65 protein-coding genes, 3 tRNA genes, 1 riboswitch and 2 other annotated features (2 of these 71 running past the window's edge) are annotated in these 57671 nt (G+C 38.2%); of the genes, 23 read left to right on the top strand and 45 right to left on the bottom strand.

The window, feature by feature from the left end; all coding sequences use genetic code 11:
* Window positions 1-18 carry the final stretch of an ATP-binding protein gene (locus CZ487_RS03200; RefSeq protein ID WP_077210796.1) on the top strand. It extends 1872 nt beyond the left edge of the window, so only the last 18 of its 1890 coding nucleotides appear in the window; its start codon lies off the left edge, out of view; its stop codon occupies window positions 16-18.
* 116 nt (window positions 19-134) lie between these two features.
* Here CZ487_RS03200 and CZ487_RS03195 read toward each other — a convergent pair whose 3' ends face one another.
* Together CZ487_RS03195 and CZ487_RS03190 are read right to left on the bottom strand one after the other, a co-directional pair.
* A complete protein-coding gene (locus CZ487_RS03195) occupies window positions 135-1307 on the bottom strand; it encodes a TraB/GumN family protein (RefSeq protein WP_077210795.1) in 1173 nt (390 codons plus the stop codon).
* A 222-nt stretch (window positions 1308-1529) separates the two neighbouring features.
* On the bottom strand, window positions 1530-3056 hold the full coding sequence (locus tag CZ487_RS03190) for a DHA2 family efflux MFS transporter permease subunit (protein ID WP_077210794.1): 1527 nt from the start codon (window positions 3054-3056) through the stop codon (window positions 1530-1532).
* A gap of 153 nt (window positions 3057-3209) precedes the next feature.
* On the opposite strand from CZ487_RS03190, the gene CZ487_RS03185 reads away from it, so the two are divergent.
* Window positions 3210-4100 carry a TetR/AcrR family transcriptional regulator gene (locus CZ487_RS03185; RefSeq protein WP_077210793.1) on the top strand — a complete coding sequence of 297 codons (891 nt, stop codon included), beginning with the start codon at window positions 3210-3212 and terminating at the stop codon, window positions 4098-4100.
* Between the two features lie 85 nt (window positions 4101-4185).
* Here CZ487_RS03185 and CZ487_RS03180 read toward each other — a convergent pair whose 3' ends face one another.
* The 5 genes from CZ487_RS03180 to CZ487_RS03160 form a co-directional block, all read right to left on the bottom strand.
* On the bottom strand, window positions 4186-4647 hold the full coding sequence (locus CZ487_RS03180) for a hypothetical protein (protein WP_139339535.1): 462 nt from the start codon (window positions 4645-4647) through the stop codon (window positions 4186-4188).
* A gap of 9 nt (window positions 4648-4656) precedes the next feature.
* Window positions 4657-4905 carry a hypothetical protein gene (locus CZ487_RS03175; protein ID WP_077210791.1) on the bottom strand — a complete coding sequence of 83 codons (249 nt, stop codon included), beginning with the start codon at window positions 4903-4905 and terminating at the stop codon, window positions 4657-4659.
* Between the two features lie 86 nt (window positions 4906-4991).
* A complete protein-coding gene (locus tag CZ487_RS03170; RefSeq protein ID WP_077210790.1) occupies window positions 4992-6131 on the bottom strand; it encodes a zinc-dependent alcohol dehydrogenase in 1140 nt (379 codons plus the stop codon).
* A gap of 24 nt (window positions 6132-6155) precedes the next feature.
* The gene (locus CZ487_RS03165) at window positions 6156-6518 is read right to left on the bottom strand and encodes a spore coat protein (RefSeq protein WP_077210789.1); all 363 of its coding nucleotides are present in this window, start codon (window positions 6516-6518) and stop codon (window positions 6156-6158) included.
* Between the two features lie 17 nt (window positions 6519-6535).
* Window positions 6536-6751, bottom strand: coding sequence for a spore coat protein (locus CZ487_RS03160; protein WP_202617778.1), 216 nt, complete (start codon window positions 6749-6751; stop codon window positions 6536-6538).
* A 165-nt stretch (window positions 6752-6916) separates the two neighbouring features.
* Here CZ487_RS03160 and CZ487_RS03155 point away from each other — a divergent pair, with 165 nt between their 5' ends.
* Complete coding sequence (locus CZ487_RS03155; protein ID WP_077210788.1) at window positions 6917-7123, top strand: hypothetical protein; 207 nt, start codon at window positions 6917-6919, stop codon at window positions 7121-7123.
* Window positions 7120-7428 carry a spore coat protein gene (locus CZ487_RS03150; RefSeq protein ID WP_077210787.1) on the top strand — a complete coding sequence of 103 codons (309 nt, stop codon included), beginning with the start codon at window positions 7120-7122 and terminating at the stop codon, window positions 7426-7428. Before CZ487_RS03155 ends, CZ487_RS03150 begins: the two co-directional genes overlap by 4 nt.
* A gap of 76 nt (window positions 7429-7504) precedes the next feature.
* On the opposite strand, the gene CZ487_RS03145 is transcribed toward CZ487_RS03150, so the two are convergent.
* From CZ487_RS03145 to CZ487_RS03135, 3 genes are all read right to left on the bottom strand, one after another.
* A tRNA-Thr gene (locus CZ487_RS03145) sits at window positions 7505-7577 on the bottom strand.
* 177 nt (window positions 7578-7754) lie between these two features.
* Window positions 7755-7830 (bottom strand) — tRNA-Val (locus CZ487_RS03140).
* A gap of 67 nt (window positions 7831-7897) precedes the next feature.
* A tRNA-Glu gene (locus tag CZ487_RS03135) sits at window positions 7898-7972 on the bottom strand.
* A gap of 142 nt (window positions 7973-8114) precedes the next feature.
* Here CZ487_RS03135 and CZ487_RS26490 point away from each other — a divergent pair.
* The gene (locus CZ487_RS26490) at window positions 8115-8273 is read left to right on the top strand and encodes a hypothetical protein (protein ID WP_154676007.1); all 159 of its coding nucleotides are present in this window, start codon (window positions 8115-8117) and stop codon (window positions 8271-8273) included.
* Window positions 8274-8317: 44 nt separating this feature from the next.
* Here the strand turns inward: CZ487_RS26490 and pdxR are convergent, their stop codons facing one another.
* On the bottom strand, window positions 8318-9721 hold the full coding sequence (pdxR, locus tag CZ487_RS03130) for a MocR-like pyridoxine biosynthesis transcription factor PdxR (protein WP_077210786.1): 1404 nt from the start codon (window positions 9719-9721) through the stop codon (window positions 8318-8320).
* 117 nt (window positions 9722-9838) lie between these two features.
* Here pdxR and CZ487_RS03125 point away from each other — a divergent pair, with 117 nt between their 5' ends.
* A complete protein-coding gene (locus tag CZ487_RS03125) occupies window positions 9839-10249 on the top strand; it encodes a GNAT family N-acetyltransferase (RefSeq protein ID WP_077210785.1) in 411 nt (136 codons plus the stop codon).
* A 56-nt stretch (window positions 10250-10305) separates the two neighbouring features.
* Here the strand turns inward: CZ487_RS03125 and CZ487_RS03120 are convergent, their stop codons facing one another.
* The 4 genes from CZ487_RS03120 to CZ487_RS03110 all read right to left on the bottom strand — a co-directional run bounded on the left by CZ487_RS03120 (window position 10306) and on the right by CZ487_RS03110 (window position 12737).
* Window positions 10306-10632 (bottom strand): ArsR/SmtB family transcription factor, encoded by a 327-nt coding sequence (locus CZ487_RS03120; RefSeq protein WP_077210784.1) that lies wholly within the window; start codon window positions 10630-10632, stop codon window positions 10306-10308.
* A complete protein-coding gene (locus tag CZ487_RS03115) occupies window positions 10632-11054 on the bottom strand; it encodes an SRPBCC family protein (RefSeq protein WP_077210783.1) in 423 nt (140 codons plus the stop codon). The genes CZ487_RS03120 and CZ487_RS03115 overlap by 1 nt, the downstream gene beginning before the upstream one ends.
* Before the next feature lie 99 nt (window positions 11055-11153).
* Window positions 11154-11294, bottom strand: a complete 141-nt coding sequence (locus CZ487_RS26485) for a hypothetical protein (RefSeq protein ID WP_154676006.1) — start codon at window positions 11292-11294, stop codon at window positions 11154-11156.
* 315 nt (window positions 11295-11609) lie between these two features.
* Complete coding sequence (locus tag CZ487_RS03110; RefSeq protein WP_077210782.1) at window positions 11610-12737, bottom strand: MGDG synthase family glycosyltransferase; 1128 nt, start codon at window positions 12735-12737, stop codon at window positions 11610-11612.
* A 124-nt stretch (window positions 12738-12861) separates the two neighbouring features.
* On the opposite strand from CZ487_RS03110, the gene CZ487_RS03105 reads away from it, so the two are divergent.
* Window positions 12862-13707 (top strand): metallophosphoesterase, encoded by an 846-nt coding sequence (locus CZ487_RS03105; RefSeq protein WP_077210781.1) that lies wholly within the window; start codon window positions 12862-12864, stop codon window positions 13705-13707.
* 34 nt (window positions 13708-13741) lie between these two features.
* Here the strand turns inward: CZ487_RS03105 and CZ487_RS03100 are convergent, their stop codons facing one another.
* Window positions 13742-14305, bottom strand: a complete 564-nt coding sequence (locus tag CZ487_RS03100) for a YkoP family protein (protein WP_077210780.1) — start codon at window positions 14303-14305, stop codon at window positions 13742-13744.
* A gap of 213 nt (window positions 14306-14518) precedes the next feature.
* Between CZ487_RS03100 and CZ487_RS03095 the strand changes: the two genes are divergently transcribed.
* From CZ487_RS03095 to CZ487_RS03085, 3 genes are all read left to right on the top strand, one after another.
* Complete coding sequence (locus CZ487_RS03095) at window positions 14519-14722, top strand: DUF1657 domain-containing protein (protein ID WP_077210779.1); 204 nt, start codon at window positions 14519-14521, stop codon at window positions 14720-14722.
* 93 nt (window positions 14723-14815) lie between these two features.
* Window positions 14816-15022 carry a DUF1657 domain-containing protein gene (locus CZ487_RS03090; RefSeq protein ID WP_077210778.1) on the top strand — a complete coding sequence of 69 codons (207 nt, stop codon included), beginning with the start codon at window positions 14816-14818 and terminating at the stop codon, window positions 15020-15022.
* A 16-nt stretch (window positions 15023-15038) separates the two neighbouring features.
* A complete protein-coding gene (locus tag CZ487_RS03085) occupies window positions 15039-15899 on the top strand; it encodes a DUF421 domain-containing protein (RefSeq protein WP_077210777.1) in 861 nt (286 codons plus the stop codon).
* Window positions 15900-15955: 56 nt separating this feature from the next.
* On the opposite strand, the gene CZ487_RS03080 is transcribed toward CZ487_RS03085, so the two are convergent.
* From CZ487_RS03080 to CZ487_RS03070, 3 genes are all read right to left on the bottom strand, one after another.
* Window positions 15956-16375, bottom strand: coding sequence for a DUF1801 domain-containing protein (locus CZ487_RS03080; protein ID WP_077210776.1), 420 nt, complete (start codon window positions 16373-16375; stop codon window positions 15956-15958).
* Window positions 16376-16499: 124 nt separating this feature from the next.
* Window positions 16500-17270 carry an SDR family NAD(P)-dependent oxidoreductase gene (locus tag CZ487_RS03075; RefSeq protein ID WP_077210775.1) on the bottom strand — a complete coding sequence of 257 codons (771 nt, stop codon included), beginning with the start codon at window positions 17268-17270 and terminating at the stop codon, window positions 16500-16502.
* 105 nt (window positions 17271-17375) lie between these two features.
* Entirely contained in the window at window positions 17376-18749 is a 1374-nt protein-coding gene (locus tag CZ487_RS03070; protein WP_077210774.1) for an MDR family MFS transporter, read from the bottom strand.
* A 205-nt stretch (window positions 18750-18954) separates the two neighbouring features.
* Here CZ487_RS03070 and CZ487_RS03065 point away from each other — a divergent pair, with 205 nt between their 5' ends.
* Entirely contained in the window at window positions 18955-19566 is a 612-nt protein-coding gene (locus CZ487_RS03065) for a class I SAM-dependent methyltransferase (RefSeq protein ID WP_077210773.1), read from the top strand.
* Between the two features lie 84 nt (window positions 19567-19650).
* Here the strand turns inward: CZ487_RS03065 and CZ487_RS03060 are convergent, their stop codons facing one another.
* The 11 genes from CZ487_RS03060 to CZ487_RS03010 form a co-directional block, all read right to left on the bottom strand.
* The gene (locus tag CZ487_RS03060; protein WP_077210772.1) at window positions 19651-20412 is read right to left on the bottom strand and encodes an SDR family NAD(P)-dependent oxidoreductase; all 762 of its coding nucleotides are present in this window, start codon (window positions 20410-20412) and stop codon (window positions 19651-19653) included.
* Between the two features lie 99 nt (window positions 20413-20511).
* On the bottom strand, window positions 20512-20733 hold the full coding sequence (locus CZ487_RS03055) for a hypothetical protein (protein WP_237562790.1): 222 nt from the start codon (window positions 20731-20733) through the stop codon (window positions 20512-20514).
* Window positions 20734-20756: 23 nt separating this feature from the next.
* Window positions 20757-21023, bottom strand: coding sequence for a phosphocarrier protein HPr (locus CZ487_RS03050; RefSeq protein ID WP_077210771.1), 267 nt, complete (start codon window positions 21021-21023; stop codon window positions 20757-20759).
* Window positions 21024-21186: 163 nt separating this feature from the next.
* Window positions 21187-21375, bottom strand: a complete 189-nt coding sequence (locus CZ487_RS03045; protein ID WP_077210770.1) for a hypothetical protein — start codon at window positions 21373-21375, stop codon at window positions 21187-21189.
* Window positions 21376-21640: 265 nt separating this feature from the next.
* Complete coding sequence (locus tag CZ487_RS03040; protein ID WP_077210769.1) at window positions 21641-21895, bottom strand: GlsB/YeaQ/YmgE family stress response membrane protein; 255 nt, start codon at window positions 21893-21895, stop codon at window positions 21641-21643.
* A gap of 134 nt (window positions 21896-22029) precedes the next feature.
* Window positions 22030-22698: a phosphoribosylanthranilate isomerase gene (locus CZ487_RS03035; RefSeq protein WP_077210768.1), complete on the bottom strand. Its 669-nt coding sequence runs from the start codon at window positions 22696-22698 to the stop codon at window positions 22030-22032.
* Window positions 22695-23420 carry an indole-3-glycerol-phosphate synthase gene (locus CZ487_RS03030; RefSeq protein ID WP_084783113.1) on the bottom strand — a complete coding sequence of 242 codons (726 nt, stop codon included), beginning with the start codon at window positions 23418-23420 and terminating at the stop codon, window positions 22695-22697. The genes CZ487_RS03035 and CZ487_RS03030 overlap by 4 nt, the downstream gene beginning before the upstream one ends.
* A 2-nt stretch (window positions 23421-23422) precedes the next feature.
* Window positions 23423-24454, bottom strand: a complete 1032-nt coding sequence (gene trpD, locus CZ487_RS03025) for an anthranilate phosphoribosyltransferase (protein ID WP_077210767.1) — start codon at window positions 24452-24454, stop codon at window positions 23423-23425.
* 87 nt (window positions 24455-24541) lie between these two features.
* Window positions 24542-25312, bottom strand: a complete 771-nt coding sequence (gene trpA, locus CZ487_RS03020) for a tryptophan synthase subunit alpha (protein WP_077210766.1) — start codon at window positions 25310-25312, stop codon at window positions 24542-24544.
* The gene (gene trpB / locus CZ487_RS03015; protein ID WP_077210765.1) at window positions 25305-26489 is read right to left on the bottom strand and encodes a tryptophan synthase subunit beta; all 1185 of its coding nucleotides are present in this window, start codon (window positions 26487-26489) and stop codon (window positions 25305-25307) included. The genes trpA and trpB overlap by 8 nt, the downstream gene beginning before the upstream one ends.
* Window positions 26490-26538: 49 nt before the next feature.
* Window positions 26539-26781 (bottom strand) — a binding site (T-box leader).
* A gap of 117 nt (window positions 26782-26898) precedes the next feature.
* Window positions 26899-27396 carry a YehS family protein gene (locus CZ487_RS03010; RefSeq protein ID WP_077210764.1) on the bottom strand — a complete coding sequence of 166 codons (498 nt, stop codon included), beginning with the start codon at window positions 27394-27396 and terminating at the stop codon, window positions 26899-26901.
* Between the two features lie 207 nt (window positions 27397-27603).
* Between CZ487_RS03010 and CZ487_RS03005 the strand changes: the two genes are divergently transcribed.
* The 5 genes from CZ487_RS03005 (at window position 27604) to CZ487_RS02985 (ending at window position 32244) form a co-directional block, all read left to right on the top strand.
* Complete coding sequence (locus CZ487_RS03005; protein WP_077210763.1) at window positions 27604-28173, top strand: uracil-DNA glycosylase; 570 nt, start codon at window positions 27604-27606, stop codon at window positions 28171-28173.
* Window positions 28174-28478: 305 nt separating this feature from the next.
* Window positions 28479-29576 (top strand): ABC transporter ATP-binding protein, encoded by a 1098-nt coding sequence (locus CZ487_RS03000; protein WP_077210762.1) that lies wholly within the window; start codon window positions 28479-28481, stop codon window positions 29574-29576.
* Window positions 29566-30369: an ABC transporter permease gene (locus CZ487_RS02995; RefSeq protein WP_077210761.1), complete on the top strand. Its 804-nt coding sequence runs from the start codon at window positions 29566-29568 to the stop codon at window positions 30367-30369. Before CZ487_RS03000 ends, CZ487_RS02995 begins: the two co-directional genes overlap by 11 nt.
* Window positions 30370-31164, top strand: coding sequence for an ABC transporter permease (locus CZ487_RS02990; RefSeq protein WP_077210760.1), 795 nt, complete (start codon window positions 30370-30372; stop codon window positions 31162-31164). It abuts the gene before it with no gap.
* A 3-nt stretch (window positions 31165-31167) separates the two neighbouring features.
* Window positions 31168-32244, top strand: coding sequence for an ABC transporter substrate-binding protein (locus CZ487_RS02985; RefSeq protein WP_077210759.1), 1077 nt, complete (start codon window positions 31168-31170; stop codon window positions 32242-32244).
* Window positions 32245-32477: 233 nt separating this feature from the next.
* Here CZ487_RS02985 and CZ487_RS02980 read toward each other — a convergent pair whose 3' ends face one another.
* Window positions 32478-32807: a hypothetical protein gene (locus CZ487_RS02980; RefSeq protein ID WP_077210758.1), complete on the bottom strand. Its 330-nt coding sequence runs from the start codon at window positions 32805-32807 to the stop codon at window positions 32478-32480.
* A gap of 326 nt (window positions 32808-33133) precedes the next feature.
* Here CZ487_RS02980 and CZ487_RS02975 point away from each other — a divergent pair, with 326 nt between their 5' ends.
* Window positions 33134-33898, top strand: coding sequence for a divergent polysaccharide deacetylase family protein (locus CZ487_RS02975; protein ID WP_077210757.1), 765 nt, complete (start codon window positions 33134-33136; stop codon window positions 33896-33898).
* A gap of 72 nt (window positions 33899-33970) precedes the next feature.
* Here CZ487_RS02975 and CZ487_RS02970 read toward each other — a convergent pair whose 3' ends face one another.
* From CZ487_RS02970 to mutM, 3 genes are all read right to left on the bottom strand, one after another.
* Complete coding sequence (locus CZ487_RS02970; protein ID WP_077210756.1) at window positions 33971-35266, bottom strand: NCS2 family permease; 1296 nt, start codon at window positions 35264-35266, stop codon at window positions 33971-33973.
* Between the two features lie 88 nt (window positions 35267-35354).
* Window positions 35355-35456, bottom strand: a riboswitch (purine riboswitch).
* A gap of 367 nt (window positions 35457-35823) precedes the next feature.
* Complete coding sequence (locus tag CZ487_RS02965) at window positions 35824-36807, bottom strand: tRNA dihydrouridine synthase (RefSeq protein WP_077210755.1); 984 nt, start codon at window positions 36805-36807, stop codon at window positions 35824-35826.
* 209 nt (window positions 36808-37016) lie between these two features.
* Entirely contained in the window at window positions 37017-37820 is an 804-nt protein-coding gene (gene mutM / locus CZ487_RS02960) for a bifunctional DNA-formamidopyrimidine glycosylase/DNA-(apurinic or apyrimidinic site) lyase (protein ID WP_077210754.1), read from the bottom strand.
* 377 nt (window positions 37821-38197) lie between these two features.
* On the opposite strand from mutM, the gene CZ487_RS02955 reads away from it, so the two are divergent.
* From CZ487_RS02955 to CZ487_RS02940, 4 genes are all read left to right on the top strand, one after another.
* Complete coding sequence (locus CZ487_RS02955; protein ID WP_077210753.1) at window positions 38198-38560, top strand: Na-translocating system protein MpsC family protein; 363 nt, start codon at window positions 38198-38200, stop codon at window positions 38558-38560.
* Window positions 38561-38718: 158 nt separating this feature from the next.
* Window positions 38719-40218: an NADH dehydrogenase subunit 5 gene (locus CZ487_RS02950; protein ID WP_237562789.1), complete on the top strand. Its 1500-nt coding sequence runs from the start codon at window positions 38719-38721 to the stop codon at window positions 40216-40218.
* A 43-nt stretch (window positions 40219-40261) separates the two neighbouring features.
* Window positions 40262-42847, top strand: a complete 2586-nt coding sequence (locus tag CZ487_RS02945) for a DUF2309 domain-containing protein (RefSeq protein WP_237562831.1) — start codon at window positions 40262-40264, stop codon at window positions 42845-42847.
* Between the two features lie 68 nt (window positions 42848-42915).
* Window positions 42916-43404 (top strand): carbonic anhydrase, encoded by a 489-nt coding sequence (locus tag CZ487_RS02940; RefSeq protein ID WP_077210750.1) that lies wholly within the window; start codon window positions 42916-42918, stop codon window positions 43402-43404.
* A gap of 670 nt (window positions 43405-44074) precedes the next feature.
* Here CZ487_RS02940 and CZ487_RS02935 read toward each other — a convergent pair.
* The 3 genes from CZ487_RS02935 to CZ487_RS02925 are packed head-to-tail and all read right to left on the bottom strand — an operon-like array spanning window position 44075 to window position 45932.
* The gene (locus CZ487_RS02935) at window positions 44075-44485 is read right to left on the bottom strand and encodes a DoxX family protein (RefSeq protein WP_077210749.1); all 411 of its coding nucleotides are present in this window, start codon (window positions 44483-44485) and stop codon (window positions 44075-44077) included.
* Between the two features lie 16 nt (window positions 44486-44501).
* A complete protein-coding gene (locus tag CZ487_RS02930; RefSeq protein ID WP_077210748.1) occupies window positions 44502-45278 on the bottom strand; it encodes a DODA-type extradiol aromatic ring-opening family dioxygenase in 777 nt (258 codons plus the stop codon).
* A gap of 15 nt (window positions 45279-45293) precedes the next feature.
* Window positions 45294-45932, bottom strand: a complete 639-nt coding sequence (locus tag CZ487_RS02925; protein WP_077210747.1) for an alpha/beta hydrolase — start codon at window positions 45930-45932, stop codon at window positions 45294-45296.
* A gap of 252 nt (window positions 45933-46184) precedes the next feature.
* On the opposite strand from CZ487_RS02925, the gene CZ487_RS02920 reads away from it, so the two are divergent.
* Window positions 46185-46724 (top strand): helix-turn-helix domain-containing protein, encoded by a 540-nt coding sequence (locus CZ487_RS02920; RefSeq protein ID WP_077211833.1) that lies wholly within the window; start codon window positions 46185-46187, stop codon window positions 46722-46724.
* A 59-nt stretch (window positions 46725-46783) separates the two neighbouring features.
* Here the strand turns inward: CZ487_RS02920 and CZ487_RS02915 are convergent, their stop codons facing one another.
* Window positions 46784-47422 carry an NAD(P)-dependent oxidoreductase gene (locus CZ487_RS02915; protein WP_077210746.1) on the bottom strand — a complete coding sequence of 213 codons (639 nt, stop codon included), beginning with the start codon at window positions 47420-47422 and terminating at the stop codon, window positions 46784-46786.
* Between the two features lie 85 nt (window positions 47423-47507).
* Window positions 47508-48107 (bottom strand): NADPH-dependent FMN reductase, encoded by a 600-nt coding sequence (locus CZ487_RS02910; protein ID WP_077210745.1) that lies wholly within the window; start codon window positions 48105-48107, stop codon window positions 47508-47510.
* A 142-nt stretch (window positions 48108-48249) separates the two neighbouring features.
* On the opposite strand from CZ487_RS02910, the gene CZ487_RS02905 reads away from it, so the two are divergent.
* Entirely contained in the window at window positions 48250-48570 is a 321-nt protein-coding gene (locus CZ487_RS02905; RefSeq protein WP_077210744.1) for a winged helix-turn-helix transcriptional regulator, read from the top strand.
* 218 nt (window positions 48571-48788) lie between these two features.
* Here the strand turns inward: CZ487_RS02905 and brnQ are convergent, their stop codons facing one another.
* The 6 genes from brnQ to CZ487_RS02875 all read right to left on the bottom strand — a co-directional run.
* Window positions 48789-50102, bottom strand: coding sequence for a branched-chain amino acid transport system II carrier protein (gene brnQ, locus CZ487_RS02900; RefSeq protein WP_077210743.1), 1314 nt, complete (start codon window positions 50100-50102; stop codon window positions 48789-48791).
* 11 nt (window positions 50103-50113) lie between these two features.
* Entirely contained in the window at window positions 50114-50920 is an 807-nt protein-coding gene (locus CZ487_RS02895) for a YitT family protein (RefSeq protein ID WP_084783112.1), read from the bottom strand.
* Between the two features lie 67 nt (window positions 50921-50987).
* Window positions 50988-51238, bottom strand: a binding site (T-box leader).
* A 399-nt stretch (window positions 51239-51637) separates the two neighbouring features.
* Entirely contained in the window at window positions 51638-52567 is a 930-nt protein-coding gene (rarD, locus tag CZ487_RS02890; RefSeq protein WP_077210741.1) for an EamA family transporter RarD, read from the bottom strand.
* A gap of 519 nt (window positions 52568-53086) precedes the next feature.
* The gene (locus tag CZ487_RS02885; protein ID WP_077210740.1) at window positions 53087-54403 is read right to left on the bottom strand and encodes a hypothetical protein; all 1317 of its coding nucleotides are present in this window, start codon (window positions 54401-54403) and stop codon (window positions 53087-53089) included.
* A 1105-nt stretch (window positions 54404-55508) separates the two neighbouring features.
* Window positions 55509-56966, bottom strand: coding sequence for an ABC-F type ribosomal protection protein Msr(G) (msr(G), locus tag CZ487_RS02880; RefSeq protein ID WP_077210739.1), 1458 nt, complete (start codon window positions 56964-56966; stop codon window positions 55509-55511).
* Between the two features lie 115 nt (window positions 56967-57081).
* Window positions 57082-57671: the 3' end of a macrolide efflux MFS transporter Mef(F) gene (locus CZ487_RS02875; RefSeq protein WP_077210738.1), read on the bottom strand. The gene runs 604 nt beyond the window's last position; only the last 590 of its 1194 coding nucleotides appear in the window; its start codon lies off the right edge, out of view; its stop codon occupies window positions 57082-57084.

Below are 57671 nucleotides of genomic sequence, written 5' to 3'. Positions count from 1 at the left end.
CTCGTTAGGCGGAATTAAATGAGCTTTTATACATTAAAAGGCCCGAATCTTCTGGATTCAGGCCTTTTATGTTCAAAAAAGGTTTAGCTCATAAAAGAACTAAACCCCTTCTTCCACTAAATAATTTCTATCCTCTAAAAGTTTTCTAAGAATAATCTGATTACGTCTGCTCCTCCAATAAATGTCCCTAGTGAGCTTCCAATATTCGCTAGCACAATGACTAGTAAAATTCGTGTAACCTTGTTATTCCAAAAACCTTTCACCGTAAAAACATCAGCGGAAAGCGTTTCAAAATCACCAACATTCGGACGGCGAAAATAAGCTTGTACAAATCCCGCAAACCATCCTGCTGCAAGTAAAGGATTCAATGATGTAATCGGTGCTGCTACAAATGCAGTGAGTATGGCGGCAGGGTGTCCGAAAGCTATAGCAGTTCCGATAGCAGATAACGATCCATTCCAAACCACCCAACTAATCGTTTGCTGCCAGCCTGCTGCAGGATTAGCCCAGAATGTGTAAGCAATAATTGCTAAGATAAGAATAGGGATTGCCCAGCCAATGACTTTCGGCGCTTTTGATTTTGGAGGCCGTTCAGATAAACGCTTTAAATCATGGTCTTTTTTTATTGCTTCCTTAATACCAGGTACGTGGGCAGCACCTAAAACGGCAACAATTTTTTCACCAGGAGCCGTTTTAATTTTTTGAGCTAAATACTGATCCCTCTCATCAATTAAGGGCACTTTTAGTTTCGGAAAAGTTTGTGTGAACTCATTAAGAATCGAGTTAATCATATCCTGATTTTTCATTTTTTCTAATTCTTCCTCAGTGATGGTCTCATTACTGAAGATACTTGCAATTACAGAGGTAAGGAGCTGCGCCTTCCCCCATAGACCCACATTACTCCAAATACGAGAAAAGGTGATTTGGATATTTCTATCAGCTAGAACAAGTGTAGCGCCCGTTTCTTTCGCAGATTCTATCCCTTGAATCATTTCTTGACCTGCATTAATTCCTAATTGACTCGCCATTCTTTTTTGGAAAGATGAAATCGCTAAGTTCATTAGTAATAATGTAGCCTTTTTTTCTTTAATGACTTTAAATATATCCATTTCCTTCCATTTGTCACCAGACATAATAGACTGATACCTTTGCTCATCAAGTTCTACACATACTGCGTCAGGCTGTTCAGCTTCAATAACTTCCTTTACCTGCTCCGCGCTTTGTTTCGATACATGAGCAGTACCGATTAAAATGTATTCTTTGTTATCTAAATGAATCCTTGTTATGTTTTGATTTTCTTCAGACATAGATTACCTTCCTTTTACTCCGTTCTATTTGAGAGCCCGCTCGCTGAAATAATTTCCACTATTATATAATAATAAACTAGAATCATCATAATGAGAATTACTTTTCCTCCTCAAACAAAAATGCCCACTTCATGAAGTGAGCATTCCTCTTTTTCGTCCAAACAACACTGTCCACCCCAGAAAAACAAACAAAACAAACTGTCCACGAACGGTACCAGGTACCTAATTATTTTTTGCTAATTTAGGTACGACTGGTTTGCTTTTTTTTTCGTTTGGTTCGTCCGCTGGTGTTGCTCTTTTAAGGAAGAGCGCCAGTATTAGCGACACACCCATTAGAATGGCAGAAATGATAAAGGTGAAGTTAATTCCTTCCAGCATCGCTTTTAACATAATTTGCTGCTGCATTTCAGCTAAGGCAGCTTCAGTTGGCTGACCAGTCACATTAATCATCGCTTCTTCCGTTAAACGCTGGGCAGCTGCTGTCTCCCGAATTGACATAATAGTAATAAGCAACGCTGTACCAATAGCAGCTGACACCTGATTTAATGTATTATTCATTGCCGTACCATGTGGATAAAGGCTTCGAGGCAGCTGGTTTAACCCATTAGTTGAAACAGGCATCATGACCATGGACATGCCAAGCATCCGCACAGAATGCAAAATGACAATATAGACAACTCCCGTTTCAAATGTCAAATTACCGAACATATACGTTGTCACCGTTATAACCGTAAGACCAATCACAGCCAAGATACGGCCGCCATATTTATCAAATAACCTGCCTGTAACCGGAGACATCAAAGCATTCAAGACTGCACCAGGCAAAAGCATTAATCCAGCACTCATAGGAGAAATTCCGCGTATCGTTTGAATATAAATCGGTAAGAGCAGAAATCCAGAGAACATCGCCATATTTAATACCATCGTAATGGCTGATGCTAATGAAAACATCGGGTACTTATATACGTTAAAATTCAACATTGGGATATCGAGCTTCGATTGACGTAAAATGAATGTCACTAAAGAGATGACCCCTATAATAATAGTCACATATACATGAGGACTGCCCCATCCTCTGCTTCCAGCGGAACTGAATCCGTAAAGGAGCCCCCCAAAACCAACACTCGACAGCATTAAAGAAAGCATATCAAGACGGATGTTTACTTTATCTTTTTTATCTTTAAGCAAGAAGAAACCGACTAGAAGAATAACAAAGGCAATCGGAGTGATAAAGTGGAAAAGCATTCTCCAATCATAATGTTCAACAATCCACCCAGACAATGTAGGGCCAATTGCTGGTGCAAACATTAAAATTAAGCCAAAAATCCCCATCGCAGCTCCGCGTTTTTCAACCGGAAAACTGATTAACATAACATTCATAAGAAGCGGCATCATAATAGCAGAACCTGATGCCTGAAGCATCCTTCCTGCCAGCAACACAGGAAAAATATGAGCGCTTCCCGCGACAATCGTACCGATCGTAAATAACCCCATTGCCACTAAGAACAAGCGCCTCACAGAATATTTTTGAATTAAAAAAGCTGTTGTCGGAATTAAAATTCCATTTACTAACATATAACCAGTTGTAACCCACTGCACAGTTGCAGTATCCACCTCTAAATCTATCATGATGGAAGGTAACGCAATATTCAATAAAGTATTATTTAGAAATGAAATAAATGCACCTATCATTAAAATCGCAAGAATTCCATATTGCGGACGGTCAACTCGATTTATTGTATCATCCATTGAAGCGCCCCCCTAGACATACAGTACATTATATTGTACTCTAATTTCAGATAAACAATATCATATATCACGATTCCAAATATTGCAATAAAAAAACTCAGCATTTATAGATTGAAAATGGTCATATCAAAAACTTCAACAAAGGTGGTCAAGATGAACGCGCGAAAACAGCAAGTAATAAAAAAAGCACATGAGCTTTTTATCGAAAAAGGGTTCCAATCCACATCCATCCAAGACATATTAGAATACAGCGGAATTGCCAAAGGAACATTTTATAATTATTTTTCTTCTAAGAATGAATTATTAATCGAACTTTTCAAGACAATTTATAAGACACTCGAAAAAGAACGGAATGATTTGCTTATTGGACAAGATCCTTCAGATATTGAAATTTTTATAAAGCAGATTGAAATGGCCGTGGAGACCAATAGAGCAAATAAATTATTCTCGCTATTTGAAGAAGTTCTTGTTTTAAACGATGACGACCTTAATCAATTTTTTAAAAACGGAAATTTACGCATGCTTCGATGGCTTTATTATCGCTTTATTGATATTTTCGGAGAAGTTAAAAAACCCTATTTACTTGATTGTGCCATTATGTTCACAGGAATACTGCAGCATAATTTGAAATACACATCTTTAACACGCGACACGAAAGTCGGTATCAAAAAAATCGTTCGCTATAGCGTTGAACGCATCGTTAAAATGGTTGATGAAGTTTCAATGTCAAAAGAGCAGTTAATTCCTCCTGAGCATCTTGAAATTTGGCTGCCGAATGACAAGGATAATATTCATACCTATAAACACAAATTACATCATCATGTTACCGAAATTAAAAAAAGTCTATATTCTTTTAGAGACCAATCAAAATACATTGAACTATTAGATTTTATTCAAGATGAATTGCTCCATTCATCAAGCCCCCGCAAGCACCTAGTAGAAAGCGCACTTCAGTCGTTACGTCCAGGGGTTAATAGTAAGGAAATACAGGAACTAAAGGAGCTTATTACAGCCTATTATGAAACAGCAGATACCAAAAACTAACTGAGCATTCGCCCTTTAAACCATTAAAATTTCTAGCTTACGTCTAGAAATTTTTTCTTTGTTAAAAAACTAAAAAAACGACTGTTTAAGTTCCCAGCCGTTTCCTTTTTAGTAAAAGTCTTTTTAATAGATATCCTACTGCCACACCTGGGATGACTGATAACATCGGCAGCCATACAGGTCCAATTAACACACCGAAAATCTTAAGTTTATTAGCAAAAATTAACCCGACTGTTACAAAATATCCGCAAAAAACGAATGGAAGGAAATAATAAGGATCTTTTCCACCGCCCGCATCCCTATACGCATCCCACATTGAAAAAAAGTACAAACAGGGATAAAACATAAGCCATTGATAATCAGTGTGCAAAATGGCTTTCTCTATATCCCCATGAAAGCTTAGTATAATTACTTCATTAAAATTCGCTTGGACATTGACCAAGATTTCTAAAAAGATAAAAACAATACCTTTTATAACTTTGCCATTTAATAATTGACCAAATCCAGGAAGGGCTATGCTCCAAAACAATGTTTCTTTTGGGGTCAGCACATTGTTTTAACCCCTCGAAACTGCTTCTTGATTATATTCTTCTGAGAATTTTTTAAAAATAACTCCTGTTATGATCCTCATGTTTTCCCATCCTCTGTTGTTTTTTACTTCAATCATTAAACGGCGAAAGACTTCCCAATATCTCTTCAATATCTCTCCGGTCAACGAGAAATAACGAAGTCTCTTATGTAATGCCAGGTTAGATAATTTTCCCAATGTATTAACGGTCATCCCATGTCCATAGATCGTTTTCATAGACCAACTCCCTTTTCCGTTAACAATAATATCTCCTTATTTCGTGGAAATATTTGCAAACTCATAAAATTTTTATTAGAAAATGATTAGTGAGGTTTCAATAAAACTTTGATGCAATTATCCATTTTTGTATCAAATAGTTCGTAACCTTTTTTCGCATCCGCTAATGGTAAAATATGTGTAACAATATCAGAAAGATTGACTTTGCCTTCACTCACCATCTGATATAGCTGCGGAATTAACGGAATAACATGCGCTTGTCCCATCTTTACATTTATGTTTCGTTGAAAAATATCACCAAGCGGAAAGGCATTATACCTGCTCCCGTAAATCCCTGTTAATTGAATCGTTCCACATTTCCTCACTGCTTGTGCAGCCGTAACAATAGCACCCATTGCTCCGCCATGAAGCTTTAAGCCTGTAGCAAGGAATTCAAGTGGTGTCATCTTTCCATCCATCCCTACACAATCAATCACTACGTCTGCCCCGCCTTGAGTTATTTCTTTTAAATGCTCCCCAATATGTTTTTCTTGTTCAAAGTTTACAATCTCAACATTATTCGTTTTTTTAGCATGCTGCAGACGATAGTCAACGTAATCAACCGCAATTACCCTTTTTGCTCCTTTTAGCCAAGTAAACTTTTGAGCCAAAAGTCCAACAGGTCCACATCCAAGAATAATAACCGTATCACCATTCTTGACCCCGGCATTCTCCACACTCCAATAAGCTGTTGAAGCAGCATCTGAAAGCAATACAAGCTGTTCATCCTCTACTTCACAATCATCCGGTAACCGAAACGGAGTAAAATTGCCATATGGCACACGCAAATACTCTGCCTGCCCTCCAGGATAACCGCCTGTTGTTTCTGAGTAACCAAAATACGCACCCATATCTCCATTAGGGTTGGCTTCATCACATTGGCTAGTATACCCTTGATCACAATACCAACAACGGCCGCAACCAATATTAAATGGGACGATCACACGATCACCTTTTTTCAGGTTTGTAACATCAGGTCCTGCCTCTTCAACTATCCCGATTGGCTCATGTCCGATTATATAGTTTTCAGGCATATTCGGAATCATGCCATGAATTAAATGCAAATCTGATCCACAAATCGCCGAAGTAGTTACCTTCACAATAATGTCATCACTTTTTTCAATACGGGGATCTTGGACCTCTTTTACAGCGACATCTTTAATCCCCTGGTATGTAACAGCTTTCATATTGCATGCTCCTTTTTATAAAAATTATTTATATGGCGTTGCAAACGTTCCGAGCCTGTCCGTATCCATAGGAAATAGTTCCATCTCTGCAATCGCTAAAGCCATGTCAGCTGACTTGATATCCATCTCGATCTGTTTTCCTAGGTCATGCGGGTGGAGCCAGCCCTTTTTAATCATTAATTCCGTAGCTTCTTCATACAAGTCAATCGCTTCTTCCATTTGATTAACGAGAGCCATCCTTAATTCCGGACTTGCCGTCTCAGTTATGGCCACTGCATAGTAACGAATGCCCGTTTTTACAGATAATAAGAAGTCCAACGCAAAGGATGCATCTGCCATTTTCGGCATCCCTTCGGCGTATTTAGGATCTAAATAATCTTGATTCATCGTCTGTTCCACCTCTTTTAATTAATCTCAGTCCTTGCTCCAGCATAAAGCTCCTTTATTTCTTTAATTGCTTTTACCGATTGGTGAACATCCTTTTCCATAAGGGCTTTCAAGTCATTATCAAAGCAGATCCCTTGCATCAGTTTAGATTTCATCAAACAAATAGTTTTAAAATTTAAAATCTCATGCGTATCCATCGTTTCATGAAAGGCTAATGTGGCTTGTTTTTCCAAGAGTCTCTCCCCTTCTTTACTGTTGTTGGTATTTATTCTTCATGTAATAGTGTTTTTTAACAATAATTCTTTTTCTATTTTTGTTAGAAATTGTTAAACACTGTTCTTGAATAATTTTTCATCGTGACCACAAAATTAGAATTGATAAGGAAAGGAGCCAATACAGTGACAAAATACTTAGCCCTGCATGAAACGTTAGAAGTACATGAAATATTAACCTTTAAAAATTTATGTTTAACGAAAGCCACTACGATGAGCGGCCTTGTTCAGGACGAAGAATTGAAAACTATTCTTTCAGATGATGTTGCAGCTGGTACAAAATTCATCAAGCACCTGCAAGGATATTTATCAGATAGGAGTACAAAATCATGAACAATTTAATGAAGAATATCATGGGATTAGGCGGTATGACTGATAAAGTAATCGCAACTGATTTTTTAATCTCAACAAAAGCAGGCATCAGAAACTTAGCATTTGCGATTACCGAAACAGCAACACCCGAACTAAGAGCAGGTTTGCGCGAAGAATTACGGAACTCTATTAAAACTCATGAAAGAATCACAAATTATATGATCGCAAAAGGCATGTACCACCCAAATAACCTAAGCGAACAGCTGGAGGTCGATTTCCAAATAACAGAAACCGCTTTAAATCTTTCTTCGAAGAAAAACGAGTAATGAGCGGATATATGGGTATAAAAAAACAGGAATTTATTCAATACGATCATTGAATAAATTCCTGTTTTTAATTTGATGCCGGCCAGAGGACTTGAACCCCCAACCTACTGATTACAAGTCAGTTGCTCTACCAATTGAGCTAGGCCGGCTTAATATAGCAATCATTAATATGCGGTATTGATCTTTGAAAGACGTCATCCTGATCTCAGAAAGATTATTCAAGCAGCAGCTCGATCAGTATGCTGAAGCTTAAGCAGGATGCTTATTCGGACGTGCTCTACCAATTGAGCTAGGCCGGCATAGATTATTTTCACGTAAAAAAATCATGGTGGAGGATGACGGGATCGAACCGCCGACCCCCTGCTTGTAAGGCAGGTGCTCTCCCAGCTGAGCTAATCCTCCGATGCACAAAATGTGCGAATACACGCTTTGCAACAGGACGTTGCGCTTCTAGCATCCTTCATTTGAATGGTGACCCGTACGGGATTCGAACCCGTGTTACCGCCGTGAAAGGGCGGTGTCTTAACCGCTTGACCAACGGGCCAAAAAGCATAACCAACTTAACGACAATAGTTATTTTAATAAATTAATATTAGTTTGTCAACATAGAAATGACAGTAATTTTAAGATGAATAATTTTAAAATTAAAACGAAACCTAATAGCAGTTTCTTAGGAGGTGAAACATTTGGCAAATAGACAGAATCAAAACAACAGAAACCCTAAAAATAGAGCGGCCAATAGTCAGCCAGGTTCAGGATCGGCTTATCATCGTGAACATGCAAACAACGTTCCAGATTACGGTGGTAATAGCATGGATCCGAACGCTGAGAAATTCCAAGAATAGTATTCTTTTTAGTTTATTATAGACGCCCATTTGCGGCGTTTTTTTTATGTCTCCCATGCCTTTTTTAAGATTTTAACCCCTAACTCTATTTCTGATAGTGATAACCCTCCAAATCCTAATAAAATTTTGGTTTCCTTGATGTCCTTTGGATCTGCATAATAGATCGACAAAGGGTATACTTTAACACCTGCCTCAAGTGCCTTAGAAATTAAAGCATCTTCAGTCATATGGGTCTTCACCTTTACGACGATATGAAGCCCCGATTGTTCACCAATTACTTCAACCTCATTCCCGAACTGTTTATTTAGTGAACTTACTAACACCGCCTGCTTTTTTCGGTAAAGGGTTCTCATTTTATTTAAGTGGCTATGCCAAAATCCTTCATTCATAAAATGAAATATTGTGTTTTGATGCAGTCTTGATGTTTGCTGCTTGTATAACGTAAAGTGTTCTTGATAGACCTTTGTGAGTTCTTTCGGGAGAACAAGGTAGCTTACACGTATAGAAGGGATTAAGGATTTCGAGAAAGTCCCTAGGTAGATTACTCTTCCTATCTTATCTAACCCTTGCAATGACGGAATCGGTTTTCCCTTGTAGCGATACTCCCCATCATAATCATCTTCAATAATATATCCGCCTCTCTCCTCCGCCCACTTTAATAATTCCATACGACGCTGTATCGGCATTACCATTCCGCATGGAAATTGATGCGATGGAGTTATATATACAACCGTTGCTGCACTCTCATACAACTTTTCAATATTAATTCCATCACCATCTAGCTGAATATAATGTAAGTCGGCCCCTAAATCTTTCAACACAACTCTGGTCCGATGAAAACCAGGGTTCTCCAGAGCAAATGCATAACCCTCACCAAGAATCAAATAAAGCAAGGATAATAAAGATTGGGTACCTGCCCCGATGACAATTTGATCTGATGAACACCTTACACCCCTTGAAGCAAATAAATATTTGGCAATCTGTTCCCGAAGTTGTAACTCTCCTTGGGGATCCCCGCTATAAAAAAGAGCACCTTGATCCTCGTATATAGATTGCAATGTTAGCTTTTTCCAAGCAGAAAATGGAAAATGTTCTAAATCCACTTTTCCTGAATTAAAGTCAATTTTCACACTGCTATTCTTGGTTTCACTCGTTCTCTCTTCTTCAGGCGGTGCTATTTTTTCAATGAAAAGCTCTTCTTCCAAATTTGCAACAAATACTCCCTGCCGCTGCTTACTTATGATATATCCTTCTGCATTAAGCTGATCATAGGCTGCTTGAATCGTATTAATGCTGATTCCTAGATAGGTAGATAGCTTCCTTTTTGATGGTAATTTTTCATTAGGCTTAATTCTCCCAGCTAGAATCTCTTCCTTTATATAATCAACTAATTGTACATAAAGCGGCTTGCCGTTCTTTTCATCAAATGCAGGTGTAATTTCTATCATCCTTTTTCCTCCAACTCGAAACTGGTTCTAATCAAAAGACATAAACTGGTTCTTTTGATTATACCAGCGTTTATTAAGATATAGATAAAAGAATTTTATTAAAAGGAGAAGATACCCTTGGAAAAAACCAGCTTAATAACATATCAAAAGAAGAGTAAAATTCAAGCAGAGGAGCTTGCACAAGTATTTCAAGCATCAGGAATACGTAGACCTGTTCATGATTTACCTCGTCTTCAACAAATGATCGATCATGCCGATATCCTCCTTGCTGCTTGGGCAGGGGAGAAATTAATTGGAGTTGCAAGAGCCCTTACCGATTACAGCTACTGCTGCTATTTATCAGATTTAGCTGTGGATAAGGACTATCAAAAGAACGGGATTGGAAAAAAACTAATTCAACAACTGCAAGAGGAAATCGGCGAGGAAACAGCGTTAATCCTTCTTGCCTCCCCTATCGCCATGAATTATTACCCTCATATCGGATTTAATAACATTGAAAATGGCTTTATCATTCCTCGAAAAAGGTAAAAAATTGCAGCCAAAAATAATAAAGAGGCCGAAATGGATAATCGGCCTCTGGTTACTTATGAATTCTCTTGATCATTTTCAGCTATATACTTCAGCATGGTTAATTTATTATTCCAAAACTGTTCATAATAAGTCAGCCACTGCTTTACCTCTTCTAGAGGTTCAGGCTGTAAGCTATATAGTCTTTCTCTTCCTTCCTTGCGCCCAATAACCAACTTGGCATCTGAAAGGATCTGCAGATGCTTTACGATTGCTGTCCGGCTTACACTAAAATGGGAGGCAATCTTGGCAATTGGCATTTCCTCTCTCGAAAGCAATCGAAGAAGCTCCCTGCGAGTCGGGTCAGCAATTGCCTGAAATACATCATGCCTAACCGCTGACACTACTGCTCAACAACCTTTTTAAGCTCACCAACGATTTTTTCCCACCCGTCATTCATGCGGTCGCGAATGATTGTAACCTTTTCATTTGCTTTTGGAACGATCTCATCAGAGTACTTCCAGCCGCTGTGGATAAGAGTAAATTCTGTCTTTCCTTCTACATCAGCAAGCAGGAAAGTAACAATCCAGCCATCTGTATCCCATGAAAAGGAGATTTTAGTCGGCTCCTCCACCTCCAGGACTTTGCAGGGTGAAGGTCCAAAAGGAGACTGCAAATGAAATTCATGCCCTACTATTGGTTTAAAATCATTTGGCATAAACCATTTTTCAATGCCTTCCGAACTGGATACTTTCTCCCAAACCTTTTGGATGGGCGCTTGTATCATAATCGTTTGCTTAATATCATGCACATTTTTCTCACTCATGTTGTAGAACTCCTCTTCTTTAAAAATATAACACCAATCGGTTATGTTTATTAATATAACACCTTTTGGTTTTATTTTAAAGTAAATCTTTTTTCTCTACTACAGTACCGGAAGCTTTTCATTTTTCGCTTTATTTAGTTTTCCCGACTGATCAAGCAGATATGTTACATAATGGTTTATATTAAAACGATCTTCCTCTATAAAACTCTCTATTAATGTTTTTTGATCTTTCACTAACATAAGATTCCCCTCCTAAACCTTCTTAGTTATATGATTCCCAATCCACTACTCTCTTATACATCCTTTTTAAAAAAATATATATCTACTAGGTTCATCTATTAACACCCTTCAATATTGCTAACCACAAACAAATTTGACAACTTTGTGAAACGAATCACAAATCATTGATGATTCAAAAATGACATGATATATTTAATTCATAAAGTAACTCACAACTAAACTTTAACCCCTAAAAGTTTGACTGTGAATCTTTTCTCCCACCCCCTTTATATCAAAACAACCCGGCCATAAATTGAGCCGGGTGTTTTATTTTCATCAATCTTTTTCTCCTAATAACTTAACGATTAAGTCTGCTGGTTCTCCCGGATCAAGATTATCGTGAAAATCCGATAAATGGTCATGAAATTGTTCGATAGCGTGTTGATCCTGCAAGATAGAATAAATAGATTCCGGTATTTTGTCCTTATTAAGGTGAAAAACGAGACCTAATTCTTTTAATTGGTTAAGATTGATTTGCTCCTGCCCTGGTAATGCATCGTAAACCATAATAGGTTTTCTTTTAAAAAGACATTCACTAATGGTGACTCCTCCGGGCTTTGTTAAAACAGCATCAATGCTTTCATAGAGCTTATTCATTTTCTGACGGCAATCGATATAAGGTAAAGGAATGATATTATGCAATTTCTGTACAGCGAGTTTTTCGTATAATTTTGTATTTTTTCCACATAACACATAAAAAAGCAAATGATATTTATGCTGGGTCTTTTTTAATTTCTCAATTAACTCCTCCAGTGAACCCGCACCCATATTTCCCCCAGAGATTAAAATTGATAATGGCTTATTGCTATGGGTAGGAAATTTTTCTACTTTTTTAATTTTAGAATGAATAGGAATACTTGTATTAAAGATCCTCTCATTAGGAATGCCTTTCTTATTTAAAAAACTTCTCCAACTCTTAGTAGGAATAAAATGATAATCAATATGTTCTATCCCCCAAAAACGATGGATAAAAAAATCTGTGTACACATTAATCACTGGTACCTCTAACAACTTTTTCTTTTTTAAGCAATTGACCATGTATGCCGGCAAAGCATGGGTACATATGATTAGATCCGGTTTTTTTTCTTGGATCAGCCTCTTTATAAAAAATAAAAATAAGAGTTCATAGAGCAAATAACGCTTGCTTTCCTCAATATTTTTAAAAACGGATATTTTATAAATGAAGTTATAAAGCTGAGGAAAGCGATGTATCCATTTTAAGTAAACAGCCGAGACGAGACTCTCTATTTTCCCGTAGCTATAAGATAATATATCTACTTTTTCACAAAGAATATGAGGGATACGATCCGTGATACCATCCATTAAAGCACTCGCGACCTGATGATGTCCTGATGGAATTTGTAAAAAAGGCAGAAACAATACTTTTTTTGTTTGCTTTTCCATGATGCACCCTCTTCCTCATTTTCCATAATAAAAAATGGAAAGAACACCCATGGGGTTTTTCCCATCTATTACTTGTAAAACTCCCATCACTTTTCATGTATAATCACTTAAGTGAGGTGATAATGTGAAAAGTTTATTCTTTTTATTACTAGCCATTACTTTGTTTTATTTGATTTTAAAAGCATATAAGAACACAAAAGATATTGTGATTAATAGAGTTAATATTAATGATTCTTACGGACACGCACCTGCATTAAAAATACTTCAGTTATCCGACCTTCATCTCGAAAACATTTCAATTTCGCCCGAAGAGCTTTATGATAAGTTAAGTGCAGAACCTATCGACTTAATTGCGATTACCGGAGACTTTTTAGATCGTAAAAGAACGATTCCTAGACTTGTTCCTTATTTAAAGGTACTAAATCAACTACAGCCCAAATATGGAATTTATGCTGTTCTAGGAAACCATGATTATGTTTTACGTGGGAGCAACCTAGAAACATTGATTGAAACACTAGAGAGCCATCAGGTTAAAGTGCTGCAAAATGAAAATGATACCATTGTAGTTCATGGAAGAGCTGTCAATATTATTGGCATTGATGATTTTAGTACAAACCGCAGTAACATAGAAGAAGCTTATAAGGAAATTAAGTATGGGACGAACTTAGTCTTAACTCATGACCCTAATATTGTTCTTCATATGAAAAAGCATCATTTTGATTATTTGCTTTCTGGACATTTTCACGGTGGTCAGATCTGTTATCCAAAAGCATATCATCTTGCAAAAATGGGGAAACTTGCCAGAATGAATGTCATTAAAGGTCTGCATATGCAAGATGGAAAGCCGTTTTACATTAACGAAGGCCTGGGACAAACAGGTGTTAATATCCGTGTTGGAAGCAGACCTGAGATTACCATTCATACGCTTGCACTTAAGGCTGCGAGCCAGAAAAAGAAAAATGTTATATAAGAAAAAGCTGTTGTTTGAGCAGCTTTTTCTTTTTTTATTTCACTTTATATATATCACTTAGTTTATTAGTAGACATCATTAAATAGTGAGGGCATTGTTCCTTTAACATCTGCCAAATAGAAGATTTCGGACTAGATAAAATTCCAATTGGCAAAAAAGCCATTCTCTTAAACCACTTGTAAATTGGATGGGTGATCTCTATAATTTCAAATCCTAACCGTTCACAGCCTTTACTTAGTAAAGTAATCCCAATAATTCCTTTGATCTCATTTGCATATGGGGAATTTCGAATGTATGCTTCAACCCCCGGAAGCGACTTTTGTACATAACGATAGATCATTTTCCCTTTTTTAATTTCACTTTTGATTTCTTTTAATTCCTTTAATAGTTTGACATTATGTAGATGTATTTTTACCATCAGGTCATTCTTTTGGATGGTCGTTCCATCTGAAAGGGTTGTATTACGGCCTTTATATTTGGTAATTCTGATCCTTAATATAGAGTTCTCCGTTCCAACACGGGGCGGGAATGTTAACCGTGAGCAATGAAAATAAATGGGATCAAGTAAACTCCATATAGAAAGAACATAACCTCTCATCCGCCTGCTGCTCCTTTGCGATTTTCTATTTCATTCATTCTATTTTTAATCTGCGTTAACAATTTTATTTGTGGTAATTTGGGGCAATAGGAAAGAAAGGTCTTTTAAAAATTTCCAGCAACCTACTACTTTTAGCATACATATACTTTCAAGGTTTTTGAAAAAATATAGTCCGTAATACACATACAAAAAAATCGAAAGAAGGATTTAATTATGACAGTTGGAACACAAGTAAAACAAACGATTGCGGGATTAAAAAGCGCTCAAGCTAGCTTAGAGACCTTTGCCCTAGGAACAGAAAATCAATCCGCTAAGCAGCTATATCAAGATGCCGCCAAACAAACACAAGCCATTATAGACAGCATCACTCCAAGACTCCAAGAAATTGAACAGGAAGAGCCTCAGTATAAGCAATAGGCTCAGGTCTGGTTGGCTTAACGCCAACCTTTTGCTGCTTAACAAACGACTCTGTTAAATGAATGACATATTCTAAAATCAGGGGCTGAAAAAATGACTACATTTTCTAATGTAAAACAATGTTTGTCTACTATAAAAGGAATTGAAGCACAATTATCAACGTTAGCCTTGCAGTCTCAAGACCACAATGCTCAAAATGCTTTTCATGAATCAATGCTGATTATGGGCGAAGTCAAAAATGATCTCCAAAATCGTTCCAGAGAGATGAAATTAGAAGAACCACAATATAAGAATTCTTAGGCAAGAGGTGAAATGAATGCCAGATGTTGCTGAAATTGTTATACGTTCTTTAATTTTTATCGCAGTCTTAATTATCATGACAAAAATTTTAGGAAAAAAGCAGATTTCTGAAATTTCCTTCTTTGAATATGTCTCCGGTATTACAATCGGAAGCATCGCTGCAGAAGTAATTATGGGATTAAATCGAAATGTCGGCCACGGGGTCCTAGCGATAACCCTCTTTGCTGTAATCACCTTATTAGTGGATTTCATCTCATTGAAAAGCAAGAAATTTCGGGATGCTGTTGAAGGCAAGGGGACCATTATTATTAAAGACGGCAAGATTATGGAAGATAATTTAAAAAAAGAAATGTATTCACTAGATGAAATTCAAAGTTTGCTTCGAAAAAAAGATATCTTTAATGTTGCAGATGTGGAATTTGCCATGTTGGAACCAAGCGGCGACATATCCGCTCTGTTAAAAAAGGAAAGTAGGCCGCTAACTCCTAAAGATCTTCAACTCAAAACAGCTAACGAAAAGGTACCGCAAACCATTATCATGGACGGAGAAATCATCAATGATGCTATGACAGCATCCGGAAAAGACCGAAGATGGCTTAGTACGGAGCTTGAAAAACTCGGTGTCACCTTAGAAAATGTCTTCTTAGGTCAAGTAGATTCATACGGTGATTTAACGGTGGATATATACGATGACCAAATCAATATCCCGTCACCACAGCAAAGACCACTTTTAAAAGCAATGATTAAAAAATGCCAAGCGGATCTGGAAGTCTTTGCACTATCAACCGAAAGCACCAGTGCGAAAGAGATGTATAAAAAGAACGCTGATAAAATGAAAGAAGTATTAAAGAACTTGGAGCCATACTTAAATGGCTAGTGGAAGTTTTGCCGTTTTACACGATATTTTTTAAACGAGATATCGTGTTTTTTACTTTAATCCGGATAAGTCTCCTTCAAAAACGCTATTGATTGCAGTATTAATGCTTTTAACACATCAACATCAATATCCGCTAACTTATTGATATAAACACAGGCTTTTCCTGTAGTATGCTTTCCAAAGTTATTTAATAGTTCCTCTCTTTTTGTATCACCTGTAGCAAAGTACAGACTAATTTTTGCTTTCCGGGGCGAAAATCCAACCAATGGTGCATCACCTTCATGCCCGCTGGCATATTTATAGTGATACGCCCCAAACCCAATAATACTCTCTCCCCACATCTTAGCAGGGTATCCTGACGCTTCCGTAAATATGTCTAGTAATTGATAAGCATCCCCTCGCTTTTTAGGGTTCTCAACCTTCTCGATAAACTCTATTACACTGGCATCATTTTCTTTAGTCTTCTGCTCATACATAACTAAAATTCTCCTCTCCTATAAAATGCAGCTACCTATCATTTTAAACATAGTCATCAATTCTATACCACTACCATCTTCATAAAAAAACAACCAAGCCGGCCGCTTAGTTGTTTCCTTTCATCTAACGAGATCCCATTCCGCCATCTACTCGGTACTGTACACCTGTAATAAAGGAGCTTTCATCAGAAGCAAGGAATAAGACCAAACTTGCTACATCAGCTGATTCCGCATAACGTCCAAGCGGGATAGCTTTTGTGAATTCTTCTTGGATAAATTCTGCATGATCGGCGCTAAAACCTGTTTCGATTGAACGCATCATTCTTGTATCAACAGGTGAAGGATGAATGGAATTAACTCGTACTTTTGCCTTGGCAGCTTCAACAGCTGCTGCTTTTGTTAAACCGACTACAGCATGTTTGGAAGTAATATACGGCGAGAGATTCGGACTTCCGTGTAGTCCCGCCACCGAAGAAGTGTTGATGACACTTCCGGAACCTTGTTTCATCATAACTGGCAGCACATACTTTAATCCCAAAAACACTCCGCGCACATTCACAGCAAGAACTTTATCAAAATCCTCAACAGATTGCTCTACAAGCGGAGCTACTTTTCCTTCAATCCCTGCATTATTAAAAAAGACATCTATCTGTCCACACTTTTCCATTACTCTGTTAACATAATTGGCGACGTCAGCTTCTTTTGTTACATCTGCTTCAATCGTTAACACTTCTCCGTACGGTGCTAGGTCTGCTTTTGCCTTTTCTAATAATTCTGCAGACAAATCAATTAAAACAACTTTTGAATCTTCACTTAAAAACTTTTCAGCCGTAACCTTCCCTATTTCCCCTGCGCCGCCAGTAATAATCGCAACTTTTCCAGACAATCTCCCCAAATCAATTCCTCCTACAACGGATTTTAAATATCTGATTTTTCAGAATAATTATAACCCTAATATAGCTTGGATTCAAGTAAAATAAGGCTGCTTCACATAGCAGCCTCATTTTGGTGAAAATTGTTTTGCTTTTTTTCTTAGCAGCATTCCTGAAGCACCCAAGGCAAACAGTGATAATACTACTAATTTAATAAAAATGGTATGCAAGCTGGTCTCTAGCTCAATCCCCTTTAGCTGATCACTCAGCCATAAACCAGAAACGGCAATCCCAATCGCTTGACCAAGGTTTTTCATTAAATTATGTGACCCCATCGCCGCACCTCTCATCTTCCAATCAACAGCAGATTGAACAGCAACGGAGAAGGCCGTAAAGGTAATTCCATAGCCGAACCCCATTATGGCTGTTACCACCATCATCCACGGAATCGTGGTGTCAGTCTGGAAGAATACCATTCCCAGACACCCGGCTGTAATGACCAATGTTCCAGTTAAGGTAACCTTTCCAATAGCTGTTTTGCTCAGCCATCTTCCTGATAAAATTGCACCACATAACCAAGCGACCGACATCGGAAGCATTGTAACACCAGATAAAGTGGCATTTAGATTGGTAACTCCTTGTACCCATAAAGGAATATAGAAATTTGCCGTAATTAAAATAAATCCAAGTAAAAAACCAGCGATATTGGCAATCGTAATCATCGGAACAGCAAATAAAGAAAGCGGCAGCATCGGCTCTCTTCCTTTTGCTTCAATCCAAAGAAATAGTAAAACCCCGATAATCGTTACGACAAACAAGGTAAGTATCGTTCCTGTCATTTGCTTTTGTTCTTTTAATAACGAAAGCGCAAATAAAAAGGCAGTCGTACTAATGGCAAACGTAAAGATTCCTGCATAATCAATGACATGTTTCTTCTTTTCAATCTGTTCGTGCAGGGACATCCAAATTAGAAAAATTGAAACGATGCCAAAAGGAATATTCATAAAGAATATCCAATGCCAAGAGATTTGGTCTACGATAAATCCACCGGCAAGCGGTCCGATAATTCCCGAAACTCCCCAGACACTGCTAATTAATCCCTGTATTTTCCCGCGCTGTTCATAAGTAAATATATCCCCTATAATCGTAAAAGGAATCGTCGTAAGTGCTCCAGCACCTATCCCTTGAATCGCGCGAAAAATAACGAGCTGTTCCATCGATTGTGAAAGCCCTGATAGCGTAGACCCCGCTAAAAAAATAAGGACTCCTAAAATAAACATAATTTTTCTTCCATACAAATCTGCCAATTTACCAAAAATCGGCGTACTTATGACTGTTGTTAATAAATAGACAGATATAACCCAAGTATATAGATGACTGCCGCCTAGGTCCTCTACAATCTTCGGCATAGCTGTGCTGACAATCGTTCCTTCGATGGCCGTTAAAAATGTTGCGATGATTAATGCACTTACGACAGATCTCCTATTTGTTTCATTATTCATATGTCACTTTCCTTCAGAACAGTTTTCATTTCCATAACACATTCCTGCATTCATTTTATTAAAACGCACATTAAATCTATAACTTAATGTCCTTCTTCCACCTGGACTTTTTATTCTGCTCCCTCAACTTACAAATTTAAATATGTATGTGATAAAATTCTGTTAAACAATGGTTCTAGTCTAATCATAAATGAAGGAGCTGGCAATGATTAAATTTACGGGAGAACGGATCATACCTGAGTTAATGAAACCAACAAACGGACTGCTGCTTGAGCATCTTGCCAGGTATCAGTTTGCCATCCCCTATGCAAAGGGACGTGTTCTAGATTTCGCTTGCGGAAGCGGTTTCGGCAGTACGATGGTAGCAAAAGCTGCAAAAAAAGAAATTGATGAAGTGATTGGAATCGACCTTGATGCTGATTCAATCCAATATGCAAAGGGTGCGTATTATCATCCACTCGTAACATTCAAGCAAGAAGATGCAGCGGACCCGACTCTTCCAGAGAAACTTGGATTGTTCGATTTGGTCATGAGTTTTGAAACCATTGAACATGTGCAGGAGGAACAACAATTTCTCGATAATATTTTTAATATGCTAAAGCCTGGAGGAAAGCTCGTTATTTCAACTCCTTTTGGCTCAGGAAGAGGAAAGCCAACAAACGAACCCTTCCACATTCATCAATTAACAGAACAAGAATTTCAAGCTTTGTTTGATTCTTATACAAAAAAGGAATTTTATTATCAAAGAGGCGTCCTTGTTGACTCCGGTAGAGATGGTTTGTACTATCCTATTGGGATTGCTGTTTGCACGAAGTAATCTCTACCGTTTATTGAATAAAGACCGCAGCATACATTGCTGCTTTTAGTTTCCGCTGGTGTTTTGCTATCAATCCTTTATTCCCTAAAAGTTCATTTTGGATTGTCCACCATCTACATTAATGGACGCCCCGACAATCCATGATGATTTTTCGGAAGCTAGAAAAGCTACAACATTCGCTATCTCCTCAGGTTTACCAAAACGGCCGGCAGGAATTTGGGTTTGTACAAACTTTTCCATTCCTTCTGGATCCTGTTCAATTCGTTTGATCCAATTCCCTGTCTCATGAAGGATACTTCCAGGAGCGATACTGTTAACACGAATTCCCGAAGAAATCACCTCATCAGCCAAGGATTTTGTAAAACTTATGAGTGCAGATTTTGCATTATTATAAGTGGCTTTCCCTCCACTTTCTCTTCCATAAATGGATGTTATATTAATGATTGAACCACTGCCGTTCTTTTTCATATGATCAACCGCAAGCTTACTTAAATGAACAGCAGAAAAATAATTTAATTCCATTGCTTCATAAAATAAGTCCATCGACGTTTCACAAATCTTACCGCCATTGCTGCCGCCTGCATTATTAATAAGAACATCAATGCTCCCTTGATTTTCTATAAATTTTCGCATTAAGTTTTCACGTTCACTTTTTTCTGTTATATCAGTTTGAATGATTTTGACCTTTCCTCCCAAATCTTCCTTCGCTTCTTCTAAGTAATCAATATTTCGCGCAGCAAGGGTAACGTCAGCTCCTTCTACTACAAACACTTCCGCAATCGCTTTTCCTATCCCTTTAGAACCACCAGTTATAAGAATGTTTTTTCCTTTTAAATGCAAATCCATCATTCATTCTCCTTAAGGTTTTAATTATAGATATCTCTCACAATCACTATCATAACAGAAAAAAACTGTGGGATTAACGAGAATCCGCACAGTTACATTTTACTGCTCTTTTATTTCATCAATAAGCTGTTTTGTTCTTTTCGCGTTACCCTCAGCAAAATTTTCTAGGCGTTCTTTTAGTTCATCATCATCATGTACTCGTTCAGCTGTAATGAGGTATGTTCGCATTAAATCCTCTTCAACTTCAATTGCTGCTTCAAGTGTTTCTTCAAGCTTTTCCTTTTCTTCTTCTTTTCCACGATGATCTTTACTGATGGACAAAACCCCCTTTCATGACAACTCGATTATTCTGCAAGACCTTCCGTTTTCAAACTTTCTTCTAATGCTTTAAGGGCATCCTCTTCATCAGATCCTTCCGCAATCACTTTTATTTCAGCACCTTTGCCAATTCCTAGTGACATGACACCCATAATTGATTTTAAGTTAACTGCTTTGCCATTGTATTCTAGCTTCACATCTGACTCGAATTTACCAGCAGCCTGAACAAGCTTTGTTGCCGGTCGAGCATGAATCCCCGCTTCATCAATAATTGTAAAAGTTTTCTCTGCCATTTCTATCTTGCCCCTTCCTTTATAAGTAAAAGTTATGTATTGAATAGTATTGAAAAGAGAAACACACAGTCCTATTGTGTACAAATTCTTTCACCTTATCCAAAAAAACACACAAAAAAATCCCTTCAAGTTATTGCACTTGAAGGAATCGTATAATTAGAATTTATTTTACAAGTCGAAGATGCGTTGCTCTCTTTTTATTTGAGCTTTTATTTAAGTCCCAAAAAGCTGCTCCAATTAAGGTGATAATGGCAATGAAAAAAATAATCATGGCAATACCCGTTGATACCTTTAAGCTAACAAAATAGAATAAGAATAAATCCAAAATCGTCACAAAGAAAAAAGCATTCATAATTCACACCTCTTTTCATTTGTTACAAAACTTCTACAAAAGTTTGACAATATTGTGAAAGTTATTTGACTATATTTTAATCCTGATACATGAATATGTAAAGAAATTATTTAGACCCGCTCTAAATCTAGTTGTGGGGAAATTGGGATAGAATTTAAAGGGAAGTATTTTCATATAAAAAAGGGATAGACTCCACAATACTCGTCTATCCCTCCTAATTATGAAATTTTTCATTAGCAAATCTTGAAGGCTGTCTTCTATTTTTCTAATCAAAGATCTTGGCAATCACTCCAGCTAGGATGACAACAATAATTGAACCAAGCAAAGAGGGTACTAATGAAAAGCCCACCAGCATCGGTCCCCATACCCCGAATAAAAGCGGACCTAGCCAAGCTCCAATAAAACCGGCGACAATCGCCCCAGCCCACCCGCCTGGCATACCAACAGGCGATAATTTTTCAGCAACAGTTCCAATGATTAAGGAAATTAGGGCGGTAAGAATAAACGTAATAAGACTCATATACAAATCTCCTTTTTACCAGCTTATGCATGTCTTTTTTCATTTGTTCACTGGCAAAAATGAGTTTATTCATCATCTTATATCTGAAGTACATCTTGCTTTTCTGTAAAGTCTTCCTTTATCCAGCTATTATATCAGAGACAGCCGCTCACAAACTGGACAATCTGCTCTGGGTCCTTTTCATTTGGCCTTACTTCAACACCTGTCAGAACGTCTACTGCGTAAGGATTTACTTTCCGAACAAGTGATGTTATGTTGTCGGGGTTAAGTCCGCCTGCCATGATTACCGGTAACGTGCTTACTTGTTGAACTTTTTGAAAAGCTGACAAATTAACCATTACACCTGTTCCACCTGGCAGCGATTCCGTATAGGAATCGACTAAGATTGCTGAAATACCTGTTTTACAAAGTTCACTCGCCGCCTTATTCGGTTCTTTGATTTCAAAATCACAGTTTCCATTTTCATCAATACGCAAAGCCTTTATGGTCTTTACACCTTTCAGCTTCAACCTATATGCAATTTCTCCCACTTCCGAGAGATTTTCTTTATAATGCAGCTGCACGACATCGGGACAGACTTTATTGACTACATCCAACACTTTTTGGACGGATCCTCCCGTTACTATACATGTGCTAACAAATGGCGGGACCTGTTGAATAAGCTCCTTCGCTCTTTCGATTGATAAATTCCACGGAACAGACAACGGGTATTCTACAACAAATCCAACCATGTGCACCCCCGCTTGAACACATAAATTTACATCCTTTTCGTTCATTAATCCGCAAATTTTCACCCTGGTCATGTTAATGATTGCTCCCGCGGAACACTTAATTCGTTCAACATTTTTACCGGATCTTCCGCCTGCAAGATCGCTGTTCCAACTAACACGGCATGTGCTCCTGCCGATGTTGCGCGCGTCACATCAGCAGATGACAAGATTGAACTTTCACTTAAGACTAATGCATCTGGTGGTACGAAGCGTGCCAGCTTTTCTGTTCTCTTCACGTTTCCATCGTCCAATTCCCATTGGAGGATGTTACGATTGTTAATCCCCAAAAAGGTCACTTGCGCTTCCTTAATCGCTAAAATCTCATCTTCATTATGCGTTTCTACTAATGGTTCTAAGCCTAGCAGCAGAGCTTCATCAATCAGTTGATGAAGAGTCTCTTTGTCCATAATAGAAGAAATTAACAGCACTCCGCTTGCTCCATAATCAGCGCTTTCCTGCAATTGCTGCTTATTCTTAATAAAATCCTTTCGTAAAACAGGAACAGGTACGGCATCGGCAATTTGCTGCAGCAACTCCAAAGAGCCCCCGTAATGTTCTGATTCAGTCACTACGGAAATAACTGGAGCTCCAGCTGAAGCTAACACCTTGGCTAGTTCAACAGGATTTCTTCCACGCATCAAATCCCCTTCACCAGGAGACTTGCATTTAATATCAGGAATAACCGGAGTAATACCAGACTGATATTTTTTCCAAAGAACGGTGGTGCATTTACTAGTTTGCAAGGTTCTGTCCATTTTTAGTTCACCACTTTAAGATCGTTTGAAGCAGTTATCAGTTCATTTAATTTCCTCTGTGCAGCACCGCTATCAATAATTTCATTCGCAAGCTGCACTCCCTCTGCAAAGGTAGCTGCTTTATTTCCGATCATTAATGCACCTGCCGCGTTCAGAACAACTGCTTGACGGCGCGGTCCCGCATCTTTTCCTGAAAAAACATTTCTGATCATATTTGCATTTTCTTCTGGTGTACCTGTAGAAATTTCATCAAGCGTACAACGGGACATCCCGAAATCCTCAGGTGCAATTTCATAGCTTGTGATATTACCATTCTTCAATTCATTAATTCTCGTTTTTCCTAACAGTGAAATTTCGTCCAAACCATCTAAACCATGTACAAATAACGCATGCTTATAGCCTAATGATCGCGCCACTTCTGAAACAGTATCTAATAATTCAGGCTTATAAACACCCAATACATGCTTGGCTGCTTTCGCAGGGTTAATGAGCGGCCCAATAATCGTATAGAAAATAGTCTTAATGCCTAAATCCTTTTCAGGCGGCAGCACTTTTCCCATTACCGGATGGTATAGTGGTGCATAAAGAAATGAAATACCTATATCTTCTATAAGCTTCTCAACTGACTTAGGGCTTAAATTTATTTCAACATTCAGTGCTTCTAGCACATCAGCACTTCCTGACAGACTAGAGATAGAACGGCTTCCATGCTTGGCGATCGGAATGCCAGCTGCTGCTGCCACAAAAGCAACAGAAGTTGAGATATTAAATGTACTCAACCCGCCGCCAGTACCACAAGTATCCATACAATCATCTGTTACATTTGGTCTGATCGGAATACAGTTATCACGCATCGCACGTGCAATCGCAGATATTTCTGTTAAAGTTGGTCCCTTCATTAAAAGCGCTACTTGGAAGCCTGCAATTTGTACTTCACTTAGTTCATCATTTTTAATCGCAACAATTAAACTATATGCTTCTTCTTCCGTTAGGTCTTTTCTCTCTGTCAGCTTCTGCAAAACATCTTTAATCATTATCATCTCACCCTTTTTAAATTATTTATGATTTCACAGATAGACCCTTCTATTTAAGAGATAAGGAACCATCTTTGTCATCTGCTTTTAACGAATTGCATCCTTCATATTCCGCACATACTCAGCTACATGCGGTACACAATCCTCACCATATTGCGCTACAATCCTGACAATCGCGCTGCCGACTATAACACCATCTGAAAACTGAGCCACTTTGTTCGCTTGTTCAGGAGTTGAAATACCAAAACCAATCGCACACGGAATGTCTTTGACTTCCTTTACGATTTTAATCATTTCTTCTACATCATTCCCAATTTCCTTGCGTACCCCCGTCACTCCCATTGATGATACACAATAGATGAATCCTTCTGCTTCCTTAGCGATAAGGCGGATGCGGTCCTTTGAAGTAGGAGCAATCATGGATATTAGCGTTACACCATACTCTGAACAAAAAGGAAGAAGTTCTTCTTTTTCTTCAAACGGCAGATCAGGAACAATTACAGCACAAACGCCAGCCTCTTGGCAGTTTTTCATAAACTTCTCTGCTCCATAAGTAAAGATCGGATTTACATATGTCATAAATGCAATGGGAACGGTACTGCTTATCCGGATTCGCTTCACCATAGCAAAGATTTTATCCGTTGTCGTACCAGCTGAAAGAGCACGATAATCCGCTTCTTGAATAACGGGTCCCTCTGCAATTGGATCTGAAAAAGGGATCCCAAGCTCGATTAAATCTGCTCCCGCTTCAGCCATCTCAATAACCAATCGTTCTGTTATATCCAATGAAGGATCTCCAGCAGTGATAAACGGGATAAACGCCTTGCCATCAGAAAATACTTGCTGTAACTTATTCATAAATTTGCACTCCTTTGTAACGTGCTATCGCTGCAACGTCCTTATCTCCTCTACCCGATAAACAAATGACCATTATTTGATCAGAGCTCATCGCAGGAGCAAGTTTCCTCGCATGTGCCACTGCGTGGGCACTTTCAATCGCAGGAATGATTCCTTCTACACGAGAAAGATATTCAAATGCTTCAACGGCTTCATCATCGGTCACTGGTACATATTCAGCTCTTCCTTGATCATGCAGATCAGCATGCTCAGGTCCTATTCCTGGATAATCAAGTCCTGCTGAAATCGAATGAACAGGCGCAATCTGACCGTATTCATCTTGACAGAAATAAGATTTCATTCCATGGAAAATACCTAACGTTCCGGTCGCAATCGTTGCCGCTGTTTTTTCCGTCTGCACCCCATGTCCTGCTGCCTCGCAGCCAACTAAGCGCACTTCTTTATCTTCAATAAATTCATAGAAAGAACCGATAGCATTACTTCCTCCCCCAACACACGCTAGGACAGCATCCGGCAATCTTCCTTCTTCTTCTAACATTTGCTGCTTAATTTCACGGCTGATTACACTTTGAAAATCGCGTACGATTGTCGGGAATGGATGCGGCCCCATAACAGAACCAAGCACATAATGTGTGTCGTGTACACGCTGAGTCCATTCACGCATCGTTTCGTTCACAGCATCTTTCAACGTTTGTGTCCCGCTAGTGACAGCATGTACTTTCGCGCCGAGAAGCTCCATTCGGTACACATTAAGGGCTTGCCTGTCAGTATCTTCCTTCCCCATAAAAATTTCACATTCTAATCCAAGTAAGGCAGCAGCAGTAGCAGTAGCAACACCATGCTGTCCAGCACCAGTCTCAGCAATAACACGAGTTTTCCCCATACGCTTTGCAAGCAGCACTTGACCAAGCACATTATTGATTTTATGGGAGCCCGTATGATTTAAATCCTCACGCTTTAGATAGATCTTAGCCCCGCCAAGATCCTCCGTCATTTTCTCTGCATAATATAAAAGTGACGGCCGGCCAGCATATTTATTTAACAAGCTAGTAAACTCCTCTAAAAATTCGGGATCATTTTTATAAAAATTATACTCATTCTCCAGCTCAATCACGGCATTCATTAGTGTTTCTGGAATATACTGTCCGCCATGGATTCCAAATCTTCCTTTTGACATCCTCTTCATTCTCCTTGTAAGTAAAATAAAAAAAGCCTTCATCCCTCTAAAAAGGGACAAAAGCTTTTAACTTCTGCGGTACCACCCAAATTGACGTCAAACGTCCACTCATTATGCATACAATCATATACATCCCACTGATAACGGACGGGGTCCCGTAAGAACCTACTTTCAAAAGAGTTCAGCCTTCCCTCACAAGTCCATTCAGAATAGTTCTTGCAACCGCTTTTCACCAGCTGCGGCTCTCTAAGTACAAGTCATTATTCCTACTACTCTTGCTCATCGGTTTATTATTTTAAGAATATTTTATCATTTACAACCACCTATTGTCTACAAAATTCTGATGTTTCGAGAAAAAGATCATAATGCAGGTTAGTGGATCTTAGTACCGTATATTTCTTTTCTACCATTATCCTCTGTATTTAAGAGCTAGTCCTTTTAAGAAATTTCTAGCGAATTTATCTCCGCACTCTTTATAATTCTTATGTCCTTCTTTTCTTAATAGTGCTCCGAGCTCTCCTTTTGTTACCGTTATTCCCGCAGTATCAAATATATCCAGCATATCTTCTGTCGTTAATGCCAGGGCTATTTTTACTTTCTTTAATAGAAGATTATTAACATTTGCACCTGTATTTGGGGCATGTTGCTGTGTAGGAGACTGCCCTTGTTTCGGATCTTGATGGCCTCTTTTGTAAACAATCAGTCCATTTAAAAAGGAATCCAGCATACTGTTATTAACTTTAATTTGTTCGTCATCCTCAAATTCATCTTCATTCGTCTTCGTAAGAATCTTCACCACATCTGGGACTGATACTTCCACGCCGCCCAGTTTAAAAATCTCTGCCATTTCTTTATTTTTAATTTCCAACGCATATCGCAGCCGAATTAATATATCGTTATTATCCATTGTTAAATCTCCTATTTACATATTTGTGCTTTCCCTTCGGATGTAAGCACCTAGTTTTTTTAATCTATCTTAAATTAATCCTGATGTCCAGAGCACATGCCGCAATCATTGATACTGGTGCATCTATTGGGAAATAATTAGTAACTTAACCTATGCTATTGGGTATATTAAGGTCAATAATCAATCATTTTATAGGAGGAAAAGACCTTGTCAGTTTTTTGTCCCTCGTTATGGCCGGAAGACCCTACACCCGAACAATTAAAGAGCTGCAGCGAATGCGGTCTTGACAAGCATGGATCACGAATGGTTTGGGGTGAAGGAAATCCGGAGGCACCCATTATTATTTTATTGGACAACCCTGGATCTCGTGAAGATCGCGAAAACAAACCCTTTATTTGCGGAACAAGACAGACACTTCAACACGCTGCCAATGAAGTAGGATTAAAAGTTGATGACTTGTATGTTACCTACATATTAAAAAGGAAGCCTACACGAGCATATGATAAAGAACTCACCAGAAATATCTGCATGGATCACCTTAAACAACAACTACAGTCAAAACAGCCTCAATTAATTTTCTGTTTCGGTAATGTCGCCGTACAATCCTTCTTTCAGAGTGCCGAAAAGGATGTTAAATCGTTGCGGGGCAATATTCATGACACCAATGGATACAAAACTGTTGTAGCTTACCATCCTTTAGCAGTAAGGAGAAGACCAAATCTTTGGCCGCTATTTTTAGAGGATTGGAAACTAGCAGCCGACTATTATTTTAAATAATGACTATTCTTTCAACTCCTTTATGTATGAGGATAGCAGATCCACTATCCTCAAATCGCCGTTTTCTACTTATTATAAATCATTATTTTATCCACAAGTTACCCACAAGTCATCCACAAAAACTCTTTATCATTAATAGTTCTATTATGCATTACTTAGTTTGTTAGAATATTATTCTAATTTTCATCTATTATAGAAGCTTTCTTCATGATAAAATTAAGCTTTGTTAAAATCCCTCGTTATTTTACTGGGGTTCCAATACTACACTAGTAACTACTCATTCTTTAATTATAGGAGGCTTTCGTATGGCGAACGATACGATTATCCGTTTTGATAACGTGACAAAGTCTTACAATAGTAACACGACGGTTTTAAAAGGTGTTAGCTTCGAGCTTGAGCGTGGAAAGTTTTATACGTTACTAGGTCCTTCAGGCTGTGGGAAAACAACGATTTTACGTATTATTGCAGGTTTTGAAGCACCGACAACAGGCGATGTATTTATTAACAGCAAGCGCGTTAACAACGTGCCGGCAAATGAACGCCAAGTAAACACAGTATTCCAAGACTATGCATTATTCCCTCATTTAAACGTTTTTGAAAACGTCGCATTCGGCTTACGCATTAAAAAAGTAAAAGAAGCTGAAATTAAAGCGCGTGTAGCAGAAGCGTTAAAATTTGTAAACTTAGCAGGCTATGAAAATCGTGAAATTACAGAAATGTCGGGCGGCCAGCGTCAACGTGTTGCAATTGCACGCGCCATCGTTAACGATCCGGAAGTGATCTTACTCGATGAACCATTATCAGCGCTTGACTTAAAGCTGCGTACTGAAATGCAGTATGAACTGCGCGAATTACAGCAACGCCTTGGCAAAACGTTTATTTTCGTTACGCACGACCAAGAGGAAGCATTGGCGATGAGCGACGAAATTTTCGTTTTAAACGAAGGAAATATCCAACAATCTGGGACCCCAGTTGATATTTACGACGAACCAATTAACCGCTTCGTTGCAGACTTTATCGGAGAATCAAACATCGTTGATGGCGTTATGCTTGAAGACTATAAAGTACAGTTTGCCGGCAAAGTATTTGACTGTGTCGACGGTGGTATGAAACAGAATGAAAAAATTGAGGTTGTCATTCGCCCAGAGGACTTACACCTCACGACGCCAGCAGCTGGTAAAATTACGGTGCGCGTTGATACACAGCTATTTCGCGGCGTTCATTACGAGCTATCGACATATGACAAAGATGGGAACGAATGGCTAGTTCATTCATTGAAACAGGCTGAAGTAGGTGCACAAGTAGGCCTGGATTTCGATCCAGAAGCGATTCACATTATGCGTCTAAATGAAACGGAAGAAGAATTTGACGCGCGCATCGAGGCGTATACGAATGAAGTTTAAGCCAAAAGCGACGTTCTCTCCGTATTTGCTATGGATTGTGCTCTTCGTTATTGCACCGATTGGGCTTATTTTTTATTACTCTCTACTGGATTTAAACGGAGATTTCACTCTCGCAAACTATAGAAACTTTTTTACGCCAGCATATTTAACGATGACATTAACGAGTTTTTGGTATGCGTTTTTAATTACGTTCTTTACTCTATTAATTGCATATCCTACCGCTTACTTTTTAACGAAAACGAAGCATAAACATTTATGGTTAATGCTCGTCATTATTCCATCTTGGATTAACTTGTTATTAAAAACGTATGCATTTATCGGGATTTTCGGTTTATACGGACCGGTCAATGCCATGATTGAAGTGTTCGGCTTTGACCCGACACAAATATTATTTACAGACTTTAGTTTCGTGTTCGTTGCCGTATACATATTTATTCCGTTTATGATCATTCCGATTTTTAACGCTTTGGACAAAATGAACCCGTCATTAATTTACGCAGCACGCGACCTAGGTGCATCAGCGTTTACAACGTTCCGCCGCGTCATTTTTCCACTAACTATTGAAGGTGTAAAATCAGGAATTCAGGTAACGTTTATTCCTGCCCTATCACTATTTATGATCACGCGGTTAATTGCTGGAAACAAAGTCATTACGCTTGGTACGGCGATTGAACAGCAGTTTTTAGTGGCACAAAATTGGGGAATGGGTTCAACCATCGCAGTATTTTTAATATTAATTATGTTCGCGAGCATGCGGTTAACAAGGAAGAAGAAAAGAGGAGGTCGAGCATAAATGCGTTCAAATTTAACTACTACAGCTAAAGTGTATTTAGCGATTGTGTTTGTCATCCTATATGCACCGATCTTCTACTTAATTTTTTATTCGTTCAATAGCGGCGGTACGATGAGCTCATTCGAAAGTTTTACACTCGAGCACTATAAAGCAGTATTTAATGATAACCGTTTACTCGTTATCTTAATTAATACCACGATCGTTGCCTTGCTTTCCGCATTAATCGCTACCATGATCGGTACGCTTGGTGCAATCGGGATCGTCTCCATGAGTAACAAGAAAATGCGCAGAACTCTATTGTCGTTGAACAACATTTTAATCGTAAGCCCAGACGTTGTAATCGGGGCAAGCTTCTTAATTTTATTTACTATGGTTGGTATACAGCTTGGCTTTACATCGGTATTAATCTCACATATTGCCTTCAGTATTCCAATTGTTGTATTAATGGTATTGCCAAAATTATTTGAAATGAATACGAATTTAATTGATGCTGCACTAGACCTGGGCGCTAATCGCCGAGATGTATTAACTCGCGTCATTCTTCCATATATTAAGCCAGGTATTTTCGCCGGTTTCTTTATGGCATTAACATATTCATTAGATGACTTTGCGGTAACTTTTTTCGTAACAGGAAACGGCTTCAGTACATTATCCGTTGAAATCTATTCAATGGCACGTGCTGGTATTTCCTTAACCGTAAATGCGATTTCAGGCTTAGTGTTCGTTGTTACAGTTGGGATTGTAGTCATGTACTACCTCATCACAAAACGAACAAGGAAATCGGGGGAGGTGTAATCAATGAAATCACTAATTCATGCGACGCTGGCAATCGTTGTAACATGTGGTGTCCTTTGGTTTGCTGCCTCTAAGCTTGAAGCATCAGGCGCAGCAGGTGGAGAAGGAGTGCTGACAGTATATAACTGGGGTGAATATATCGATCCAGCATTAATTGACCAATTCGAAGAGGAAACAGGTATTACTGTCATTTACGAAACGTTTGATTCAAACGAAGCGATGTTAACGAAAATAAAACAAGGTGGTTCAGCGTACGATATCGCAGTACCCTCAGAATATGCGATCGAAACGATGATTGAAGAAGATTTATTAATTGAGATTGATCATTCGAAAATACCAAATCTGAAAAATATCGATCCCTATTTTTTAGATTTACCGTTTGACCCGAAAAACAGATATTCGATTCCCTATTTCTGGGGAACAGTAGGAATTGTGTATAATCCAAACGACATTCCAGAGCATATTACGTTTGACTCTTGGGACGATTTATGGGATCCAGCATTGAAAAATAAAGTATTTCTAGTAGATGGCGCACGTGAAGTCATCGGCATGGGCTTAAACAGTTTAGGCTATTCTTTAAACTCTCGTGATGATAATGAGCTGCGTGAAGCAGTAGAAAAGTTAAAAGGATTAAACGGCAATGTTAAAGCGATAATCGGTGACGAAATCACACCACTGATGATCAACAACGAAGCAACCGTATCGTTAACATTCTCTGGGCAGGCAGCTGACATGATGTGGGAAAACGAAGAGCTTGATTTTGCTGTTCCTTCTGAAGGTTCTAATCTTTGGTTCGATAACATGGTTATTCCAAAAACAGCACAGAACGTAGAAGGTGCCCATTTATTTATCAACTTCATGCTGGATGCAGAAGTCGCTGCTCAAAATACAGACTATGTTGGTTACTCTATCCCAAACAAAGCAGCGTGGGAGTTATTAGATGAAGAAGTCATTAACGACGAACGCTTCTACCCACCTGAAGAAATGCGCGGTAACTTAGAAGTATACGAGAACTTAGGACTTGAGCTGTTAGGAACGTACAATGAATATTTCTTAGAATTTAAAATGTCATTAAATTAGCACCTTATTATAAAAGCCAGCCGAAGCCTTCCATTACCAATTAAATTTAAAGCGGATTTGAGAAATGAGCAGTTATTCGAATCCGCTTTTTATTTACTTTATTTTTTCAAAATGGTGTTAGTTTTATCGATAAGAATGATTGTTTGGGGATAAATTACAATTCATAAGGCAGACTTGTGAGATGGAAAGATAATTAGGAAGATATGTTAAAAAGGAATATTCATTAAAACACATTAGCCAAAACACACTTTTACACTCTCTTCTTTTTGGGCTGTTGCTAAACAGTTCAGTAAAAAATTTCGTATTTGCTTTTGATCCAAATTTTGAATATCACTGTCTAAAAGGATGTTTCCGCTATTAAAGTACTCCATATATGCATTCACAGCCTTTTCAATTTGTTGTATCGAAAAGGTAGTACACTCACCTGTTCCACTAACACCTGCATCGTAATCATTTGCATCCATTAAATTGTATAGTATGCGTGCATTCCAATTCCCCATACTAAAACGGGCATAAGCAATTTCTTCTCCAGCTTTATTGTGTCCTGATATATCATGACCCATTGAAAATCCTCCTTCAAATAAAATTTCGTAAATCAGAAATGATATAGCTAACTTTAGAAACTTATGAAACGAAATAATTATTTACATAGCTTACCACTACTTTCACGTTTGCTAGGATAGTACTTTTATTGCCTTGTTTACATTTAGCCTCGTACTATCAGAAAAATAATACCATTTTATCTTTCAGATAAAACTATGTTTTTTCTTATGATTATCTACAATTATGTGAACACTTTTTTATTGGATTACCTTATTCTTTTTTATGGTCCTAATTTGAATGAAAAGACAGCTTCAGTGATAACTTAAAAAGAAAAATGGAGGCCAATATGAAAGTAAAACTTCTTGTACTTATCCTTTTCTTGTTTAGTTTCCCAACTGAAAGCTATTGCTTAACAGAAAAAACCCCCAAAAAAGTACTTGCAATTGTAATTGATGATTTCGGTAACGATATGAAGGGTACAGAAGAAATGCTTGAACTTCCCATCCCGCTAACTGTAGCCGTTATGCCTTTCTTACCTACTACTAAACAAGACGCTAAATTAGCCCACGCAAAAGGCCATGAAGTGATCGTTCACGTGCCTATGGAACCAAAGCATGGGAAGAAAAGCTGGCTTGGGCCGGGAGCCATCACTACCGATTTAAGTGATGAGGAAATCAGAAAGAGAATTGAAAGTGCGATCGATAGTGTTCCATATGCAGTGGGGATGAATCATCATATGGGTTCAAAAGTAACCGAAGACAAACGGATCATGAAGATTATTCTAGAGGTTTGTAAGGAACGTAATCTATACTACCTTGACAGTAAAACAGCAGAAAACAGTGTGATTCCGGAAATTGCGAATGAATTGTCTGTTCCTTATTTAGAAAATGATTTATTTCTTGATCATGTTTATTCTGAACAACATATCTACCGCCAGGCTTCTAAACTTGTAATAAATTTACAAAGGCACGAGCAAATAATAGCAATTGGGCATGTTGGAATTACTGGAGATAGAGTCGTAAATGCTCTTAAAACATATATTCCAAAATATGAAAAAGAAGCAGAACTTGTCACTCTTTCCGAATTGATTCCTAATCCATTTTTACAATAAAACACTCCTATAAGATAGATAACCAATAATTAAAGGACTCTCATTTCTAAGAGTCCTTATTTCTTTATCTAATTAAACAACATAAACAAAGTATCCAATAAATGTTATACAAAGAACATACATAATCGGATGGATTTCCCTTGTTCTTTTCATAGCGATCATACTGATTGGATACAGAATGAAACCAAGGGCAATTCCTGTAGCAACACTGTAAGTTAAAGGCATCATAATAATCGTAATAAAGCTCGGAATGACTACGGCCAAGTTGTTCCAATTAATCCTGCTTATTTCTGTCGCCATCATTGCACCAACAATGATAAGGGCCGGCGCTGTTACCTCAGGAGTTACAATTGAAAGTACAGGCGAAAAAAATAAAGCAATCATAAAGCAGGCCGAGATTACGATAGAAGTAAAGCCTGTCCGGCCGCCAGCTGCAATCCCAGAAGAAGATTCCACCATTGAAGCAGTTGTAGAGGTACCCAGAACAGCTCCAATAACAGTAGACATAGAGTCGGCAAGAAGCGCTTTCCCCGCATTAGGAATCTGGTTATTCTTCATTAGACCTGCCTGGCTGGCAATGGCAATCAGCGCACCCGCAGTATCAAAAAAAGCAACGAATAAAAAGGTAAAAATAACAGCAAACACCTTTGGCGTAAAAATGTCATCCAGGTTTTCAAAGACAGCCCCGAAAGTAGGCTCCAGACTTGGAATTTTTCCAATGATTGCGTGAGGAGCATTAATAATCCCGAATGCCATGCCAAGGATCGTCGACAACACCATTCCGTAAAAAATACCGCCCTTTATTCCTTTATTTAATAGAATAATTGTTATGATAAATCCAGCAATAGCAAGTAATGTTGGGGCAGATTTAAGATTTCCTATCGCCACAAAAGTCTCTTCATTTGCAGTAACAATTCCGGCATTTTTCAAACCTATAAATGCAACAAAGAAGCCAATTCCTCCAGCAATGGCATATTTTAAATCCTGAGGGATTACATTAATAATTTTTTCACGGATTTTTAATAAACTTAGTATCATGAATAATACTCCAGCAATAAAAACCCCAGCTAACGCCGTTTCCCAAGGTATATTCATACCAATACAGACAGTAAAAGTAAAAAAGGCATTTATCCCCATACTAGGAGCAATGCCAATCGGATAATTTGCCATCAAGCCAATTAGCAGTGAACCAATAATGGCAGAAAGTGCAGTTGCCGTGAATACCGCCCCTTTATCCATCCCCGTTTGACTTAAAATGACCGGGTTTACAACTAGAATGTAAGCCATTGAAAGAAAGGTTGTAATTCCCGCTACACTTTCCTGTTTAAAGGAAGTATTACGCTCGGAAAATTGAAAGTAGTTTTTCATGATGTGCCCTCCGAATCTAGTAAAATAGAAAAACCCCAGCTATACTGCCGGGGAATGTTTTACAAAGGACAACTATGAGTCAGGTAGATACTCTTTCATTGACCCTTGTAGACAGGCTATTTATGGCAGCCCGGTAGAGACGTTCGAGCCATATTCTCGAACATATACAAGGTAATAATAAATAAATTAATAAAAAGAATCTTAACAAGGAACATTTCTTTAGTCAATAACCCCACTTATTTTCAGTTTATTAAGTTTTTATATTGACCATATGTGGGAATTTATGACTTCCTACCAAAACCACGGAAGTTCCATTACAGTTAATCCAATAAAAAACATATTTCGCCCCCATTCTATTTACCTGCGGTTTTACTGATATGTCTATCATAATATAGAATGAATTTGATGTTGTAGACTAATAGAATAATTAATGAAGTATATGGATTATCCTTTAATAAAAGCATACAAAAACAGGCTGGAATGAATTCGGTACAATGCCGCTTTCACACCAGCCAATTAACGCTTAGTATAAACTCTAACTGTTTTAGGCTTAACTTTTACTGTTTCCCCACCACATCATGATTCTTTGACGCAAAGTTATCAAGCATATGACGCACATCATCTGTTGAATTTGTATTCATTAATTGATTTCTTAACTCACTCGCCCCTCGAAATCCTTTGACATATATCTTAAAAAAGCGATGAAGAGCCTTGAACGGACGCAGCTCTAACTTTGAATATTTATCATGGAGATCCAGATGCAATCTTAAGAGATCAAGCAATTCCTCACTGCTATGATTTTTCGGCTCTTTTTCAAAAGCAAATGGATTATTGAATATACCACGCCCAATCATAACCCCATCAACACCATATTGATGAGCCAGCTCCAAGCCAGTCTGCCGGTCAGGAATGTCTCCATTAATCGTCAAAAGGGTGTTTGGTGCCACTTCGTCACGAAGTTTTTTGATCTCCGGGATCAGTTCCCAATGAGCAGGTACCTTGCTCATTTCCTCCCTCGTACGAAGATGAATGGAAAGATTAACAATATCTTGTTTCAATATATGTGTTAGCCAGTCTCGCCATTCGTCTACATCCGTGAAACCAAGCCTCGTCTTTACACTTACGGGCAACCCTCCTGCTTTTGCTGCTTGTATTAACTCTGCTGCAACTTCCGGACGACGGATCAGGCCGCATCCCTTTCCGTTCTCTGCCACATTAGGTACAGGACAGCCCATATTGATGTCCACACCCCGAAAGCCTAGTTTCGCCATACCAATGCTCATTTGACTGAAGTATTCGGGCTTATCCCCCCATATATGAGCAACAATTGGTTGTTCATCTTCTGTGAAAGTCAAACGCCCGCGCACACTTTTGATCCCCTCTGGATGACAATAGCTCTCACTGTTTGTAAACTCTGTAAAGAACACATCAGGTCTGGCTGCTTCACTCACAACATGGCGGAATACAACATCCGTCACATCTTCCATTGGTGCCAGGATAAAAAAGGGACGGGGTAAATCATTCCAAAAATTATCTATCATATTTAAATTCAAATCCTCTCTATGGACAAATGCAAACCCTTTATCACAAAATATAAAAGCAAAATGTCCCTATTTCTTTTACACTTATACCATGCTTAAGCACTTTTTATCAAATTGATTGGAATGATTAATTTGATAAGAAGTACTTTAAGGGTTATACGTTAATACCGAACTAAGCACTCCATTTCCGGATTGTATAATGCAGCACATTAATGCTGGCAATTGGGACAAAAATATGTCTTCCGGGAAGACATCTCTTCTTTGACAATAGGTGCATGGCAGCGCGAGCATTCTTCACCTTCCCTGTCATGAACAAAAAATTGATAGCCTCCGGTTCTGCCATCCCCCTTATATAGCGGATTATCCATATATCCTCCTTGATTGATACCTCTTTTAAGAATGAATTGAATCGAGTTATATAGCCGGGTTAATTGTTGGTTGTCAAATTCTTGGATTTTTTTATCTGGTCGAAGCTCGGCATGCCAAAGAATTTCATCTGAATACCCGTTCCCTATTCCTGCCATTACTTCTTGATTAATTAATGCCGTTTTTATCGCTCCTTTTCTTTTTTCCATAAGCTGTTGAAAAGCATTAAATGTGAATTGAGGATTAATCGGTTCAGGTCCTAATTTTTCAAACTCTTCTTTAACCATTTCAGGTGATAAAATATGCAAATAACCTAAGCGTAGTCCGATAAAAAACAGATGCTGGTCACCGAAAGATAGTTTTACTTGAATGGTTCGGTCTGGTTTGTCTTCCTCTTTGCCAAAAAACATCCATCCCCCCAGCATCAGATGCAGCAGTAAACATGAACCATTCTGCAGCTGGAAAATTAAATACTTAGCCCTTCTGTTTATTGTCTTTACCGTCTGATTTGCAACTTCCATAGTAAACTTATCAACTGGTACATTAATTGACTTTTCCCGCCCTATCACAACATTTGTAATCTTTTGACCGCCAATCAATGTACTTAATAATGCTTTATATGTTTCCATCTCAGGCAATTCAGGCATAATCTTTTCCTCCATTTTTAAAAACTGTATTTACAGTATTTCCTACTGACAGGAGAACATGAATAATGGAGAATATATACTCCAACAGAAAAATACTATATATATTAAACAAAGTAGTTACATAACAGCGGAATAAAATATGTATTGACATGAATAATAATTGAGACTAAAATATTAATAAATTAATAACCGAGTGATGTTATTTACCTTCTTAATCTTAAAAAAGGCTTTAGCATTCTATTAATTAAGAAATTGATAGGATGAAAAAGCATTAGTAATAAAAGTAAGAAGTATAAAATAAGATAAATCGGTATATCTCTAGACATGGAGGAACAAGTCTAGGGATATACCGTTTTTTTGTTCAGGAGGACGTACATATGAAAAGAACAAAAGGCTCCATTGAAGCAGAAATAAGCAAAGCGATCACTCATTGGGAAAAGGATTTTCTTGGGCGTGGATCTGTTTCCGTTAAAACAGATATTTTACGTGACTTGATACTTGTCTACCTGCAGGGCATCTTAACACCTGCCGAATACACGGTTTGTCAATCGAAAGAAGGCATGCTGTCTATCAAAAATACTCGTTCTGAGTTAGTGGAATCAGGCTTAGATCAATTAAAAGAAATTATTTTATCCATAACGGGGGAAGAAGTCAAAAGCTTTCATACGGATTTAAGTACTGTAACCGGAGAACGTGTAATGGTTTTCAGGCTATTAAATGACTTAGAGAAAAAATTATAATCGGGAGATTTTTAAAAGGCTGTAAGAGCCAGTTAAAAATAAACCGGCAGCTTTGTATCAGTGAGTAAAACCATTGATACTAGTTGCCGGTTTTTTTATTTCTTAATGAGTGAATGGATCAAGTTTCGCTGCGGTCGAATTGAATGGAGGGGAGTTATATGTCGATGCTGCTTACATTATTTTTTATCACGCTTTTTTTATCTATATTAAGTGGATTACTATTCTTGTTCCAACGTGTTCCCTTGGGATATGTACGTTTTCACATAGGCATCATTTCATTACCTGCTTTTGTATCCTTGATGGCTCTTTTTAACAACAGTGTAAAGCATAATATAGGCCCCCTGCACCTGGATTCCTTGGCTTGGCTAATGGCGTGTTTTGTACTCACAATTGGGGTCGTCATCCAGCGTTTTTCGGTCAGATATTTACTAGGAGATCGTTCTTACCGAAAATACTTTATCCTTTTTACGATCATTACGGGTGCTGCATCTGTTTCCTGGTTAAGCGATGACCTTCGATTGATGGTCTGCAGCTGGGGCATCACACTTATCGGGTTAACGATCTTGATCAGCTTAAATAAAAACTGGAAGGTTACGAGAGCAGCCGCAAGACGTTCTAGCCGTATATTTGCAGGTAGCTGGGTGGCTCTTTTATTGGCCGTGATCTGGCTTTTTCAAACCACAGGAAGCTGGAAGCTGTCTCTTGCCTTGACCCCTGATCGTCTAGCCCACATAGATTCATGGGAAAAAACAGGAATCAATTTATTGTTGGTTGTGGCTGTCATGATTCCAGCCGCACAATGGCCCTTTCAAAAATGGTTAATTGAATCGGTTGTGGCTCCTACACCCGTTTCTGCTATCATGCATGCTGGAATTGTAAATGCGGGCGGAATTATCCTAACGCGGTTCGCGCTGCTGTTAAATGGCGATATAGCCCAGATCCTTTTGCTCGTTCTTGCCAGTATTTCTGTGGTCATCGGTACAGGAATCAGCTTGGTACAGGTGGACTACAAACGGCAGTTGGTGGGCTCTACGATTGCTCAGATGGGTTTTATGCTCATTCAATGTGCATTAGGTGCCTATCTGGCAGCGATTATTCACCTGGTATTACATGGTTTGTTCAAGGCAACTCTTTTTCTACAGTCTGGTTCGGCATTACAACGGCATGAAGGTTCTAACCACGTGAAGAAAAGACCGTCCTATTTATGGATCGTGGCTGGTTATGGATTAGGCGTCCTTCTGGGCGTTGCGTATTGGCAGCTGGGTTCTGGCGGGGCATATACCTTTGTTAATGCGCTCATATTAGGGTGGTCATTATCGTTTTCTTGGACGCAACTGGTGGCTTTCGGAAAAGGAAGAATTGATCGCTTGGCAGGTCTTTTCGTTTTGGCGGGCTCTTCCATCGTTTACTTTCTTTTACACAGTATTTTCGATCAATGGTTACATACAGCTGTTTATCAAAGTATTCAACTGCCATCGTCAATCATCGTGATGGTCATCTGTCTCTTAATACTTGGCAGTATAATCGGTGTGCTTGCTTCTCGTAATCACTCTTCTGCTTTTTTCGCCAGGCTCTATCTATTGTTCGTAAAGGTAGGAGAAGGTGAAGCAAGATCGACTGAAAGTCATCCTTATTATTTAAAACAATATCTGTCATAAGGAGGTTATGGTGATGAGTATTTCCCCTACTTTACTTAACCAAATGGATGCACAAAAGAATGAACAAAAAGCTGTTTCTATAAAAACTTTAGTTAGCTCAGCCAGCCGAGTGATCGCACCAAATGGACCGATTGCGACTTTTGCTGCTCGTCATCCCTGGGTGGGGCTGGAAGAACAGACATTTGAAGAGGTGGCAGACTGGTTAAAAAACACTCGAAATGTAGAAATCTATCCCAGCACCTCTATGATTCTATCAGCAAAAAATCGTGGAGAGATTGATGAAGATTTCTTAGAAATGGAGTTGCAGCGCTGGCTAAACGCAAATTCGTCTACCATTCCACGAGAAGTGGCCGAGCGTTTCTGCCGCGCTTCCCTAAGATTTGAAGAAATCCCTGTTCATCTTTTAACATCACCTGAACTAAAGATATGGGCAGAGAAGGTTGAAAATGGGAAGTTAGAAATGTCCGAGAATTTCCCTATTCAGCCCTTAAGCATGGTGATCAAGCACAAGGGTGAAGAGAAATTGGCCGAGCTGCTTGATCATCACATCATTAAATGGTGCAAGTTATATCTAGATGACTCTCAGGCGGGATGGTCAATGCCGAAACGCGATGAGGGATTTTATCAATCCTGGAATCGTCTCATACAGTACGACCCTGCATTAAGCAAAACTCAGCGTAAAATTTTTCAACATTGGCCGCAAGATGCAGAATCAGCTTTGGAAGCAGCACTATCAGCAATGGACATTCCCCGGCTAGACAGACAGCGTTATCTTGAAGGACATTTACTTTCTTTGCCTGGCTGGGCAGGCATGATGCTGTGGCGTTCACAACAGTTGAAACATGAACAGTCTCTGTTGTTAGAGTATTTAGCTGTTCGATTATCTATGGAGTGGGTTTTGGTGAAGCCTCACCTGCCTTTGGCCAAAGAATATCGGAAAACAAAAGTACAAATGAAATCACTTATCGCAGCTTGGATCCATTATGGCGGGCTGACATTCGATAACTGGTCGAGGATGCGTGCTCATCAACAAAAAAATTATTTAACATTTGCCTATACTTTTCATGAGAAGATTCGTAAAAAAATTTGGCTCGAGGCATGGGAACAAACCTATACAGACCAATTAAGCCAGAAAATCTTATCGAGGCAGCATCCAAAACAGGAGACCACCCCTAAGTTAGCACAATTTGCCTTTTGTATTGATGTTCGTTCAGAACCTTTTAGACGTTACCTGGAAAAAGAGGGACCTTTTGAAACATTGGGTGTGGCTGGTTTTTTTGGACTGCCAATTGAAACTCGTGAGCTTGGCAGTAAACATACCCATTCCTCGTTACCAGTGATGCATAAACCGAAGCATCAAATAGAGGAACGTTCGGATGAAAATGAGCTGCAGCAATACCAGCAGCGTAAGCAAGCTGTAGAATCTCTCGGTTATACATTTAAAACGATGAAACAGAATACCGTTCCAAGCTTACTATTACCGGAGGTAAGTGGACCGTGGCTCGCGCTTCAAATGCTGGCACGCAGTTTTCTCCCGCAAAAAGCAGGATCTTTCCTGCGTAATTTGCGCGATTCATGGCTGCGCAAACCCGATACGGAGCTTTCCCTTCATTCTGTTCGCGATTTTAAATCTGAGATTTCTAATGGATTTTCCCAAAAGGAACAAGTCAACTATGTACGTCAAACGCTTAAAATGATGGGATTGACCAAAAACTTCGCCCCTCTAGTCGTGATTTGCGGACACGGAAGTCACAGCACAAACAACCCCTATGCGGCTTCCCTTGACTGCGGTGCATGCGGAGGAGCTTCAGGAGGATTCAATGCCCGGGTGTTGGCAACGTTGTGCAATTTGGAGGAGATCAGAGAAGTTCTATCGTCTGAAGGCATTGACATTCCAGAGGAAACGGTTTTCGTGGCAGCTGAGCATAATACCACAACGAACGATTTAAAATGGCTCTATGTTCCTACACTATCGAAATCCGCTCAAGCAGCGTTTGATATGACAGAGGCAGCCTTACCAAAAGTAAGTGATCAAGCTAATGCAGAGGGGTTATCACAATTACCTACTATCACAAACCATCTTAAAAATCCGAAAACTGAGGCATACCGATTGGCAGAAGACTGGAGTGAAATACGTCCTGAATGGGGATTGGCTCGTAATGCAGCTTTTATTATTGGAGAACGGAAGCTGACACAAAATTGTGATTTAGAAGGAAGAGTGTTTCTTCATAATTATCATTGGAAACACGACCAAGACGGTGAAGTGCTTGCGAACATTATTGCCGGCCCGGGAACGGTCGCTCAATGGATAAATTTACAGTATTATGCCTCCACCGTTGCACCGCATTACTATGGCAGTGGGAATAAAGCGACACAAACGGTCACCGCAGGTCTCGGTGTCATGCAGGGAACTTCGAGTGATTTGTTAACCGGACTTCCGTGGCAATCTGTGATGAAATCGGATGAAGAAGCTTATCACGCGCCTCTTCGTTTGCTCATTGTCATCCAAGCGCCCAGGGAGTATGTGCAAAGGTTATTAGATCGTGATGAGGTGTTCAAGCAAAAAGTTCAAAATGGCTGGGTTCGACTAGCAAGTGTTGACCCAAAAGGATATTGGGAAAATTGGTAACCTTATAAGTGGAACGGCGTTAAGAATTCATAGAAGCTTTAATCAATATAGATGAAAGGGTGTACGATATGAATCATAAAAACAAAAAGGCTTTATTTTTAACAGACATGGAAATTGGGTTAGAGACAATCCTGCAACAAGAGACGAATATTTCACCTGATAATATGTTATTTATTCAAAGCTATAGCCCTGACATTTCACATCCATATGGAGATATTATGAGATCTATCATTCTTGCTATTTATCAGGAAAATGTGGAAGAGATATTTGTAGTAGGGACAAAGGATAAGAGAAATGTTTCGGTAGATATCCAAAGTCTTCTTTCATTAAAAAATAAAAATAAGCTAAAAACAGTAGATTATCTATTGCGAAATTGCAAACCAGAATTCTCTGGTGCTGGGATTAGGGACTGGTTAGATGTCAGTGAAGATATTGCGGACAGTGTCAAAAAGAGCGTGGAAATCATTCGCCAGCATCCGTTGGTACCAGCCGATGTGAAAATACATGGATTGTTGATTAATAAACAACTAGGCGAACTTGCGGCTGTGAATCAATAACACAAGATTATGGGCCATATGGCAATCTTTCTATCGCTTTTTCAAGAAGATTCTCAAAGTATAAAGTGCTGGCATTGAATTGTTATGCCGGCACAATTGTACTATATTTGTTGTTCAAATCATTTTAAAAGCGCGGGGATGGTCCTCAAGCTCTATGTCAAACGGAATCAATATCATTTCCGCAAAGAGGATCGTGTTAAGGTAAAAATCATTCCTGTAGAAACGCGAGAGACTTTTATGAAGAATTACTAAGAACGATCTAGTCAATTATGTAAGCATCCTTTTAAAAACCATAATCGGAAGCGTAGAATGTATTGTTTTCATCAACACATATTTAAAATATCTTTAAAGAATATTTGGCCCCTCCTTCGCCAAATATCATAATAGCCACTCGTGCTATCTCACCTAGCTTTACTTTAACAAAACTATATTACTAAATTAAAAAACCTGTATTAAGAATTGTTAAGTCTCTGTTACGAACTATGAAAAGTTTCCCTTTTTACTGAAACAACAGCGCGACTTTTCCATAGAAATACCCCTATACCCTTTGTTTTCTCCGATTCCCCGTTTTGTTCATTATACAAAAAAGCACCCTATAGGGCAGACCTTTTTTAAGTGTCTACTCTATAGGGTACAGTTTAACTTGAAGTTGCCTTTTGATCGATACTAATTAAGCAGCTATATCGTTCTGATTCTTGTTCCCTTTAAAAAGAAATTGATCAACTGCAAGCAACTTACTGCCATTTATCGCAATCACTGCAGCCATGGCTAACAACGCTAAATCTAGTTCGTATCCCCCTAAGAAGCCTGCTGCAATTTTCACTTTTAAAATCGCACCAATCATGACGACAGCTAATAGACCTGAAACCACTCGACTTGCCAATCCAATAATTAGCAGAATTCCTCCAACAAGCTCTATCACTGCAACACCATAAGCTAAAAATCCTGGCAGGCCAATGCTTGCAAACCAGCCAGCTGTATTTTCAATCCCGCCTTGAAATTTATCCAAGCCATGCACAAAGAACGTAATCCCCAATACAACACGCAAAATTAGTGTAGTTATTTCAAATTTTTGATTCATTTTTTTCTCCTCCATGTTAATTAAATTGCCATACACTATGGCTTAAGTTTCCGTATCGATAACTGCGATGTACCAATGTTGCGTTCTTTTCCCGATCGCCTGCACCCATTGCATAAAAAAGTGGAACAAAATGCTCTTTCCCGTAATGAGGGACAGCTATTTCAGCACCTGGTGCTAGATCATAATAATTGATCAGCGATTGGGTATCCCAATTTTTTAACTGCTGCGCGATCCACTCATCAAATCCCAATGCCCATTCCTCGACACCATTGTCCGACCATCTTAGCGCACGGAGGTTATGAACCGTTCCCCCACTGCCAATGATCATGACATCTTTTTCTCTTAAAGAAGACAAGGACTTCCCAATTTTATACTGCTCTTCAGGGCTTAAATGCTGATTGACCGACATCGCAATAACCGGAACATCTGCATTTGGATATAGAAGACGAAGAACAACCCATGCCCCATGATCCAAGCCTCGGCGTGTGTCAACTTGGAACGAGATGCCTTCTTTTGCGAACAATTCTTCTATTTCCTTTGTTAACTCCTTCTTGCCTTTGGCCGGATATTGAATTTGATAGAGTTCTTCTGGAAATCCGCCAAAATCATAGATCGTGCTGTATTCTTCTACGTCACTCACGAGCTGAACTTGTGATTCCCAATGAGCTGAAAACAAAATGATTGCCTTGGGCTTTGGCAGGGTCTTCCCTAATTGCTGTAAAGCTTGGGTATATTCATTATTTTCAAGCGCTAAAAGTGGTGCTCCATGCGCAATAAAAAATGCTGGCATCATAGGTTTTTTCCTCCCTTATCGATTTTCGTGAAGCCATTGCCTAAAGTCTCGATAGTTTTCCAATGAGACGGTGTGGCCTTCCTTATACGAATGAAAGCTAACATTTGCTCCCAACTTCTTAAAATACTCATGATTTGCTTGCCCCCATGCAAAAGGCAGTACATTGTCCAATTCACCATGCGAAATATAGATGGATAAATCATTGACAGGTTGAAGATTGTACTCTTCTTTGACAAATTGAGGAATGTACCCACTTAAGGCGATAATCCCTTTTATTTGATTCCCTAACGTCAACCCTAATGTCATTGATAAAATAGCCCCTTGGCTAAAGCCCATTAAATAGAGTCGACTCTTATCAATTGGATATTGTTCGATTGTCTCTTCAATAAAGCTGGTCAGCTCACTAACCACTTGATCGAATCCTTCCCGATGCGGTTTCCCGAATCCTTCGATAGGAAAGAAGGCAAATCCAGGAGGTTGTGATAATGGGCCTCTTATACTGAAAATATAAAAATGTTCTTCCAATCCTTTTGCCAAACCGAGGAGATCTTGTTCATTACTTCCCATTCCATGCATCAAAAATAGTGCGGGATATTTTTTCTGAGAATCAACCTCTGAAGGGTGGCGAAGTTCATAGACCATGGTTGAATTCAAGGCGATTCCTCCCTTCTAAAATCAGTTCAATTTCTTTCTTGTATTTGTGAGATGGTTGGTTATTAGCAGTTCCTTCCATCGTTTTAAGCCAAATGAATTAAAGCAAATATATACATAATAACAAACATAAAAAAAGTTTTCTTATATGAATATTAATTATCTATAAGGTAACAAGATATAGATAGAAAGTCAATGACTTTTTTGTTAATATAAATATAAGTTTTCTATAAAGAAACTCAAGAGGTGAGTACACTGGATATTGGCGGAAAAATTAGGGCAATACGTAAGAAGAAAAAAATCACCATTACCCAAATGTGTGAAGGGACAGGACTATCAAAAGGTTTTATCAGCAATGTGGAAAACAATAATACTTCTCCGTCGATCAATACTTTGCAAACGATTGCAAGCTTTCTCGGCGTGCCACTTCCCTATCTGTTGTTAGAAAAGAAACAGCATATGAAAGTGGTAAAGAAAAATGAAAGAGGCCATTCTTCATACAATGGGTTAACTGTAGAACATTTAGCGTCTAAAGGCGGATTACGAATGATGATCGTGGAGTTTCCTCCTGATAGTTCGATGGGAGAGCCCAATGTCCATGAGGGTGAAGAAAGCCATTTAGTGCTAAAAGGAAAAATACTTGCTGAACAAGGCGAGGATTCAATGATTTTGGAAGAAGGAGACTCATTCAGCTGGAATGCAAGTGTCCCGCATTTCGTGAAAAATATCGGCGATGAATCAGCCATGGTATTGATTGCCCTTCATTCGGATACAGATTTTAAAGATATTTTTTAATTAAGAAAAGTGGAGAGTCCCCTCCACTTTTCTACTTCACGTGTTGACTCAATCCTTTTTTACTTTGCTTCACCTACAACAGTAAAACGTTCGTTCAAGTGCTGTGGATTTTCTATTTCATCTACAACGGCAATCGCATAATCAGCATAGCTGATATAGCTATCCCCTTTTGAATTGATAAGAAGATGATCTTTTCCTGACTGATAAGACCCCGTTCTTTTTCCTTCCGCATCAAAGACGGCAGAAGGACTGATAAATGTCCATGTAAGGTCAGTTGTTGTCTCCAATTCTTGCAAATTTCGTCCTTGCCCTTTTGCTGTTGGTTTCACAAAGTCTGGAAATTCAGGTGTTTCAATTAACCTAACCGTCTTATTTTTATCCACATAAAGGCTTCCAGCACCACCCACAATGATGACTCTTGTATTTGTTCCTTTTAAAGCCTCGATTAAAGCATGTCCAGCATCCACATGGGCTTGCTCTTCTCCAAGTGGAGCACCGAAAGCATTTACAATTACTTCAAACTGCTTTACATCATCCTGCGTAAGATCGAATATATTTTTCTCTATTACCGCAATATTCGTGTCGTTAAGTTTTGACTTATCCCTTACAATAGCTGTAACTTCATGTCCTCGGCTAACGGCTTCCTTTAAAATCAGACTGCCTGCTTTCCCACTTGCCCCAATAATGCCAATTTTCATATTAACGCACTCCTTTCTTTAAAAAGGAATATCAAACACGATTAGTGTTTGATATTCTCATACCATTTATTGATAAGGTTTCACCTTAACGTAACGTTTTTAATGCGCCACTCCAAGCAATAACTTCATCAAGCATCGCCGTTACATTATCGAGATGTAATTCTTGTGGTTTAAATTCACTCATATTCTCAAAATCTGTGAAAAGGGAGAGAGTTGGATGTGTACGAACATCTGCAACTTTAATTTCCCCTAGAATCCCTCGTAAATGCTCAGCAGCACGTGCCCCGCCAGTTGAGCCGTAGCTTACGATACCAGCTGCCTTGTTATACCATGCTTCACGGGCAAAATCGATCGCGTTCTTTAATGCACCAGTAATACTGTGGTTGTATTCTTGAACAATGAACACATACCCATCTAGGCTTGCTAGCTTTTCATTCCACGCCGTAATGCCAGGCTCCGTTCCATCAGTTGTTCCTAAAAACGGAAGTTGAAAATCAGCAATATCTACGATTTCATAATTTGCGTCTCCACGTTTGTCAGCAATTCCTTTTACCCATTCTCCTACTTGAGGACTTACACGTCCTTCACGAGTACTTCCTAAGATAATCCCAATGTTTAATTTTTCTGTTGTCATGGTTTCTTCCTCCTTCGTTTGTTTACCAAATAATTTTTCAATAAAGCCCATTCTTGGTTTCTCCTTTTTAATAACTTACTTTATGTAACTAAGTTTATTTATATAACATATTTTTGTCAAGTAACTAGATTATTTTTTGTTAATCAACTGGATTTTTATGGTATAATGAAAATAGGTGAGGTGTAGTCACAAGATGAATCAGCCAACGATTTGCCCTAAGTTTGAAAAAGCTATTTCATTATTAAGTCAAAGGTGGACCGCATTATTGATTTATCAATTATTGTCTGGCTCCCAGCGATTCAAAGACATTCAATCGGCGATAGGGATTAGTGGAAAAGTGTTATCTGACCGTTTAAAGGAATTGGAGCATAAAGATGTCGTTAAGCGTGTGGTAATCCCCGAAACACCCGTAGTGATCGAGTACTCTTTAACAGAAAAAGGAAAATCAATTGAACCGATTTTAAGAACAATTGAAAACTGGTCTCAGCAGTGGGTGACGCAAGAATCTGAGTGATTCTTAATGGGTCATATATTGTCTTATAAAACATGTAAAAGATTAAAAAAAAGACATGAACAGAGTGATACCTTATCAAAACCACTTCTGCCCATGTCTTTTTTCAATTTATCTAGTAGTGTTTCATAATCAAAATAAAAGTCACTATTAGATATCTAGTCTATATATGAAAAAAACCACCAAAGGTGGTCTTTTTTCACTATTACTATACCAAACCATTAAATTTCAGAGCTGTACACAACTGCCTCCCGTCTAATATCCAAAACATACCCGACAACTGCCGCCAAGAGAGTAGGGACCGTCCAGCCAAGACCATTCCCATACAAAGGTAGAAGAGTAAAATAATAATGTACTGCTTCGATCTGGATATTAAAGGTTGCTAACACATCGTATAGTGCAAATAAGGTTGCCACTGAAACGGAACAGATGTACATTTTTCTACTTGTTCCAACAAAGTGCTGGAATAATGAAAGGATCACCAGAACGATCGCGATAGGATAGATGAAAACTAGTAATGGTGTTGCGATTTGTAAAATCATATCTAGACCGAAATTTGTAAAGAGCAGCCCAATGATAGTAAAAATGAGTACATATTTTTTATAAGAAAATCTCGGAAAAATCTCATTAAAAAAACGGGCACAGGCATTAATGAGGCCGACGCAAGTAGTTAAGCAGGCTAAGATCACGATCACGCCGAATAACACATTTCCGCCGTAGCCAAATAACTGCTGAGAGGCGAACACTAAGATTTCGGCACCATTTAAAAGTGGTTTGTCATGTGGCAATACCCGTCCAATCCAGCCAAGAGATAAATAAACGACAATTAAGCCCCCCGCTGCTATGAGCCCAGCCAAGACTGTTCCTTTTATTAAATCCTTTTTCCGTGTCACTCCTTTATCTTTTAACCCATTGATGATGACAATCCCAAACGCAAGGGCTGCGACCGCATCCATAGTGAAATATCCTTCCAGAAATCCTTTTAAGAACGCATTGGATTGATACTTTTCAGAAGCAGGTGCATCCATGTACGTAAAGGTAAAAAAGGCACGTACAAACAGTATTGTTAGAACACAGAGCAGTGCTGGTGTAAGAAACTGTCCAACAAGGTCAATAATTTTTTTCGGATTAATGCTAAGTGCATACGTTAAACCAAAGAAAACCACCGAGAATAATAACAATGGCAGCCAACCCTCGACATGAACCACTTGCATAAATCCTAATTCATACGCTACATTTGATGCTCGCGGGATGCCATATAAAGCTCCAATGGACATATAAATAACAATGGCAAAAACAACCCCAAACACAGGGTGAACACGTTCTCCAATAGATAATAGTCCATTATTTGAAAGCGAGACAGATATAATAGCTAAAAAAGGCAAGAATACAGCTGTTAAAATAAACCCAGCGATCGCCGCAACAAAATGGCTGCCTGATTCCATGCCAAGAAAAGGCGGAAATATTAAATTACCTGCTCCAAAAAATAACGAAAAGAGCATAAATCCTGAAAACACTACATTTTTTCTACTCATTTGTGATCCTCCTAGTTCTTGGCGAAAGTACCATCGACTTCAATCGTTTCAAATATATTAATAAAAGCAGTTTCATCATGGGTACGGACGATTTTTTTGATTTGCGGCATTTCGTATCGTGTTACGACCGTCATTAAAATGTCCTTCTTCTCTTTCGTGTATCCCCCATACCCCTCTGTGATGGTAATTCCCCGATAGACTGTCTTCAATAACTCATCCCGGATAATTTCGCCTTTGGACGTGACAATCTGCATCGTTAATTTGATATGATTTGTGTGGATGTTATCAATCATTTTTCCAGTAATATATATAGACAAAAGTGTATATAAAGCGATATTCCAATTGAAAGCTGCGCCAGAAATCAGAACAATGATGCCATTCATAGCAGTTAAAAGAAGGCCCACGCTGACATTACTCGTACGAGAAAGGATGATTGCAATAATATCTAACCCACCAGACGTCCCCGAGTACTTTAAAATCAACCCGATTCCGATGCCCCCTATAATTCCTCCAAAAATCGTTGACAACAAGATATTGTCTGTCACCGGAATGACTGGCAGCAAGTAGAGGAAAACCGACACTGACACAACACAAATCAATGTGTTGATCGTAATCACCTTTCCGAGTTTATAGTATCCTAGAATAATTAAAGGTAGATTCAGCAAGAGGTTCATTAAACCAATATCAAATGGCGTTATTAAGCCAATCAAAATAGCCACCCCACTGATTCCACTACTTAAAATCCCGTAGGGGACCAGAAAGAAATTAAAGGCAAATGCCACAATCAATGAACCCACAATGACAATTAAATTTTTCATAACCATTGAACCCCTAACAGTGTGATTTCTATGATGATCGATGACCACCAATAAAAAAACCCGCCCTATATAGGACGAGTTGTGCTCGCGTTACCACCCATATTCCGCATGTCTCCTAAAACAGAAACAATCCGGCTCTTTAGTCAACGTACCATCATACGTGTTCCAATTAACGGTGGAAGGCCGTCAGTGCTTACTAATTTCAGCTCTGCGTCTCGGAGATGATTTTCAGATAAAATATGTTCGTCGGCTTTCACCATGCACCAACTCTCTGTAGAACAGGGATCTTTTCTTACTCTTTCTCTTCATTGACTTCTAATTCTTAATATTAATTTATTAGAATTATCTGGCGGTGTCAATAAATATATTAATATAATAATATTTAGATAATTATTAGACGTACTTTTTAAAATGCAAACTAGGAAATCGTACTGGGCAAAATAAGATCCGTGATCGAAAAATAAAGGGAAAAATTCCGTTTAAATTGGGAAATACCCATATTTCCTAAAAAATAAAGGGATTTTTTCCGGTTAAATGATCCAAGTCTTTGGATTTTCCGTTAATTACAGAGGATAAGTGGAATTTCTCCGCTTATTTCTGCATCTTAAGCCTCTCCCTATACAATAGCGGGAATTTCTCCCCCTAAAAAGAATGGCAAATTTTCATTTCAATACAGATCTCATCCTTTTTATACCCAAGTGAGAACCCGTTACCACTTTAAGCACTCGTTTTCCTATTTTCACGCTTATTCTCAATATTTTTTACGAACTTTGTTCCTGATATGGTATAGAGCAACAAAGCAATCCATATGAACATGAAGGATAATAAATGGGTACGGCTAAAATGTTCGCCATAAATAAAGACTCCTAATAAAAGCTGTATAGTTGGATTGATGTACTGAATAAAGCCAAGCATGGATAAAGGGATTTTTTGCGCACCTTTTGCAAAATAAAGAAGTGGAACCGCCGTAATTACTCCGGAAGCCATCAATAATAGATCTGTTGTTGCTGAACCTGCTAACAAAGAATGATTTCCTTGAACAAATAGAATAATTATATAAATAAATGCAATCGGAGTGACCATCATCGTCTCTAATGTTAACCCAATTGCAGAGTCCACTTTAAGCATTTTTTTAGCCAGTCCATATAAACCAAACGATATCGCTAAAGCAAGAGCGATCCACGGCATTTGTCCATAAGAGATGCTTAATATCAACACTCCAGCCACCGCAATAATAAAAGACAATACCTGTGCCGGCGATAGTTTTTCTTTCAAAAAGAGAACTCCAAGTAAAATACTTACAAGGGGATTAATATAATAACCCAGACTTGCTTGAATGATTTGATCATGATTCACCGCCCAAATATATAAATACCAATTACAACTAATTAGTAAAGAGGCAGCAACAAGAGCCCAAAATTGCTTTTTGTTTTGTTTAAACCCCTTTAATATAGCCCAATAAGCTGGCATTTTTTTGGTTACGGAAAGAAACAACATCATGGACAGGAAAGACCAAAAAATGCGATTGGCCAAAATTTCATTTGAACCAACATGTTCGAGGAGTTTCCAATAGATCGGAAAGATCCCCCATAGAATATAGGAAATGCCTGCTTGTATGACTCCTATTTTGATATTATTGTTTTTCATTGGAACAGCCTCTATTCTCCTTAATTTCAAAATAAGTTCATTATAAGCCTAACCAAACTATGTTTCTATATTTTTGTAGAAATTTCCATTAAAAACCTACCCAAGCTTGCAAGATTATTTCTTCGAATAGAGTCCGTATGTTCAAGAGGCTGTTGTCGTTGGAGAACTTGTAAAGCTGCTTTTCTATATTTCTTATGGGTGTGAACTATTTTTCTAAAAATATATAAAAATCCCTGTATAAAAAAGTTATTATTCGGAAAAGATACTAATGTATTCCCCCTTTAATGAAGCATCTGTCGGTAAGCAGATGCTATTTTTTTTGATTTATTTTGAAATCCCTTAGCAAGATGCATCTTTAACCCATTAAAATAAAGCAGAGGTACAGCGTTAACCTTTTAAAGATTCTCGCTATCCTCTGCTTTATTTTAGCTTAATTTTAGCCACACACAGCACTCCACATGTGCAGATTGTATGTGGCAACACAAGGGTGCTGGTGGGTTTACATATTACTTAATCATTTTACTTAATTACTTTTTCATAAGCAGGCTTGTATTTTAAAGGAATAGCTCCTGGTTCCAACAGTTTTAATAAATTTTTAAATTGAACTGTACATCTAGGATGACGACTTAATCTATCGTGTAAATAGTTATTTTCTTTTACTAGTTCAAATAATAGCTCTACTTCTTTTAAAGAAAAATTACGAATCATTTTTTCATAATAAGGCTTAGCTGAATCTGCTGTTCCATAACCATTACCCACATAGCATAATGAGACTACATATACGTACTGTTTTAATAAACTATTAGGAACCTTTTTATCAAATGATTCTGATAATCTCTCTGCAAATGGTCTTTCATTATAAAAATTATTTAGATCATGATGTGTTTCTTCTAAATCTTTCAATGCACGCGCAACAATACTATAAAGTTTATCTTTAGGTAACTCTTCTAAAGCACCTACTTTTTCGAAAAAACGTTCTGCATATTGTCTTTTTTTCACTTTATCTTTCAACATATAATCTGAATATAAACCCAGTAATTCTACAATGGCTGCGTTATCATATTCCGCCCATGTTGAAGTAGCAATTGCTAAACAATTAGTTCTAACGAATTCATCAGAATCTTCATCTACATAATTAACAAACAGTAATTTTAAAATTGAAGATTTTTGGAGATCATTTGCTTTCTTAATTTTCTCAGCATAATATTCGATTGATTGCTGATTTAATGAATCTTCTTTAATAGTCTTCATGAACTCAGCAACTGGGAAGCCCTCATATTGAACATCATTTCCTAAAATATGTTTAATACATTGGTGCATGAAATAATCTAACTCAACACCGTCTAACATTGAGTTTGATGGATGTGCTGATGAGAAATTATTTCTTAACTCTCTACAATGATTTACGAAAAAATATGCATCATCATCTAAAAAACCTAAACTAACACAAATATCAATTAATTCTTTATCGCGCATTTGGTTAAGAACTTTTTCATCGATATCCCTTTTTAAAAAAGATGCTGCTTCGGAATAACCAAAGCTTTTTACTTTTTGTCGTAATGCTAAAATTGCTGTATTCCACATATCATTAACAGCTGAACTAAATAATCCAACTCTTATTGAAACTACCATTCTGGCCAATAGTTCATGTCTATACTCTAATTTAACGTCTTCTAGAGTATCCTTTAAAGATATCCAAACACGTTTAATATCTCGCTCTGTTGCAAGTACCTCCCTAGGAATTCCAAGACTACTAGTTAAACTCTGTATCACTGGTTCAATATCAGTAGCACTATATTCTGGTAAATTTGTTTCTTTAACTACTAAATAAGACAAGTATAACCCTCCAATTACTATTATTCAAAAATGACCATTATTTTACAATTTTATCATTAAATATTTTCATATTAAAGATAAAAACACCTTTTAAGCGAATACAAACTTGCTATTTATTTATCAAAAGGTTTTATTATATTCAAATACATAAATAAATCCAATTTGGTCAGAGCTGCTCCCTCTGTCAAAACGCTGTCGTTTTTTAATGGTTTCGACATGAAAAAACCTTGAAAAGAATAATCGTGGTAATGCCCTTAAGTCACGCTAAATAACTAGGTCAGGTGAGTTGAGCCGATGCAGAAAATCAACGTAGCAACCATTAGGCAAGGTCTTTACTGCTGTTTACAGACCGGGTTGTGAGTCTTAGAGGAGTGGGAACGACTTCTTGTAGTAACAGTTCGGTAGGTGTTTCGATTGGTTATGGCCAATGGTGCTTGTCATGATATATGTGGGCGAAGCTGCATATGCTTGAAGCTAGTGACAAGTTGAAGAAATTCAGGTATTAAACAGCAGCATCATCTGGGGTTCCCTGCTTTGGACTGAGGTTATTTCCTCGATATAATACTACTCCTCTGTCCTTGAATCTATTGGATTCTTGAGACAGGGGTGGGTATTTTCATAGTCAGGTAGCCCGCAATACCTGAGGTTATATACTCCCGCAACTTTGTTCAAATTTCACCAATAAGCCTCGATAAACAAACAACATAAAAAAAGACCATCAAAAGATGATCTTTCTTGAAACTCTTAAACTGAATATGCAACGGTACGCTTATTAAGCAATCGCGCCCTTTAATGGAATAACTTTATTATTACTTAACAGGTTATTAATCCACAAGAAAAACCGAAATCCCTTCTTTATAGAGACAGGAAATTCCGGTTCATCTTTTTTATAAACAATACGACTTTATTTCAAAGCCACAACCTTCTGTAGCTTTGAAATAAAGTTTGATCAAAAACATCTCACAAACCCACATCTTACGTTAACTTTAAAGAACCCGTTTTGAAAAAAAGTTTGATAATTCTCTACTGTATTCTTCAAAAAAGTACCCGATTACGGAAGATCTTATTTTGATAATAAGCCCCATTATTTCTCCTTCTTCATTAATCAACCCCTTAATTTTAGCTGTTGATGTTCAATGACGTATATACAATCTGCTACACAATCAATAAACCTGCGATCATGTGATACGAAGATAATAGTGCCTTCATATGCTTTAATAAATCTTTCTAACGCTTCAATCGCATGGATATCTAAAAAATTGGTTGGCTCATCTAACAATAAAATATTATACTCTCCTAAAAACAATTGACATAATTGTAGACGAATCGCTTCACCACCACTTAATGATTTTACACTTTTTAAAATATCTGTGCTGACAAACAACATGGAATGTAGAACACTTCGTAAAAACCCCTCATCATATTGAGAACGATTTTTCAAGAATTCTAATACAGTTTCATCCTTTGTAAATTGATAGCTCATTTGACGAAAGTAGCCAATTTTTGCTTTTGGTGAAATAGTTAATCCGGGTGCTTTGAGTGCAATATGGTGGAGTAAAGTACTTTTACCACTACCATTATTACCCGTAATCGCTATTTTTTTACCAAGTTTCAGCTGAAAACTTACTTCATTTAATAATACTTTGTTATCTACTTGAAGAGTAAATCGGTCTGCCATTATAGGAAATTTATTATGCAACTCTAAACTTCTCGATTGGTGGAAGATTATGGGTCTACCCTCTTTTATAGCATCGACTTCCTGAAGCTTTTCCATTCGTTGCTCAATAGCCTTTGCTGCACGCTGCATAGCTTTTTGGCTCGTACCTTTGGATTTTGTCATAAAGGACTTATCCGGTTTTGCATTCGCTTCTTTTTTTGACAATCGACCTGCTTGTGCAACTTTTTCAGCTTTCTTCATTTTTTCTTGTGCCGCTTTTTCTAGCCGGCTCTTTTCTTTTATGAACTGCTCATGTGCTTGACTCTGCTGTTCACGTTCTAACTTCTTTTGTGCCAAGTATTCACTGTAATTTCCTGAATAGATTCGTACTTTGCCTTCATGAACTTCCCAAATCGTCGTAACAAGTTCATCTAATACAGAACGGTCATGACTAATTAATATAAGCGCTCCGTAGTAATACCTAAGTTCATCGAGCAAAAACGAAATACCCTCTTGGTCTAAGTGAGTAGTCGGCTCATCAATTAATAAAGCTTCATAATAATGAGTAAACAATTGAGCGAGCTTCAACCTTGTTTGTTCCCCACCACTTAACTGATTAGAGTCTCTTGGTACGTCTAATTTTCCAAGTAACGCTGGATCAGCATCACGTACTGATGGAGTTTCAAGTTGCTCAAAATAGCCATTCTCAACAAGGCGATTCACCTTTCCCGTTGTTGGTTGAATGATACCCGCCAGTAATTTTAGTAACGTGCTTTTACCTGCACCATTTTTACCGACTATGCCGATACGGTCAAATTGGTGTACAGCTAATCTTTCAATCTTTAAAATCTCTTTATCTAAATATGTCACTTCTACATTTTCTAATTCAAAACAGATTTGTTCCATCTTTCGCTACCTCCGAAATATTTTTATTTCGTATCGATAGCTAGAATCGATACGAGCCTCTTTCAAAACCAAGCTCGTATCAAAAGAATAGTAAAAATTGCATGAAATTCCCCTCCTATTTTGCTTTCGTTGCGATAACAGCATTTAATACAATTAAAATACCTGTAATCAAAAATAATACGGCCACATTTGTTAATTGGATCAGAACCCCAGCAAATGCGTACCCAATCGGTGTTGCAAGTAATGCCAAACTTCCAACAAAACTAAACACTCTCCCAAGTAAATGAGGTTCAATTTCGGTTTGGATAAGAGCATAAAACGGTGCTGAAAATAATGGGCCGAACAATCCCACTAGACCAGCCATTACGATAAATCCATAGAATAAAGTTGATGGAAGTGTGCCAGAAATGAATAAGGCAATCCCCATCAGTATCATTCCGATAACAATGAGTTTCAATTTTTCAAATCGATCTCCGAAAACCCCCATTAATATACCACCAAAGATGAGGCCAACAGCAAAAACAATTTCGATTATTCCTGCTTCAACTACGCCCTTCTCGAAATGATTTCGTGTCATAAGCGGAAAGTAAGTGCCTAGCGGAATATACAGCACCGAAACAATCGTAATCGTGACTGTTAACCTTAATAAAACAGGATGTTTTACAAGTGCATGATATCCTTCTTTCATTTCGCTTATAAAACTAG

It is taken from the genome of Robertmurraya dakarensis (genome assembly GCF_900156875.1).
In the GTDB taxonomy this organism is placed as follows: Bacteria; Bacillota; Bacilli; order Bacillales; family Cytobacillaceae; genus Robertmurraya; species Robertmurraya dakarensis.
Note: the sequence above shows the minus strand (reverse complement) of the source record. Positions and strands in the feature narration are given on the sequence as shown.

Coding starts and splice junctions, on each gene's coding strand:
- CZ487_RS02915 (WP_077210746.1), bottom strand. CDS start 47,422: ATGAAAATTGGCATTATTGGGGCAAGTGGGAAAGCAGGCAGTCTGATT.
- rarD (WP_077210741.1), bottom strand. CDS start 52,567: ATGAAAAACAATAATATCAAAATAGGAGTCATACAAGCAGGCATTTCC.
- CZ487_RS02945 (WP_237562831.1), top strand. CDS start 40,262: ATGGATGCACAAAAGAATGAACAAAAAGCTGTTTCTATAAAAACTTTA.
- CZ487_RS03010 (WP_077210764.1), bottom strand. CDS start 27,396: ATGGATAATAACGATATATTAATTCGGCTGCGATATGCGTTGGAAATT.
- trpA (WP_077210766.1), bottom strand. CDS start 25,312: ATGAATAAGTTACAGCAAGTATTTTCTGATGGCAAGGCGTTTATCCCG.
- CZ487_RS02990 (WP_077210760.1), top strand. CDS start 30,370: ATGCGTTCAAATTTAACTACTACAGCTAAAGTGTATTTAGCGATTGTG.
- CZ487_RS03050 (WP_077210771.1), bottom strand. CDS start 21,023: ATGGCAGAGAAAACTTTTACAATTATTGATGAAGCGGGGATTCATGCT.
- CZ487_RS03185 (WP_077210793.1), top strand. CDS start 3,210: ATGAACGCGCGAAAACAGCAAGTAATAAAAAAAGCACATGAGCTTTTT.
- CZ487_RS02980 (WP_077210758.1), bottom strand. CDS start 32,807: ATGGGTCATGATATATCAGGACACAATAAAGCTGGAGAAGAAATTGCT.
- CZ487_RS03090 (WP_077210778.1), top strand. CDS start 14,816: ATGACTACATTTTCTAATGTAAAACAATGTTTGTCTACTATAAAAGGA.
- CZ487_RS02995 (WP_077210761.1), top strand. CDS start 29,566: ATGAAGTTTAAGCCAAAAGCGACGTTCTCTCCGTATTTGCTATGGATT.
- CZ487_RS03095 (WP_077210779.1), top strand. CDS start 14,519: ATGACAGTTGGAACACAAGTAAAACAAACGATTGCGGGATTAAAAAGC.
- CZ487_RS02940 (WP_077210750.1), top strand. CDS start 42,916: ATGAATCATAAAAACAAAAAGGCTTTATTTTTAACAGACATGGAAATT.
- CZ487_RS03080 (WP_077210776.1), bottom strand. CDS start 16,375: ATGTATGAGCAGAAGACTAAAGAAAATGATGCCAGTGTAATAGAGTTT.
- CZ487_RS03110 (WP_077210782.1), bottom strand. CDS start 12,737: ATGGAAAAGCAAACAAAAAAAGTATTGTTTCTGCCTTTTTTACAAATT.
- CZ487_RS03150 (WP_077210787.1), top strand. CDS start 7,120: ATGAACAATTTAATGAAGAATATCATGGGATTAGGCGGTATGACTGAT.
- CZ487_RS03195 (WP_077210795.1), bottom strand. CDS start 1,307: ATGTCTGAAGAAAATCAAAACATAACAAGGATTCATTTAGATAACAAA.
- CZ487_RS03040 (WP_077210769.1), bottom strand. CDS start 21,895: ATGAGTCTTATTACGTTTATTCTTACCGCCCTAATTTCCTTAATCATT.
- CZ487_RS02910 (WP_077210745.1), bottom strand. CDS start 48,107: ATGGGCTTTATTGAAAAATTATTTGGTAAACAAACGAAGGAGGAAGAA.
- CZ487_RS03070 (WP_077210774.1), bottom strand. CDS start 18,749: ATGAATAATGAAACAAATAGGAGATCTGTCGTAAGTGCATTAATCATC.
- CZ487_RS03165 (WP_077210789.1), bottom strand. CDS start 6,518: ATGAATCAAGATTATTTAGATCCTAAATACGCCGAAGGGATGCCGAAA.
- trpB (WP_077210765.1), bottom strand. CDS start 26,489: ATGTCAAAAGGAAGATTTGGAATCCATGGCGGACAGTATATTCCAGAA.
- pdxR (WP_077210786.1), bottom strand. CDS start 9,721: ATGATAGAAATTACACCTGCATTTGATGAAAAGAACGGCAAGCCGCTT.
- CZ487_RS03065 (WP_077210773.1), top strand. CDS start 18,955: ATGATTAAATTTACGGGAGAACGGATCATACCTGAGTTAATGAAACCA.
- CZ487_RS02930 (WP_077210748.1), bottom strand. CDS start 45,278: ATGATGCCAGCATTTTTTATTGCGCATGGAGCACCACTTTTAGCGCTT.
- CZ487_RS03035 (WP_077210768.1), bottom strand. CDS start 22,698: ATGACCAGGGTGAAAATTTGCGGATTAATGAACGAAAAGGATGTAAAT.
- CZ487_RS03060 (WP_077210772.1), bottom strand. CDS start 20,412: ATGGATTTGCATTTAAAAGGAAAAAACATTCTTATAACTGGTGGTTCT.
- CZ487_RS02965 (WP_077210755.1), bottom strand. CDS start 36,807: ATGATAGATAATTTTTGGAATGATTTACCCCGTCCCTTTTTTATCCTG.
- CZ487_RS02895 (WP_084783112.1), bottom strand. CDS start 50,920: ATGAAAAATTTAATTGTCATTGTGGGTTCATTGATTGTGGCATTTGCC.
- CZ487_RS03030 (WP_084783113.1), bottom strand. CDS start 23,420: ATGGACAGAACCTTGCAAACTAGTAAATGCACCACCGTTCTTTGGAAA.
- CZ487_RS02970 (WP_077210756.1), bottom strand. CDS start 35,266: ATGAAAAACTACTTTCAATTTTCCGAGCGTAATACTTCCTTTAAACAG.
- CZ487_RS02905 (WP_077210744.1), top strand. CDS start 48,250: ATGAATCAGCCAACGATTTGCCCTAAGTTTGAAAAAGCTATTTCATTA.
- CZ487_RS26485 (WP_154676006.1), bottom strand. CDS start 11,294: ATGTTAGTGAAAGATCAAAAAACATTAATAGAGAGTTTTATAGAGGAA.
- CZ487_RS03170 (WP_077210790.1), bottom strand. CDS start 6,131: ATGAAAGCTGTTACATACCAGGGGATTAAAGATGTCGCTGTAAAAGAG.
- CZ487_RS03190 (WP_077210794.1), bottom strand. CDS start 3,056: ATGGATGATACAATAAATCGAGTTGACCGTCCGCAATATGGAATTCTT.
- CZ487_RS02985 (WP_077210759.1), top strand. CDS start 31,168: ATGAAATCACTAATTCATGCGACGCTGGCAATCGTTGTAACATGTGGT.
- CZ487_RS03100 (WP_077210780.1), bottom strand. CDS start 14,305: ATGAGAGGTTATGTTCTTTCTATATGGAGTTTACTTGATCCCATTTAT.
- CZ487_RS02935 (WP_077210749.1), bottom strand. CDS start 44,485: ATGAATCAAAAATTTGAAATAACTACACTAATTTTGCGTGTTGTATTG.
- CZ487_RS02950 (WP_237562789.1), top strand. CDS start 38,719: ATGTCGATGCTGCTTACATTATTTTTTATCACGCTTTTTTTATCTATA.
- CZ487_RS03045 (WP_077210770.1), bottom strand. CDS start 21,375: ATGAATGCTTTTTTCTTTGTGACGATTTTGGATTTATTCTTATTCTAT.
- CZ487_RS02975 (WP_077210757.1), top strand. CDS start 33,134: ATGAAAGTAAAACTTCTTGTACTTATCCTTTTCTTGTTTAGTTTCCCA.
- CZ487_RS03115 (WP_077210783.1), bottom strand. CDS start 11,054: ATGAGTGAGAAAAATGTGCATGATATTAAGCAAACGATTATGATACAA.
- trpD (WP_077210767.1), bottom strand. CDS start 24,454: ATGATTAAAGATGTTTTGCAGAAGCTGACAGAGAGAAAAGACCTAACG.
- CZ487_RS02955 (WP_077210753.1), top strand. CDS start 38,198: ATGAAAAGAACAAAAGGCTCCATTGAAGCAGAAATAAGCAAAGCGATC.
- CZ487_RS03085 (WP_077210777.1), top strand. CDS start 15,039: ATGCCAGATGTTGCTGAAATTGTTATACGTTCTTTAATTTTTATCGCA.
- CZ487_RS03175 (WP_077210791.1), bottom strand. CDS start 4,905: ATGAAAACGATCTATGGACATGGGATGACCGTTAATACATTGGGAAAA.
- mutM (WP_077210754.1), bottom strand. CDS start 37,820: ATGCCTGAATTGCCTGAGATGGAAACATATAAAGCATTATTAAGTACA.
- brnQ (WP_077210743.1), bottom strand. CDS start 50,102: ATGAGTAGAAAAAATGTAGTGTTTTCAGGATTTATGCTCTTTTCGTTA.
- CZ487_RS03000 (WP_077210762.1), top strand. CDS start 28,479: ATGGCGAACGATACGATTATCCGTTTTGATAACGTGACAAAGTCTTAC.